This window comes from Xenorhabdus szentirmaii DSM 16338 (assembly GCF_002632585.1).
Taxonomy (GTDB): Bacteria; Pseudomonadota; Gammaproteobacteria; order Enterobacterales; family Enterobacteriaceae; genus Xenorhabdus; species Xenorhabdus szentirmaii.
Window position 1 is genome coordinate 57,672 of sequence record NZ_NIBV01000003.1, and the last position, 57,671, is coordinate 115,342.

Below are 57,671 nucleotides of genomic sequence, written 5' to 3' on the forward strand. Positions count from 1 at the left end.
TGCTTATTCTTGATTAAAACAGATAGCTCCTTTGCTTATTCAGGATACCGGTGAAAGTATTCAAGAGGATTATGATCCTATAACCCACATCTTTGATAGTCTGCATCGTCAAAAATCTATCACCTGTGGCGGCCGCACCTCTAAGGTAAGCTATAAAGACACAGGAGCTGCTCCTGAGCAAGTGATCAGCCGGATACCAGAATATTGTTGAAGATCCTGAATGAATTCTTTATCAGAGTTATGTCGCTCACGGCAGTATTACACAAATCAGGTATAGAGATGTGTTCACACTCTGCCTTGATACTACTCAAATGACGGATTCTAGCCACATGAGCACATTGGAAAGATTAGGATCCACCGAATCCGTCTCCGACTCCCTTGAGGATGGTAAAGTGATCGGGAATATCCATAAGTCAGACATTCTTGAGGCTCAAGCCAACGTAAATATTACACTAGATAATTATCCATCTTTATATGGACAATTCTTAACAACCACGATTAATCCTCATAGCGCAAGTATCATCAATCAGATACATGTGAGGATTGCTGATGTGCTGAAAGAGGGGACAAGGTTTAATGAGGAGACAATCGATACATTAAAAAGATTCTGGCATCAAGGGGGATTTTCTGAGAAAGAAATAAACTTGTGGTCCAACCTTGAGTTGATGGACAGATACCAGAATAACGCGCTGCTGCTTCATAAAATGATATTTGTTAATGGGTTACGAAGTAATAAAGCCTTTTTAATATATAACCAGATAGCAGAGGGTCTATTGTAATAATTCGACATTCTCCCCGACCTAAATAAACGACAAAAAAGGACGGGGAGTGTGTTCACTTATCGAAACACAGCATTCACAACCATTGGAGCCGGGTTCCCGATAATTTTTTGCTAAATTGCCTCTTCATCTTGCTCGCCGGTACGAATACGCACAACCCGGGCAACATCAAAGACAAAAATTTTACCATCACCAATCTTGCCAGTTTGTGCAGTCTGCATGATAGTTTCGACACAGGTATCAACAAGGTCATCCGGTACGACAATTTCTATTTTGACTTTTGGCAGAAAATCCACCATATATTCGGCACCGCGATACAATTCAGTGTGCCCTTTCTGGCGACCAAATCCTTTCACCTCTGTTACCGTCATACCAGTAATACCCACTTCAGCCAGAGCTTCACGCACATCATCCAGCTTGAAAGGTTTGATAATTGCATCAATCTTTTTCATGGAGTTTTCCTGTTATTACCAATTTTTACGTCCGAAACCAGACGTAATCGGGTAGCGCCTGTCTTTACCAAAATCACGCTGTGAAATGCGTGGCCCAATAGGTGCCTGACGACGTTTATATTCGTTGATGTCAACCAAGCGAATGACCTTGCGAACAATCGCTTCATCAAAACCCTCTGCAACCAAGTCAGCCACCGATTTATCTTTTTCGACATATCCTTCAAGAATAGCGTCCAGTATGTCATAGGGAGGCAAACTGTCCTGATCGAGTTGATCCGGAGCCAATTCCGCTGATGGCGGACGATCAATGACACGCTGCGGAATAGCCGGAGATACTGTGTTACGGTAATTCGACAATGCAAATACCATTGTCTTGGGAACGTCTTTCAACGCATTAAAACCACCGGCCATATCGCCATACAGTGTTGAGTAGCCTACAGCAGATTCACTTTTGTTGCTGGTCGTCAGCACCAAGCGACGGCGTTTATTCGACATGGCCATTAAAACAACGGCTCGGCAACGCGCTTGCAAATTCTCTTCTGTCGTATCTTTTTCTGTTCCGGCGAACATGGGTTCAAGCTGTGCCATAAACGCATCAAACATGGGTTCAATGGACACCACATCAAACTCAATTCCCAGTAATTCAGCTTGCTCTCTGGCATCATGGATGCTTATTTCTGAGGTATAGCGAAATGGCATCATAACCGCTTGTACATGCTCTTTGCCCAAGGCATCTACCGCGATTGCCACTGTCAGGCCGGAATCAATCCCGCCCGATAAACCCAGCAAGATACCTTTAAAACCATTTTTCTGTACATAATCACGAACAGAAAGTACAAGGGCTTTATAGATTTGTGCAAGTGGTGGCAATTGGGGAGCAGGATTTGCCATCAATTCAATGTTCATGTCATTGAAGCGGCATTGTTCAATCTGCTCTTCAAACGCAGCCATACGATGGGTCACTTCACCATTTGCATTGAAGACCTTGGAACAACCGTCAAAAATGAGCTGGTCTTGTCCGCCAACCTGATTGAGATAGATGATTGGTAATTGGGTACGTTCGCAATGGGATTTAATCAATGTACTGCGAATATTCGGTTTTTCACGATTATAAGGGGAAGCATTAATCGAAAGAATGATTTCTGCACCACCTTGTTTCAGTGCATCAATAGGGGCATCAAACCACAAATCTTCACAAATCAATAAACCGAGGTTATACCCTTTAAATGAGATCACACAGTTTTTATCGCCTGCCGTGAAATAGCGTTTTTCATCAAAAACACCATAGTTGGGCAACAGCTGTTTGAAATAACGGGCAACCACTTCTCCCTTCCAGAATAAGGAAAGTGCATTGTAAAGTTTCCCGTCTTGCTGCAATGGATGCCCGGCCAGAATAGCCACCTGAAAACTTGCTTCTTGCAAGCGGGCAAGCTGTTCACGGCAACGTTGATGAAAATCGGAGCGGAATAGCAAATCTTCAGGAAAATAGCCAGATAATGCCAGCTCGGAAAACACCACCAGATCAGCACCTTTTTCCTGCTGTTCTTGTACTGTCTGCAACATACGTTCGCAGTTGCCTTCAATGTCTCCCACCAGCCAATTTAACTGAGCAAGACCGATATTAAGAGTACGACTCATAAAATGTGGCTCTCCTAAGCCATAATTCATTTACTTGTCTTACCCAGCCTTAGCAAGACAATTTTTATCTATACCCGCTGTCTTTCAAATTGCAGCCTTTTGCAGCCTTGTTGGCTCGATTCACTTACCCCGGTCACCTCAACCAGACAGTTCAATGCTTCCGAGGATGAATGAAAGGCAAAAGCCTTTCACCTGAGGTCAGCCTTTGAACGGGTAAATTCGCTCCTGACGAATTTGTCGTTCCCTTGCCATTGCACTGCATTTTGAAATTCAGTGGGTGTACTTCCCTAATCTTTCAAGTTGAAGCTGATGGGCTGTGCTGCAATCTGAACTTTATCAGGTAATATACATTTCTATTCAATGCAGGACGTTATGGAATAACCGGAACGCTATTCCTTAAAATCATTGGCATCCAATTCATGGCGTGCCAATAATTTATAAAATTCAGTCCTGTTTCGCCCAGCCATTCGTGCGGCATGGGTTACATTGCCTTTGGTCATCTGGAGTAATTTCCGCAAGTAATTCAGTTCAAACTGCCCACGCGCCTCCACAAATGTCGGCAATGCCGTATTTTCTCCCTCCAATGCCTGCATCACCAAAGCATCGCTGATAACTGGTGCCGTCGTCAATGCCACACATTGCTCAATCACGTTAACTAATTGGCGAACATTACCCGGCCAGCTTGCCGCCATCAAACATTTCATGGCATTAGTTGAAAAGCTACGAACAAAAGGTTTATGGCGCTTGGCTGATTCACGCAATAGATGGTTAGCCAATAGGGGAATATCTTCCGCACGCGCATTCAGTGCAGGAATTTTCAGATGGACAACATTCAGCCGGTAGTAGAGATCTTCACGGAATTCATTACGCTGCATCGCTTTCGGTAAATCACGGTGAGTTGCGGAAATAATCCTGACATCAATATCAATATCACGATTGCTCCCCAATGGGCGAACTTTACGCTCCTGTAATACCCTCAGCAATTTAACTTGCAGAGCCAGTGGCATGTCGCCAATCTCATCAAGGAACAATGTTCCGCCTTGCGCAGCTAAAAATAGCCCTTCCCGACTGCTCACCGCACCAGTAAATGCCCCTTTGGCATGACCAAACAATTCAGATTCAAGTAATTGCTCAGGTAAGGCACCACAGTTAATCGCAACAAACGGTTTTTTTGCCCGTGGGCTTGCCCGATGAATGGCTTGTGCCAGCACTTCTTTGCCTGTGCCGCTTTGCCCGTTGATCAAAACACTGACATCTGATAGCGCCACCATTTTTGCCTGTTCCAACAGGCGCAACATCAGCGGGCTGCGTGTGACAATTTTTTCGCTCCATTGCCCATCTATGGCCGGGATTGACAGTTCCAGCGCATCATCAATGGCCTTATAAAGTGCATCGCGGTCGACCGGTTTAGTCAGAAAACTGAATACACCTTGCTGCGTTGCCGCTACTGCATCAGGTATAGAGCCATGTGCAGTCAAAATAATCACGGGCATACCCGGATGTTGCTTTTGTATCTCCGCAAACAATGCCATGCCATCCATCTCATCCATACGCAAGTCACTGATAACCAAATCTATTTTATCCTTCATCAGGATGCGTAAAGCTTCATGGCCACTCTCTGCCGTCGTAACACGAAATCCTTCGCTGGACAAACGCATTCCTAATAGTTTTAGCAAACTAGGATCATCATCAACTAAAAGTAGTTGTGCAGCACTGCGCGCTGTCATTATTATTCGGCTCCTTTTGCGTCTGAAGAATTGGCTTCTGATTTAGTTCCCGTGTGGAGGTTTTCTGTGTTAGCGGGTGATTTATCTTCCGGTTGCAGTTTTGTGAATGGGATATCGGTTCCATTTTCATCCCCTTCACCTGTAGGTAAGGTATTGCTTTGATCTTGTTTACGGGAAGATAACTGACGTTCAATGTCTGTCAGATTTTCCAATTTGCGGGATACTGAACGAAGTTCATATTCTAGCCGAGCACGTATTTCTTTCAAACGATCAATTTTTCCATCACTATCAAGCTGGAGCCGCTGGAATCGATTTCTTTCTTCAGCGAGATTAATTTTCAATGATTGTTGCTCACGCCATAACTGAATTAAGGGACGCAAAGCTAGTGGAAATTGTGGGCTATAGCGATTGAGACTTTCGATAATTTTCCGCCGTTCAACCAATGAGAAAGTCGCCCTATCGATAAGGATGTTATATTTAAACATTTGATACCACTCAACCTGAGTGAAACGTTTCGCTGTTTCTCGGGCTTCTGTCGGAGACAATCGGTCTGCACAATCGATGAATCTTAGCCAATACAATCCATTTTCCATCGCCGTTGGTTTTGTTAAATCCCAAATTACCGCACAATCCTTAACACGATAATCTGTGACGCTTTGCTCCGGCAGTATTGCCTGTGCGATCGTGGTTAACTCATTTGTCTCATTTTTATCAACACACCCTGTCAGAAAATACGGAAAAAACAATAGCAACATGACACGGAAACGTAAGGTTGAAGCACGTCCCCCCACAGGCTCCATGGCCTCAGTTTCTTTCACTGCCAGAGCCAATTGAGTTTTCTGCTCCGTCTTCGCCATAAAGCGGTAAATAAACCTCTTATACATATTATTTAGTCATTCTCTGCGGTTAACGGCAGTTCAATTCGAAAACATACGTCAGCAAATCCGGATTCTATCAGATGAATCTCTCCTCCCATCCGCTTAATACAATCCTGCGCGATACTCAAGCCAAGACCGCTTCCTTTAACTGCACCTTTTCGTTGCAGTTTTCCTTGGTAAAATGGCTCAAAAATCATGCTGCTTTCTAATTCAGAGATGGGAGTCCCTGTATTGGCAATATCAATCTGAAGATTTTTCCCCGCTTGCCGGCTGTAAATCCAAATGTTACCGGATTCAGCACCATAGTGCACTGCATTAGAGTAGATATTATCAATCACTTTCGCTAATAAATTAGGCTCAGCCCAGCAAAATTCAGTATCCAATTGAATTTCAGTATTAATATTTTTTGTACGTGCCGGCAGTTGATGTGACAATACGACACTGCCCACAATTTCTTTTAAAGATACAATCTGATGTTCAGTGGAAATATCGGCCAATTTACGATTATATTCGAGCAATTGTTCAATAAGCTGCTGTAAATGCTTGCTGCTAGAATTGAGAATACTGACAACATCTTTTTGGTCAGATGTCAGCGGCCCGGCAATTTCATCGGCCAGCAACTCCGTTCCTTCGCGCATACTGGCCAAGGGAGTTTTCAATTCATGGGAAATATGACGCAAAAATTCATGGCGCTGGGACTCAAGCCAGGATAATCGTTCACTTAACCAAATAATGCGCTGTGCCAGCGACCGCAATTCCCGTGGCCCTTTAAACTCTATCTGATTTTCCAGAGAATGCCCTTCCCCCAGCCGATTAATCATCAATTCTATTCTTTTCACCGGCCCGATGATCATACGCGTAAACAGTGCGATCAAAAATGCACTTAGCAAAAACAGAATAAGGCTCTGCCAGCCAAAAAACTGTCCTTTGTCTGCAATATCTTTTTGCAGTTGCTCACCACTGCTAAAAATGATGCTGCGCGTTTCTTGCACCAGCAAATTATTGGCAGACGAAAATTCTTCCAGAAGATTAGCGGTTTCAGGTTCAGGAGCACCATTATTGCAAGCTATCTTACTCAACCCTGATAACAGCTCATTCAGCCTTTTTGTATATTCCGTACTCGCCAGCAATGCCATCTGATTGCCAAGCATATTCGAGTACTGCCGATATTGACTCTGATAAAGCTTTTCTAATCTGGCATCCCCTAATACACAATATTGGCGATAGCTGCGCTCCATCTCAAGGACTGCACTCGTCATGGCTTCACTACGGCGGGCATTTGCCAGCGTTGAGCGATTAATTTCAGCAGCCTGTGCACTGAGTTGATCAAGGCTTTGATAAGCCTGATAAGCCAATACCAGCAATGGCAACAATACCAACCAAAAAGCCATTAAAACCAATTGGCGCAAAGAACGCGGGAATAAACGCCATTTTTTCAGAAAAATCATTTTATAACCTACATTTATATTGATGCTAACCAATATCAGACGGAAAAAAAGGGTCTGCCAGATGATAAATACTCAAGAATCACTCTTTCTTCAGGCTTCTGGAAATAATGAATTATTAGAAATTATGGGAATGCTTACATAAACACGGTGGGCAGGACTGGCCTGAAATAATGACGGCGGGATAGCCGTTTTTAACTATCCCGCCAGTGAGGAGCCTTCATGCCTTCAAGGGCATGTAGGTGGTGCCTCACTCCACGTGTCGCCCTGTGTTTGATAAGGCCCGAAGGCGAATATCATTGAGTTGGACGGTAGGCACCTTACTTCGGCATCATTCCAGGCTTATGTGGCATGTTTCCACCCGATTGTGGGCCGACATAAAAAGTTGAATGAGCAACTGACCGGTATTATGCACATTACATGCCAACTTGCAAAATTATTTTTAATTCATTGATTTTTAATATAATTTTCAAAACCACTCATTCATTTATTTTTTTAACCTATATTTATTAATACCTGACATGTGTTTTTGTCGCCAATTTATGACACTTCGCCGTGTTAAAATATTTCTTTATTAATATCATAAAATTAAGTGTCTCCTATTTGAGACGATGAAATTACCCATTGTCGCAATATGGAGACACTTCTGGTTCAATTCATCAGTAACATCAAATCGATTAATTAACCTAATTGTCTGCGTGCATTACGGAAAATACGCATCCACGGGCTATCTTCACCCCATTCTTCAGGATGCCAGGAATTGCTGACAGTGCGGAATACCCTTTCAGGATGCGGCATCATCGCCGTGACCCGTCCATCAAGGCTGGTAATCGCAGTAATGCCGTTCACCGATCCATTGGGGTTTGCAGGATAATTTTCTGTCACTGTGCCGTAGTTGTCGACAAAGCGCAAAGCGACTTGCCGGTGTTTTTCGAGTGCCATCCGGCCTGACTCATTTCTGAATTCAACCTGACCTTCACCATGGGCAACGGCAATAGGCAAGCGAGAACCCGCCATATCTTTCAGGAAGATCGAAGGACTTTCAGCGACTTCAACTAAGCTAAAACGTGCTTCATAACGCTCTGAACGGTTACGGACAAAACGCGGCCAATAATCAGTTCCCGGGATCAATTCATGTAAGTTGGATATCATCTGACATCCATTACATACACCAAGCGATAACGTATCCGGCCTTGCAAAAAAGTCGGCGAAATCATCACGCACCCGGGCATTGAACAAAATGGATTTTGCCCAGCCTTCCCCCGCACCGAGTACATCACCATATGAGAATCCACCACAAGCCACTAATGTCTGGAATTGCTCCAATGTGACCCGACCACTGAGCAAGTCACTCATGTGAACATCTATGGCCTCAAAGCCAGCACGATGGAATGCGGCTGCCATCTCGACATGGGAGTTAACACCTTGTTCACGCAGGACAGCAACGCGCGGGCGGATTTGTTTCGAAATGTAACAAGCGGCAATGTCTTCGGCAGGATCAAAGGACAGTTTCACATTCAAACCGGGGTCGTTTTCATCATGCTTCGCTTGATGTTCTTGATCTGCACACTCGGGATTATCACGCAACCGTTGCATCTGCCATGTGGTTTCTGCCCACCATGAACGTAAAGTACTGCGATTTTCACGGTAAACTTCCATGTTATCGCTGGAAATAACAAAATCATCGCCCGGCTCCGCTTTACCCAAATGATGAATGCATCCACTCAGGCCATGATCGGCCAACAATGCTTCAACCCATTTCCGCTCAGTTTCACGGATTTGGATCACGGCGCCCAACTCTTCATTGAATAGCGCGGCTAAAATATCTTCATCAAACGCACTGATATCCACATTCAGCCCACAATGACCGGCAAAGGCCATTTCAGCCAGTGTCACCAATAAACCACCATCAGAGCGGTCATGATAAGCCAGCAGCTTTTGCTCTGATATCAGTTTCTGGATCGCATTAAAGAAACCAGCAAGTTGCTCAACACTACGGATATCTGCGGTTTTATCGCCAAGCTGACGATAAACTTGTGCCAATGCACTTCCCCCCAGCGCATTGTGCCCCTGTCCCAAATCGATCAGCAACAGCGCATTGTCACCGTCAGTGGATAATTCAGGGGTCACGGTGAAACGGACATCTTCAACCCGAGAAAATGCACTGATGACCAATGAAAGTGGTGATGTTATTTCACGTTCTTCCCCATCCTGCTTCCAACGGGTTTTCATTGACATCGAATCTTTACCCACAGGGATCGTCAATCCGAGTGCCGGACACAATTCCTCACCAACCGCTTTTACGGCAGCATATAAGCCTGCATCCTCCCCCACATGGCCTGATGCTGACATCCAGTTAGCCGATAATTTCACTCGTTTCAGATCCTGCACATAGGCAGAAGCAATATTGGTCAAGGCTTCCCCAACGGCCATGCGCGCCGATGCCGCAAAATCCAGCAAGGCAATCGGGGCTCGCTCACCCATCGACATTACCTCTCCATAATAGCTATCCAGGCTGGCTGTCGTGACTGCACAATCTGCAACCGGAATCTGCCATGGCCCAACCATTTGATCACGGGCTACCATACCGGTGATTGAACGATCCCCTATTGTGATCAGGAAAGTTTTCTCCGCGACAGCAGGTAAATGCAGTATCCGTTTTACTGCTTCGGTAAGATCAATGCCTTTGCGATCTAAACTCTGTCCCTGCGCTTTCATCACCTGAACATTTTTTAGCATCTTTGGTGTATTGCCGAGCAGTACGTCCAGAGGCATATCAATGGGTTTGTTGTCAAAATGATTGTCATTCAGCAGCAAATGCCGCTCTTCCGTTGCTTCACCAATCACGGCATAAGGCGCACGTTCACGGCGGCACATTTCCTCAAATAAGGCGAGTTGCTCTGGTGCTACCGCCAAAACATAACGCTCCTGAGATTCATTGCACCATACCTGCAACGGGCTCATTCCCGGCTCATCGCTAAGAATATGACGTAATTCAAACCGTCCGCCCCGCCCGCCATCGCTGACCAGCTCAGGCATTGCATTTGACAACCCCCCCGCCCCTACATCGTGGATGAAAAGAATCGGGTTGTTTTCTCCCAGCTGCCAGCAGCTATCGATGACTTCCTGACAACGGCGCTCCATCTCGGCATTGTCACGTTGCACTGAAGCAAAATCCAGGTCAGCATCAGATTGCCCTGATGCCATTGAAGATGCAGCCCCTCCACCCAAGCCGATATTCATACTCGGCCCACCCAGCACAATTAATTTAGCGCCGACAGGAATGTCACCTTTCTGGATATGTTCTTCACGAATATTACCTATTCCCCCTGCCAGCATGATGGGCTTGTGATAACCACGCAGCTCCGTTCCGTTATGGGAGTACACTTTTTCTTCATAGGTCCTGAAATACCCCAACAACGCCGGACGCCCGAATTCGTTGTTAAATGCAGCTCCGCCCAATGGGCCTTCCAGCATAATATCCAAAGCACTGACAATTCTTTCTGGCTTACCAAAATCTTCTTCCCAAGGCTGTTCAAACCCCGGAACCCGCAAATTCGATACGGAAAAGCCCACTAATCCGGCTTTAGGTTTAGCTCCCCGCCCTGTTGCGCCTTCATCTCGGATTTCGCCACCTGAGCCAGTGGCCGCCCCAGGCCAAGGCGAAATAGCGGTAGGATGGTTGTGAGTTTCAACTTTCATCAAAATATGGGCAGATTCCTGATGATAATCATAGACGCCACTTATCGGATCAGGGAAAAAACGCCCGACATGCGAACCTTCCATCACAGCAGCATTGTCTTTATAAGCAGAGAACACATAATCCGGTGTTTGTTCAAATGTATTCTTAATCATTTTGAACAATGACTTGGGCTGAGCCTGACCGTCAATAACCCAGTCAGCATTGAAAATTTTATGGCGACAATGTTCAGAGTTTGCCTGAGCAAACATATAAAGCTCAACATCTGTCGGGTTACGCTTCAATGATTGGAAAGATCTCAACAAATAATCAATTTCATCTGAGGCCAGGGCCAGACCCAGTTCAATATTGGCGGCTTCAAGTGCATTGCGCCCTGACTGCAAAATATCTATTTCTTTCAATGGCGCGGGTTGCTGATGGATAAACAGGGCTTCTGCCTCTTCGAACTGTGTGAACACACTTTCCATCATACGATCATGCAGTAACGCCGATAATACCTGCCATTGCTCATCATCCATGTATGGACTCTGAATGTAATAAGCAATACCCCTTTCTAAGCGGGCAATCTGACTCAAGCCGCAATTATGGACAATTTCTGTCGCTTTCGATGACCAGGGAGATATCGTGCCCGGACGAGGCGTAACTAACAATAGTTGACCTTTGGGTTCATGCTCCTCTAAAGAAGGGCCATACTTTAAGAGTCGATCTAATTTTTCTCTTTCATTTATCTCAATTGGAGCATTAACATCTGCAAAATGCACAAATTCTGCATAAATTTCTGTAACAGGAAGGCACTTTTCTTGACACTGGGAAAGGAGCTTAGTAATACGAAACGCTGATAAAGCGGGCGAGCCACGCAGAATTTCCATAATTTTAGATTCTCTCATCTTAGAAGCAAAGCCTGATTGATGCCTCAGGGGAAACTTTGGCTATTATAGAGGAATGTTCATCCAGACGAAACCGTTTGCGTGGTTGTTTATCAACCAAATGATACACTTTTTGAAGTTCCGAAATTGACCTAGTGGGTAAGCCCATCCCGATTTTGTTGCGCAAAATTTTCGACTACTGGAAATTTAACCATGCTATTATCTTCCATTTCATACGGAGCCAACAGCACTGGTGAGAGATAACCATTTGAGTAATATAAAGATAAATTATTTTGCTATCGTTATTATCGCGCTCCTCTCCGCTGCCATCATCGGCCTCAATATCAATTGGCCCAATAAACAGCAGGAGCAGATAAACAAAATTATGGCGCGGGGAGAGCTTCGGGTGAGTACGATCAGCTCTCCTCTAATTTCACTCAATAACAAAAATGACCCCATAGGATTCGACTATGAGCTTGTAAAACGGTTTGCTGATTATCTCGGTGTTAAACTTGTGATTAAGTTTCGAACGAATATCAATCAGCTTTTTGATGATCTGGAAAATGACAAAGCCGATTTTTTGGCCGCTGGCCTGATTTACAATAAAGACAGGTTAGATCAAACACACACCGGCCCGGCTTACTATTCAGCCTCACAACAACTGGTCTACCGCAAAGGGACAACTCGTCCACGTTCATTTGCGGAATTGAAGGGCAAACTGGTCGTCACAGCAGGTTCAGCCCATGTCAGCGAACTCAAAAAATGGAAAGAGAAGTCTTATCCAGACTTAAGTTGGGAAGAAACATCACGGGAGAATATACAGCAATTACTCGAACAGGTGTCTGAGGGAAAAATCGACTATACCATCAGCGATTCCATCAGCTTGGCATTACAACAACGAATTCATCCTAATTTAGCGATTGCATTCGATGTCAGCGAAGATCGCCCCCTGACTTGGTATTTAAAGCGCAATGACGATTATAGCCTTTATTCCTCCATGCTCGATTTTTTCAGCATGTTAGCTGAAAATGGCATTATATCTCGGCTGCAAGAAAAATATTTCAGCCATGTTGGTTCATTTGATTACTTCGACACGATTTCCTTTATCCGTGCAATCAATAATCTTTTACCGACATATCAGCCAATCTTTGAAAAATATGCAGGTTCGCTTGATTGGCAACTAGTCGCCGCCATTGCATGGCAGGAATCTCATTGGGATCCACAGGCAACCTCCCCCACTGGCGTGCGTGGTCTGATGATGCTGACCAAACCAACGGCAGAATGGGCCGCAGTTCAAGACCGGTTAGATCCCGAAGAAAGTGTAAGAGGCGGCATGGTTTATCTGCATTATTTGATGGATCGCTTACCAAAAACCATTCCTGAAGATGAAAAAATCTGGTTTGCCCTCGCCGCTTATAATATGGGATACGGGCATGTTCTTGATGCACGTAAATTAACAACCACGCAAAAAGGCAATCCCGATAGCTGGCTGGATGTTAAGACACGTCTCCCTTTGCTCAGTAAGAAAAAATACTACGCCAATACAACATACGGCTATGCACGGGGTTATGAAGCTTACCGCTATGTTGAAAATATCCGGCGTTATTACCTGAGTTTAGACGGGTATCTGCGTGCAAAAGCCAATCGTGAGAAAACAGACGAAAATAAAGCGTCTGCAAAGCTATCCACAATCAGTATTCCTCATGTAGAAAACCGCGAACCTGACAACGCTAAGGAGAGCAATGATAAAGACGCCACTGATACAACCGAATCCAATAAAAAAACGCCGGAAGAAAAAACACCGGCGTAATTTGGCATTAAGGTACATTAACGGCATTCATCCAGGTTATGGTATTTCCTGCTGTTGGGCTTTCAGCTTCTTCAACGCCCTATGCTGCTCTCTGCGCTGCCTGAAAAAGGAACTCAACATCGTAGAGCACTCTTCTGCCAGCACTCCGCCTATAATTTCCATTTGATGATTCATGCCGGGATGACGCAATATATCAATCAATGAACCCGCTGCGCCTGTTTTCATATCACTGGCACCATAGACCAAGCGCTGTATCCGGCTGTGTATCATCGCACCTGCACACATGACACAGGGTTCCAAAGTAACATACAGTGTCGTATTCAACAGACGGTAATTCTGCAACTGTCTGCCTCCACGCCGCAAGGCAATAATTTCTGCATGAGCTGTAGGATCGTGGTCGGTAATGGGGCAATTAAACCCTTCAGCAATAATTTTATTATTGGCAACCAACACTGCCCCTACAGGGATCTCACCTTTCGCTTGTGCCTGCATCGCCAATTCCATTGCCCGACGCATCCAATATTCATCACTGCGTTCATCACCATGGGCTTCGGCTACTGTATCTATTTCTGTCACTGCATGTTCTCTTGCTTATGAAAATCCGGCTTATTATAACGGGTCATCATTAATATTGTTCATTCATCTCAATTAACCGGCCCGGCCTGAATTTCATCAAGAAAAGAATTGAGGAACTGTTTCATTCTCCCCGCCCTTTCATGGGCCATCTGTTTACCTGATGCAGTCTGAAACCCGGACTCAATTTTAAAGAGTTTGGTATAGAAATGATCGACAGCATAAGCCTTCTCATCATATTCACGCTGTTTTGCCAGAGGATCATGAAAATCATACAATGAAGAACCCATGCGGCCAGAAGTATAAAAACAGCGACTAATGCCAATCAAGCCAATAGAATCCAATCGGTCGGCATCTTGCACGATTTGCGCCTCTAATGTCCTGGGGGTTAGCGCCGCAGAAAAACTATGTGCTTCAATGGCATGGCAGACAGCGGTAATGTCGTCCTCATTCCACTGTAATTCTTTCAATATCAATGCAGCTTTTTCTGCCGCCATACGAGAAGCCAGATGACGGTTTGGCGAGTTTTTTTCAACACTCACGCAGTCATGCAACAACACCGCAGTGAATACGAGCCGCAAATTGCCAGATTCTGCCTCACAAATTTTTTGGGCGTTTTTCCATACTCGATAGAGATGAGCAATATCATGAGCACCGTCATCACTTTCTATCGCCAGAGGTAATAATTGTTGAGCTAAACTTTCAAAAGGTGAAAAAGATAACATAACCAAAATTTCTCCAATAAATGAAAAAAATATCTTAGCAAAATAAATGAAGAATATTTCACCCAAGCCCGGAGTCATTTTCAAACCAACAAAATTGATTTGTTAAACCCCTTCTAATCGACTCCCAATCAATATCCACTCCTCGATTGTTGCTGCCATAAATGTGCCCCCACCAATGCCTTCCACGGAGAGAATTCTGCCAGCCATTTTTCTGTCTGCTCAGGGCTTACCTTATCTTCCCACTTGAGTAAATATTGAAGATTACGCCTAACCGCAACATCACCGTGCAAAGAACCATTCAGATAATTGAATCCACGCAATAAGGCATAATTCACGGTCCACATACCAATGCCTTTAATTGAAAGTAATTTTTCAGTTAATAATTTTATTTCATTTTCTGATTCTGGGATGGTCAGCACCAATATGCCTGAATCAATGAGATGGCAAATATTCAATAACGCGTTAGCCTTGCCAGCAGAAAAACCACACTGGCGCAAATCATTCTGCGAACACTGAATAACCTGCTTATACGTTGGATAGCATAATAACCCTGAAGAATGCTGAATGCCGATGACCTGAATAAAACGCCTCCGAATAGAAATGGCAGCACTTACACTGATTTGTTGGCCGATGATCGCCCAATTTAACGCTTCAAAAGGTGTCGCTGACTGATAAATACGCAAACCCATTTGTCTGCTGATCAATTCCCCAATAACGGGATGTGTTTGATACAGGGACTCAAAGGCTTCAACAGGCTGCTTCAGCCCCAGCATATGTGAGGCGAGATCCGTTAAAGATTCAGGTGAGTAAAAAGGTTTATCTCCATCAATATCAAGCTGTATCTGTGCCTTGCCATCTTCGAGCGTTATTGTTAGAAGAGCCGGATTATCATGCCAAATAATACCTTTTTTTATTTGGTTCTGTTGCACCATTTCAGATACTCCCATCTCATCCCGTTGATGGAAAGCCAGAAAATCATTGATATGATAATTTATCGGCAAGGCAATTTCCGTCAGATAATTTGATTTCACACCTAACACTCCTGAAAGATAAACAATTTAGATGACTATATAATAAATTCCATATTATATATACGCTATATTTCAGATTTCAGTACTAACTTTATATTTAGATAATTCATCATTAAGCTCTTTAATTTGAGTTTTGGATGGACTTAAGAGTAGCAAATACGTTCCAATACCCATAAATAAAATTATGCTAAAAATAACCAAACACAGATCCAGAGCATCCCCACCCGTATTAATCCAAATATCCACCTTAGATAAAAATACGACCAAGACAATAAACGCCAACGTAAAAAAATAAGCTGAAAATATCTTCTCAAAACAATAAGTAACATAGTAAGAGGGTTTAACCTTCACTTGAACTCTGTCAGAATTTAAAAAAGCATAGATTTTTAATTTTTTAACATTATCTATATATTCGCAATCCAATCCTTTCTGTTTTAATTTAATAATTATATTTCTAAATACATCAGATTTTATTTTTGTCACATCAAACATTATCTCCGATGCAATCTCATATTTAAGATAACCCTTGTCATTCTCACCCAGATAATTATCATATTGATTTAAATATTTAATATACTTTATCGCCCTCCGTTCTCTAAAGATACTCACGTCTGTATAAAGCCTCTTAAATACAGACAGAATAATACCAATAAAAGTCCCGATAGTACCCAAGACTTTCACCATATCATTACCATGCTTTAATATGTATTCAATCATGTTTTTTCTCTAAAGAAATTAAAACATACTTAAGTATATACCATGATGAATACACAGGATCACTTTCTAAGCAATATCCATATCTTATCTTTATTCTATGGGAAGACGATCAATAGCACCCCATTCAGCCCAAGAGCCATCATAGAGACACATTTTTTCATACCCACACTGATAAGCTGCCAGTAAAGCAATACACGCAGTAACCCCCGAGCCACAAGTAAAATACAGTACACGATCTAAATCAATTTCTTTTTCTGTAAAAATACGTTTTAACTCATCGGGAGATTTATAACAGCAGCTATCCAATAATTGCTCAAACGGAAGATTAATCGAATTGGGTATATGCCTCTATTTGCTCGGTATGGCCCAGTAATTCTTCAGACTGGCGAAATTGCATGAATTGGTGTATGACAACAAATCCTGAAGTTGCGGGGACTTATTTAACTTGTCTATCTGCTTTGTTATAACTTTATCTGAATATCAATTTTTATCTTCTCATATTGATTATCAGATAGAGTCTGATTACCTCACTGATACTGTCCCCCAGATATTAAGGAAGGTTTTAATTTAATCCTTCCTACACTGCGTTATAACCTTTTGCGGCATAACACAGGCCTTCATGTGTAAACCTGTAAGAGGTGGCTTACATGAACCCCAGAGAGTCAATGCGCTTAAATATGCATCATTTTCCGAGGAGTTATGCGTTTGTGTTACTATATTTTCCATTGCAAACTCCGTAATATCAAAATGTTGGGATACTAGTGACACACACTATCCTATGTTAGACACTAAAAATAGCTATGTGTTGAGGTTTGTGTTACGGAATATGGTTTTTGAAGGTAATGAATACTGTATAAATAATCAGTATATGAGCAAGAGTGGTAGATTGGAATCACCTTTAATTAACTGATTTTGCTTTAAAATTTTTGAAAGAGGCTGCAATGGCACTATTAATTACCAAACGTTGTATCAATTGCGATATGTGTGAACCTGAATGCCCGAATCAAGCGATAACAATGGGCAATGAGATATATGAGATTGAACCTGAGCGTTGTACTGAGTGTGTAGGGCATTACGAAAAGCCAACCTGCCAGTCTGTCTGCCCTATCACCAATACGATTATTCCTGATCCTGCATATCAGGAAACCGAGGAGCAATTGTGGGATAAATTTGTGCTCCTGCATCATGCTGATAAAATCTGAGTTTAGCTTTCAAATATCACTGTCGCACAAGCATAACGGCGTTCATCCGCCAGTGTGACATGCATGGATTTCACATTCAGCCTGTCAGCCAGTTCAGCAGCCTCTCCATGAAGTTTTAATGTCGGTTTTCCCAATGGATCATTAATCACTTCAAACTGATTAAAGGCCAACCCATTGCGGATGCCTGTCCCCAATGCTTTGGCCGCCGCTTCCTTAACGGAAAATCGTTTTGCAAGGAAGCGGATGGGCTGGTTATGCTGCTGATATTTTTGCCATTCCCCATCACTTAAAATACGCCTTGCCAAGCGTTCCCCAGAACGCTCAACGATGTCCTCAATGCGGGATATTTCAACAATATCAGTGCCTAATCCAACAATGGCCATTAACGACGGGCTTCCCGCAATAAGGTTTTCATATCTGCTACCGCAGCCGATAAGCCGCTGAATACAGCACGGCCAATGATGGCATGCCCGATGTTTAATTCATAAATTTCAGGCAAAGCCGCAATACGCTGAACATTATGGTAAGTCAAACCATGGCCGGCATTGACTGTAAGGCCCTTGCTTGCTGCGTAAGTCACGGCTTTTTTGATGCGCTGAAACTCTTTCTCTTGCTGGGCTTCATTTTCTGCGTCAGCATAGGCTCCTGTGTGAATTTCAATAAATGGTGCTCCAACTTCGGCAGCCGCATCAATTTGTTCACGATTAGCATCAATGAATAACGAAACCAAAATTCCTGCTTCTGTTAAGATCTTAACAGCCGCTGCAATGTGCTCTTTTTGCCCGTATACATCCAGCCCCCCTTCTGTCGTCACTTCCTGACGTTTTTCAGGAACTAAGCAACAAAAAACAGGCTTAATTTGAGTGGCAATACCAACCATTTCATCCGTAACAGCCATTTCAAGATTCATACGGGTTTGAATTGTTTTATTTAATAGCTGGACATCTCTGTCTGTAATATGACGGCGATCTTCACGCAGGTGGATAGTGATCCCATCTGCTCCAGCTTGCTCTGCAATAAATGCTGCCTGAATAGGGTCCGGATATTGTGTTCCACGAGCATTACGTAGGGTTGCAATGTGATCAATGTTGATACCTAACAATACCTCAGCCATTTTTAGCTCCTGCAATAATATAATATTAAGTAAAATCCACACTTTTCATGACAAGGTGAAAAAGTGTCTTACTCTAGTTGTCATTTTTCTTGCCGGGATTATCCGTTTTCTTACGTACAAATTGACGAAATAATTCACGACTTTTTAGTGGCTTTCCACCCAAATAAGGTTTCAATGCGATACGAGTGAAACGCTTCGCTGCTTTTAGCGTTACATAATCAGGAAATTCACCCATTGCCAATGCTTTTAACTCGTGACCGGTGAAGCTGTAATGATCAATAACCAAACTGGCAATGAAACCTTTTTCTTCACGATAGCGATAAGTCATCATATCCGTTACCGGCTCACCACTACCTGCACAATGAAGATAATCTACACCGTATCCCATATTGGTTAATAGCGCTAATTCGAAACGACGCAATGCATATTCCGGAGTGAGTTCACTCGCAGCAAGTAATTGCAAACATTGTAGATAATCAAAAAATAGGGAAGGATAGGCTGCGCCCTGCTCGAGGACCCGGGATAAGAGTTCATTCACGTACAATCCGCTATAAAGCACGCTCCCCGTTAAGGGAAGAGCCAGAGAAACAGGCTCCGCATCTCTTAATGTTTTGATTTCACCCCGCCCACTCCAACGAATGAGTAGCGGGGTAAAAGGCTGTAAACAGCCTTTCAGGTGAGAACGGCGGCTGCGTGCACCTTTCGCCAAAATACGTATCCGCCCTTCATTTTCAGTAAAAAAATCCAGAAGCAAGCTGGTTTCACTGTAAGGGCGCCCGTGAAGAACAAAGGCTCTCTGCCAGCCGTCCACAAGTCAGCCTTATAAATCGTCGATGTAACCGAGGCTACGCAGCGCTCGTTCATCGTCAGCCCAACCTGCTTTCACTTTTACCCACAGTTCCAGATGGACTTTAACATCAAACAGCCTTTCCATATCCTGACGGGCTTCTGTGCCAATTATCTTGATTTTGCTGCCTTTATTGCCAATCACCATTTTCTTCTGACCATCACGCTCAACCAGAATCAAACCGTGGATGGTATAGCCACCACGTTCATTGGTAACAAATTGTTCAATTTCCACTGTAACTGAATACGGTAATTCATCACCCAGAAAACGCATCAGTTTTTCACGAATGATTTCTGAAGCCATGAAACGCTGTGAGCGATCAGTGATGTAATCTTCCGGAAAATGATGATCAGCCTGTGGCATATGATCGCGCACAAGTTTGGCGATGGTATCAACATTCATGCCTTTTTCCGCACTAACCGGCACAACATCAATGAAATTCATTTGCTGACTCAGGAAACCGATGTGCGGCAGAAGGATGGTTTTATCCGTTACATTGTCTACTTTATTGATGGCAAGCAAGACAGGGCAACGTAAATGGCGCAACTTATTCACTACCATTTCATCGTCTGGTGTCCAGTGTGTGCCTTCTACAACAAAAATAACCAATTCTACATCACCGATAGAGCTGCTCGCAGCCCGGTTCATCAAACGGTTGATCGCGCGCTTTTCTTCAATATGAAGACCCGGTGTATCAACATAGATAGTTTGGTAGGCCCCTTCCGTATGGATCCCCATGATGCGATGCCGCGTCGTTTGAGGTTTACGGGAAGTGATGGATACTTTCTGACCCAATAATTGATTCAATAAAGTGGATTTACCAACGTTAGGCCGACCGACTATTGCAACGAATCCGCAATAGTTTTTTTCTTCGCTCATTCAAGCTCCAGTTGTTTTAATGCTTGTTCCGCTGCCGCCTGTTCTGCCTTGCGGCGACTGGAACCTACTCCTCTGACAGGTTGTTCAAATCCACTGACCTGACAGTGAATTGTAAATTCCTGATCGTGTGCTTCCCCACGAACTTGAACAACCAAATATGTGGGCAACGGCAAATGACGCCCTTGCAGATATTCTTGTAAACGCGTTTTAGGATCTTTTTGTTTGTCGCCCGGGCTAATTTCATTCAAGCGAGTTTCATACCAACTCAATATAATTCTTTCGATTGTCTGAATATCGCTATCCAGAAAAATAGCACCAATTAAGGCTTCAATACTATCCGCCAAAATAGATTCACGACGATGTCCCCCGCTTTTTAACTCCCCCGGTCCCAGACGAAGGCATTCACCTAATTCAAATTCTCTCGCCAGCTCTGCCAGTGTATTGCCCCTTACCAATGTTGCACGCATACGACTCATATCCCCTTCATCAATACGGGGAAAACGATGGTAAAGTGCATTGGCAATGACAAAACTGAGGATTGAGTCGCCAAGAAATTCCAGACGTTCATTATGCTTGCTGCTGGCACTACGGTGAGTTAAAGCTTGAAGCAACAAATCGTATTGTGTAAAGGTATAGCCTAGTTTATGTTGTAACCGGTTCGTTATTATGGCGTTCATGTGCTACCAATTCAGTTAGAATTCATCAAATAAAAGCACACGCAACAAACCTGTGAAGCTATATCCTGGTTGGGTATAAAGATATATGCCTTACAAAACTGTTGCGTTTGCACTGGCTCCCTAAGATTTCTATCTCAGAAAGCCAGTCATCTCGTTTGAAAGAATATTCTACACTGTGGGATAAATTAATGCTCCGCTAATATTTATATATTAGTGAATTCCACCAATTCTATTCAAGCGTATGCCTCTTGGCCACCACTGCCATTCCTGTTTTTCGATACTCATCCAAATACCTGTCACGCGGCCCACCAGATTTTTCTCCGGTATAAAACCCCACTCGCGGCTATCTGCACTATTGTCACGATTATCACCCATCGCGAAATAGTGGCCTTCAGGAACAACCCAAGTACCAACAGGCAAGCCTGCCTGTTGGTAACGTGGCATTGATTGGATCTGAGGAATGGTCAAGATATGGTGCGACACATGACCTAAAGTCTCAACCCGCTCATCTTGACGCAGCGCGTTTAATCCCAAAGGTTCATCAAGGGGAACTTGATAAACACCCTCTGAACGCCCACCGTCTGATTTTATATCTTCTTTTATTGTCCACTCACTGGGAAAAGAATCCCGATAGGTGACAGGCAGATCCTTACAAATGCTATTCCAGCCGCATCCGGGAAAAACCTGAAGCTCTTTTCTAATAGGATCGTAGACAATCTTGTCACCGGGCAAACCGACAATTCGTTTAACAAAATCTATACTCAGGTTAATCGGGTATTTGAAGACCGCAACATCCCCACGCTCAGGCTCACCCGTTTTAATCAAGGTGGTTTGCGTTATTGGATCTTTTAACCCATAGGAAAATTTTTCAACCAGAATAAAATCCCCAATCAATAATGTCGGCATCATTGAACCGGAAGGGATTTGGAAAGGTTCATAAACAAAGGAACGAAGAACCAAGACAATGGCTAACACCGGAAAGACAGATGCAATAGTCTCAAGCCATGATGGTTTCTTAAGATCCTTAGCCAAAGCGCCCTGAGCTTCCTCACCAGCCGCCTGTTCTTGAAGAGAAGCAAGTTTCTTCTTACGAGCAGGGGCAAGTTTAAAGCGCTCGATACACCAGACAATGCCGGTAATTAACGTCGCTAACGTTAAGATCAAGGCAAAAGTGTTAGCCATTTAAACTCCTTACGACCTTGTTAGTTATCTTTTCCAACATGCAGAATCGCTAAGAAAGCTTCTTGTGGCAGTTCAACATTTCCGACCTGCTTCATGCGTTTCTTGCCTTCTTTCTGTTTCTGCAATAATTTTTTCTTACGGCTAACGTCACCGCCATAACATTTAGCAAGTACGTTTTTACGTAACTGCTTCACTGTAGAGCGTGCAATAACATGTGTTCCAATCGCAGCCTGAATTGCAATATCGAATTGCTGACGTGGAATAAGCTCTTTCATTTTTTCCACCAGCTCACGACCACGATATTGTGAATTGTCACGGTGAGTAATCAGTGCCAGTGCGTCAACACGTTCCCCGTTAATCAATACATCCACACGTACCATGTCTGAATTCTGGAAGCGGGTAAAATTATAATCCAGTGAAGCATAGCCACGAGATGTTGATTTCAACCGGTCAAAGAAATCCAGAACAACTTCAGCCATCGGAATTTCGTAAGTCAGTGCAACCTGATTACCGTGATAAACCATATTAGTCTGTATGCCACGTTTTTCCACACAGAGTGTAATCACGTTGCCAAGATATTCTTTCGGCAACAGCATGTGACACTCTGCAATTGGTTCACGCAATTCACTAATGTTGTTCAGTGCCGGTAACTTCGATGGGCTGTCAACGTAAATAATATCACCACTTGTTGTCTCAACTTCATAAACAACTGTTGGTGCCGTTGTAATCAAATCGAGATCATACTCACGTTCCAGACGTTCCTGAATGATTTCCATGTGCAGCAGGCCAAGGAAACCACAGCGGAAACCGAAACCCAATGCAGTAGAGCTTTCTGGTTCATAGAATAATGACGCATCATTCAGACTCAGTTTACCCAGTGCATCGCGGAATGCTTCATAATCATCAGAGCTTATCGGGAATAATCCGGCATAAACCTGAGGTTTCACTTTCTTGAAGCCAGGCAAAACCTTTTCAGCAGGATGACGTGCAGTTGTCAATGTATCACCGACCGGAGCGCCCAAAATATCTTTGATAGCACAAACCAACCAGCCTACTTCACCACAATTCAGCACATCGCGATCAATGCGCTTCGGTGTGAAAATACCCAGACGATCTGCGTTATATACCTGCCCTGTACTCATGACTTTAACTTTATCGCCTTTGCGCAATGTCCCGTTTTTAATCCGGACAAGTGAAACCACGCCAAGGTAATTATCAAACCATGAGTCAATGATCAGTGCCTGTAATGGTGCATCCGGATCGCCTTCTGGTGACGGGATTTCTTTCACCAGTCGCTCAATAACATCCTGTACACCAATGCCGGTTTTTGCAGAACAACGAACTGCGTCTGTGGCATCAATACCAACAATATCTTCGATTTCTTCTGCAACCCGCTCTGGCTCAGCGGCCGGAAGATCAATTTTGTTCAGGACCGGAACAACTTCCAGATCCATTTCAATAGCGGTATAACAGTTAGCCAGCGTCTGGGCTTCAACCCCCTGGCCCGCATCAACGACCAGCAAAGCCCCTTCACAAGCAGCCAAAGAACGGGAAACTTCATACGAGAAGTCAACGTGTCCAGGAGTGTCGATAAAGTTTAATTGATAGACTTGACCATCATTAGCTTTGTAATCGAGCGTGACACTTTGTGCCTTGATAGTGATGCCCCGCTCACGTTCAAGGTCCATTGAATCCAGTACTTGTGCTGCCATTTCACGATCAGACAGCCCCCCACAAATTTGAATAATTCGGTCAGATAACGTGGACTTACCGTGGTCAATGTGGGCGATAATGGAGAAATTTCTTATTTGCTTCATTATTGAATCTTTTTTGCCTTAATATTTCTGAATCATTCGCCTATGGACACACTGATGGACATAAAGCGACAGTTTATTGGTTGGGCCACAGGCCTGAGAAGCTCCGTATTCTACATGCCAAAATTGCGAAAACCTAGTCATGCCTATGGTTTTCGGTATGACTCATTGGATTTCATCTGACAAATAAGGTCGTAGCGCGTATGGTAAAACAGACTATTCCTGCTGTAGAACATTAATCGTATCAGGAGGCAAACCAATTTGTAACACTACTGGCTGGTATGCTTGATGATTATCCCAATAAGAAGCGATTTTGCGAGCAATGAAAAAACCAGCAAGCCCGCCGCCAATCCCCCCCAAGCATATCCATAATTGATCTGATGTCCAATATTGGAGAAATATTCCCCCTAAAAACAGCCCAAGTAACGGTGTTAAATAGACCAGCATAGCTGAACGCAGTAAGCTGCTTTCAGGGATCCCTACTTCCACTTTCTGACCAGGTTGAAGGGGTTGTGGAATTTCCAGTTCTAATTGATGTATCTTTTCTGGCCCTATTTTTTCCAGTAAATAAGAACCACAAGCGGCTTTAGCCTGACAACTGCCACAGCCTGAAGATGCGCCATAGCGTAATAATGCCCGCCCTTGTTGCCAACGGACAACGGTTGCCCATTCTTTAACCATCAATTTTCTCCCATAAACGTCACGCCAGCGGCAATTAATTTAGCTGTTGCGAAAGGCAACTCACCGATGACAGTAATACTATTTTTACCTTTGGCTAAAGTATAAACCGTTCTCCGCCCTTGCCGAAACGGCTGTTCATCAATGGTTTTTTTACCTGTGTTAACAACATTCACAGAAAAATTAAACAACCCATCACTGTACATGATGGATTCCAGCCACTCTGTGTCTGACAACTTACGGCTATTACGCTCGATTTCTTTAAAACCGTCAGGTATCTTGCCAATTTTCCAATTGAACTTCGATTTCTCAGAGGCTGGGATAAGCAACATAGGGGGCAATTTAAAACCGGTAATCGCAGCTAACTCTTTTTTAACGGAGTCACTGACGGTTGATGACACAACCCGGAATTGTTCAATAACTGTTGTATTATCCTTATCCAATAGATCAATCAACAAAGGAAGGTGGCTTTTTTCATCAATCAGAAGGTTATAATTATAACGCAGTTCATCTTTCGATATGATCCGCACAAAACTCACAGGATGGTCGCCAACATGCGTGCTACCAGCATCAATGAAACGATAGAATTTCTGTAGCTGTTTAAAATTGGCAAAAATGATCGGGGGAAGGTAATCGACAATATGGTTACCATATAAACTAAATGAATCCAGTCCCGGTTCATAATAGCTGATTTGATCACCACGCTGGACAATTTCTCGGCGGGAACCGTCCATCTGTATGATTTGCGCGAGCGGCTGACCATCAATGATGGCATGACGATAACGAAGAGGAACAAGGAACTGTTGCCCTAAATTAATGAAACCAAGTTCATAATTCAGTGTTTGTACGGCATGACTCATATCCTGTAACAAAACCTCGGCGTTGTTTTGTTCCGCCGAGGCTTTTAAAGGAGTAAACAGGTTATAAGCCAATAAAAAAATGAAAAAACAAATGCGTTTCATTGTAATTTATTGTACCTGCTGTGCTTGTGCTCCACGAGATTGATTTTCAGCCTGTACAGTCCCGTGATTTTTTCCAGCATCAATGCGCCGGGAAAGTTCATATTGCTGCAACATAGCATCGATTCGTTTATTGCTTTCCCGGATTTGCGTACTAAAGTCTCCCCCGAAAGCTTCATCATCCACTGGTGTGACCGGAGTATCCAGTCCCACGGGTGAAGCCGATCCCATTACAGGCAATGTATTGAAAGCGGGAGTATCAAATTGGCTGTCCGCTCCAACGCTACTATCGCTATTATATTGCTGAACACCAATAATCACGGCCAGAGATACACATGCTGCAACACCAACTTGTGTAATCTGACTCGTCCACGGGCGGATTTTATTCCAGAATGACATTTTTGCCCATGTATTGGGTTTTGGCTGAGATTCCAAGGAAGCAGACAGACTGATAATAATAGGCTCTTTCTCAATTGCTAACGCGACCTGACTGGCAATATTGAAATGTAATACATCTCCTGCATCGCTGCGCATGACATCACGTATAACGTGGTATCTTTCCCACTGTTTCTGCATGACTTCATTTTCGGAGACCAAACGAACTACTTCACTATCAAGAGCTTCTCCATCCATTAATGCGGAAAGTTTCTCTCTATGCATGCCAAAGTACCCTTAAATATTGTTTTGTCCCACTATTGTTGAATTAGCGGTTGAACTTTACTATCAATGGCTTCCCTTGCCCGAAAAATTCGAGAACGTACAGTACCTACAGGACATTCCATGATGTCGGCTATTTCCTCATAGCTCAACCCATCTAATTCCCTCAACGTAATCGCTATCCGTAAATCTTCCGGGAGCGATTCAATGGTACGGAAAACCACTTCCTTTAACTCTTCAGACAACATTAAGTTCTCAGGGTTCGAAATTTCTTTTAATGAACTCGATGTATCATAATTTTCTGCATCGCTGGCATCCAAATCATTGGATGGCGGACGACGCCCCTGAGCAACTAAATAATTTTTCGCCGTATTAACAGCAATGCGATACAACCAAGTATAAAAAGCACTTTCTCCCCGGAAAGATGAAAGTGCACGATACGTCTTAATAAATGCCTCTTGAGCAACATCAGGAACGTCACTTTGAGGCACATAACGAGCAATCAGACTCGCCACTTTATGCTGGTATCTCATCACCAGTAAATTAAACGCTTTTTGGTCACCTTTCTGGGCCTGCTCGACCAGAATTTGATCCGTTAACTGCTCGCTCATCCGAGGTTCACTCTCCTGAGGTAAAACTCCACGTTTAGATTTATTAAACTAATATGATACTTTGCTTTCTCGAACAAGCACGGTTTTGAGTATTAATTTATTGTGAAGTTCAATTTGGGTTATAATTTTCTTTACAACCACGACCTGCCATTTTGTATTACACTTCATTTATCCAGCTGATCTTCAATCATTTACTGACCAAAACTCATTCAAATACAATCATGCAATATCGTCGGTGTGCGACAGCCTAAACTCTATTGAGTCGTTTATAGTACAAATCATAGCGTCTATTTCACAAGACATGGGATTTTAATCTGACAACAGCATCCATTTGCCCCCATTAATAATAAAGATAAAAATCTGTCACTAACCGACGAAAATCAATTGAATATTCACCATTTGGAGCACGAAGCATCAGCTCACTGATCTGGGGTTCTTGCTGATGCAGCGATAATCCCAATAACAACCGATGTAATGGTTTATCCTGTCTGTCCCTGATATTGACACGAAAAGCAGTGAACCATCCAAGCTCTGACGCCATACTTTCAAAATTCTGACCAATATCATAGGGTAATACGACACAAAATATGCCTGTTTGTGTAATTAACTTCCGTACACATGCCAAGAGTTCCTTATGTGTCAGTGATTCCGTATAGCGCGCCTGATTACGTGCTTCATTTCGACAGGCAATGGCAGGCTCAAAATATGGCGGATTACTGACAACCAAATCATATTGCCTGCTGTTTTCTTGAGTTCCGTTTTCCTGCCCATAATCATGCACAAAATCATGAATATCTTGCTGATATACGGTAATACGGGAAGACCAGGGTGACTGTTGTACATTCTCATTTGCTTGCTTTGCCGCAAAAGCATCCAGCTCAACCGCATCAATAATAGTCTGCCTTCCTGTACGCTGAGCAATCATCAATGCAATCAAGCCACTTCCGCATCCGATATCCAGACACCTCTTCCTGTTGTATACTGGCGCCCAAGCGCCCAATAGCACACCATCCGTTCCAACTTTCATCGCACATTTATCATGTCCAACAAAAAACTGCTTAAATGTAAAACCACCGCGGCGAAAAACGGGTTTATCTATCAATTCCATGAGTCATATCTACTGAAGTCAAAGTTTGTCATAGCATAAATCTTATAACTCATGGATCAAAGCAACCAGCCACAAGATGTTTTTATAGGATGAAGAATGTGCTCAACCTGTTTATAATCGGCGCCCCAAACAGAGGTATATGATGACTGCAACAAACTTTTCCGAATTCGAACTTGATGAATCCCTGCTTAATGCACTGAATGACAAAGGCTATGAGCGCCCTACAGCGATTCAGGCAGCGGCTATTCCCGCGGCGATGGATGGACGTGATGTCCTTGGTTCAGCACCTACAGGTACAGGCAAAACCGCTGCCTACCTGCTACCCGCAATACAGCATTTATTGGATTTCCCACGTAAAAAATCAGGGCCTCCTCGTATTCTGATTTTGACTCCTACCCGTGAGCTTGCAATGCAAGTTGCAGAACAGGCAAAGGAATTTGCAGCCCACACCCATTTAGATGTCGCCACAATTACAGGTGGCGTCGCTTATATGAATCACGCAGAAGTATTCAGTGAGAATCAGGATATTGTTGTCGCAACGACGGGACGTCTGCTGCAATACATCAAAGAAGAAAATTTTGACTGCCGTGCAGTGGAAACGCTGATTCTGGATGAAGCTGATCGCATGCTCGATATGGGATTTGCCAACGACGTTGAAACCATCGCAGGCGAAACTCGCTGGCGCAAGCAAACATTACTGTTTTCCGCCACGCTGGAAGGAAATTCCATTCGTGATTTTGCCCAGCGTTTGCTATCCGATCCTGTTGAAATTGATGCAGAACCTTCTCGTCGTGAACGTAAAAAAATTCAGCAATTTTACTATCGCGCTGATACATTAGAGCACAAAACAGCTTTGCTTTGTCATCTTCTCCAGCAACCGGATGTCACAAAATCCATTGTTTTCGTGCGTAAGCGCGAACGTGTGCGCGAGCTTGTTGATTGGCTGGGACAGGCAGGTATCCAAGCCTATTTCCTTGAGGGTGAAATGGTGCAAGCCAAGCGCACAGAAGCAATCAAGCGTCTGAATGATGGTAAGGTTAAAGTGCTGGTTGCAACTGATGTCGCTTCCCGTGGATTGGATATCGAAAACATTAGCCACGTTTTTAACTTTGACTTGCCTCGTACTGCCGATGTTTATCTGCACCGAATTGGTCGTACAGCCCGTGCTGGCCGCAAAGGAACCGCCATTGCTCTGGTTGAATCTCACGATCACCCATTGCTGGGTAAAATCAGCCGTTATCTCAATGAACCTCTAAAAATACGGGTTGTTGATGAACTTCGTCCACAAACCAAAGCCCCCAGTGAGAAGAAAAGCTATAAACCTTCCAAAAAAGTGCTGGCAAAGCGCAAAGAGAAGAAAAAGAAATTAGAAGAAACGAAAAAAACACGGGTGAAAGTTCGTCACCGCGATAGTAAGAATATCGGTAAACGCCGTGCGCCTTCCGGTGAATCCAGACCAGAATCTGCTGAACCAACCAACGATTAATCGTACAGGCGAAGTCAATTCCATGACTTCGCCTTCCTGCTAACTAATCTATATACGTATTAAACCATGTAATACTGTTCAACTTTCGTCACATCCTTATTATCCAACCAAGGTTTGTTAATCGTCATCAACTCCGTGATCGTCTCTAACAAGTGAGCTTTAAAGGCATGTAAACCATATCCGAATATACTCCCCAATTCATATTCAAATGCGATTTCATGACCCATGGGCTGAGGCACGGGAAGTATCTTTTGCAAACTGCCAAGCCAGTCATGTTCAACTGTGTAATGCCGGATTAAACCACTGTCAGCCAATTCTCTGCCGATTTCCGGTACGATCCCCATGCGCTTCATTGTCGCATCTGATACACCGGAAGAATTGTAAATGACAGCAGGCTTGCCTGTTGCCAGAGCCGCTGCTGTTGCCAGCCCCCCACCCAATGAATGCCCTGTAAAAATCACATTTTCACCAAATGATTTTAATGAGTTATACGCCAATTCTATCGCTTGGTTATATTGACTTTCATTGTATCCAAGCCCTTGGCGAATGCTGGCCATAAAATCTTTCGGTTCATTAGAGCCGGTGAAAGAGACAACATACAACCCCTCCTTCTTGTACACACCTGCTTGAAAGCCCGTTGAACGGTCGTTCAAGGAGTCCGGGTCAATGCCCGCTTTTGTTAACTCATCATCAGACAAACGCGTATAACCACTTATTCCCAAGCTGTAAGGCCGATAAACATCACGCGTGACATGCGCTAAACCATAGTCGGCTAATTTGGGTTTTATGCCTGCAATATCGTTGGCTTTTAATTCAGGTGACTCTGTTTTGCCGATATTTAAACCATTAACCAATGATTGATATAACGCATTGGATTTTATGGTGTTTTCTGAAAGTGAAACAGGTGCAGATGGGATACGATCAGTTTTTTCAGGCAGAGATGATTCACGGGAGGGAGGTTGAAGTTGCAGAGAATTCCCTTGTAATGAACATGTCCCTAATTCACTTAAGAAATTGGAGGTTATTGGTAATGTCATAAAATTCTCCTACAGATTATTTAGGTAAGATGTTATTCGCCACCTAAACTCTCTATCGGCAATTTTTTTAACATTTTTACAACAATTTTACAAAATAATCAAAAATAGGATAAATCACAATGCTTTTACAAAAAAGAGGAGCTTAACTCCCCTTTCAGTTTCTTTAATTGGCTCAAAGACTACAGACTTTCTGTGAAAGTCCGGGCAATCACATCACGCTGCTGCTCTGGGGTTAATGAATTAAAGCGCACTGCATAGCCCGATACTCGAATAGTGAGTTGGGGATATTTTTCAGGGTGTTTTACCGCATCTTCTAATGTTTCACGACGCAAAACATTAACATTTAAATGCTGGCCACCTTCTACCCGAACGGTTGGTTTGACTTCCAGCGGAATTTCGCGATATTCAAACCGTCCCAATTCATCTTTAGAAACAATCTGGCCTTCGTCATAATCCGTTTTGGCACAAATGCAGCGCGCTTCGTTTTTTTCCTCATCCAGCAGCCAGAAAGAATTTATCAGTGCCGCATTGTCAGATTGGGTAATTTGAATTCCAGTAATCATGTATCCTCCAACATCATCTTAGTGACTTAGTCAAACCACTATTTAATTAATCATCATCATTAATTTCCTGTATACCAGTGCAAATGAGAATATTCTTTGATTAAAATCAACCAATTTTATAAGGTTATTATCAATAAGATCGTAATATATTGTTTTATATTTGTTTTCGTCTCAAAAATAACTAAAAATTTTTAATGGTTTTTAAAAAAAATTTATAAAAATAGTTTTTCATTCTATAAATTAAACTTGAATTAGGATTGAAGGGTTTCCCTATGCTCAGGGAATCGGTAAGCTTAAGTCCATCTGATAATTACCTAAAAAGAGATTAGCTATGTCCCCATCTCTCACATGGCATGATGTCATCGGCAATGAAAAAAAACAGCCTTATTTTGTTGATACATTGACTTATGTTGCCAACGAACGGTTGGCAGGAAAGACCATTTACCCGCCACAACAAGATGTTTTCAACGCATTCCGCTATACCGAACTGGCTGATGTAAAAGTGGTGATTTTGGGGCAAGATCCTTACCACGGCCCTAATCAAGCTCACGGATTGGCATTTTCTGTACAACCCGGCATCCCTGCTCCACCTTCTTTGGTCAATATGTATAAAGAGCTGGAATCGGATATTGCTGGATTTACCCGTCCAAACCACGGTTGTTTAATCAGTTGGGCCAAACAAGGGGTATTATTACTCAATACGGTACTAACTGTTGAACGCGGAAATGCGCATTCCCATGCTAATCTGGGTTGGGAAACATTCACAGATAAAGTCATTGCCGCGATTAATGAGCACCGTAGCGGAGTTATCTTCTTACTTTGGGGTTCTCATGCCCAGAAAAAGGGCCGGTTCATTGATACACAACGTCATCATGTGCTAAAAGCGCCCCATCCTTCACCATTGTCAGCTCATCGGGGTTTTCTGGGTTGTAAACATTTTTCACAAGCCAACAATTTGCTGGAGAAACAAGGATTGTCCCCAATAGATTGGGTTCCTTTATTGCCTCAGCAACAGCCATCTTGATACAAAAATGCCGCCTTTAATGGCGGCATTGGGGCAATTATGGATGCCATAACGTTTATTTAGAAACAGCAACCATTGCAGGGCGCAACAAACGACCATTCAAGGTATAACCTTTCTGCATCACGAACATAACGCTATTAGGTTCATGCTGCTCAGATTCCACCATAGTCATTGCCTGATGCACATCCGGATTGAAAGGCACGTTGGCTTCACTCACAACCTCAACACCGAATTTACCTACAGCGTCAATGAAGGATTTCAGGGTAAGCTCAATGCCCTCAATCATAGGTTGCAGTAATTCATTGGCACGATCTGCTGCTTCTATTGCACGTTCCAGGTTGTCGATGACAGGCAATAGTTGATTAGCAAATTTTTCTAACGCAAATTTATGAGCCTTTTCAACATCCAGCTCAGCACGACGACGAATATTTTCGACCTCAGCGCGAGCACGCAACAAAGCATCACGTTCATTAGACTGAGCCTGTTTCAGTTGCTCTTCTAACTCTGCCACACGCGGGTCAAAAACATTTTCAGTCTCTGGCGCGTCTGCCTTTTCTACATCCATTTGTGGCTCTAATACATTTTCTGTATTTTCTGAGACTTGCTCGTCAGGTACTTTTTGGTCTTTACTACTCATGAATATCTCCGCGTATTTTGTATTATCTTCGCCATTCTCGCTTATTATGGGGATCAAAATGCGGGATTCAAGGGAACACATCATATTGTGAGGACAAAACCATATGCTGAAGGACATAACAGCAATGAATAATGAATTCAAATGCATCGGTATTGTCGGCCGTCCGCGCCATCCTGAAGCACTAGCCACCCATGAAATGCTTTACCACTGGCTGGTATCTAAAGGTTATAGCGTCATTGTGGACAGACAAGTTGCAAAATATATTGATTTAAAAGACGCCCAAACAGGAGGATTAACAGAAATCGGCAAAATTGCGGATTTAGTCATTGTTGTCGGCGGGGATGGAAATATGCTCGGTTCAGCCAGAGTACTGGCACGTTATGATATTAAAGTCATTGGCATCAACCGGGGTAATTTAGGTTTTCTGACTGATTTAGATCCCGATAATGCTTTACAGCAGCTTTCTGAAGTGTTGAATGGCGAATACCGGGACGAAAAACGTTTTTTACTCGAAGCTCAAGTTACGAAAAAAGGACAAAAACCACGGTACAGTACCGCCTTGAACGAAGTCGTGTTACATCCGGGTAAAGTTGCCCATATGATTGAATTTGAAGTCTACATTGATGAGCGCTTTGCCTTTTCCCAACGTTCAGATGGCTTGATCATAGCGACTCCTACCGGATCTACAGCTTATTCACTGTCAGCAGGAGGGCCAATACTGACACCAAATTTAAATGCCATCGTATTAGTACCAATGTTCCCGCATACTCTCTCAGCACGCCCACTCGTGATCAGCAGCGAGAGCAGTATCTGCCTGAAATTTTCCCAGAACAGCAGTGACTACGAAGTCAGTTGTGACAGCCAAATTGTGTTACCCATCCAAGATGGGGAAGAAGTCATCATCAAACGCAGTGAATATAATTTGCACTTAATTCACCCGAAAGATTACAACTACTTTAATACGCTAAGCACTAAGTTAGGCTGGTCGAAAAAAATGTTCTAAAAATAGCGATCTCCGCTTTACTGTATAAAAAACCAGTTTATACTGTATGAAAGAACAGACATGTTTTTATGCACAGGAACGTGTTGTTATAACACAGCAATAAGCAGGAGGGGCACAATGCTGACTCAGTTGACTATCAGTAATTTTGCTATTGTTCGCGAACTCGAAATTGATTTCCGTTCAGGCATGACGGCTATCACCGGAGAAACTGGGGCCGGTAAGTCCATCGCAATTGATGCACTAGGTTTATGTCTTGGCAATCGGGGCGAAGCCAATATGGTTCGCCCGGGCGCTTCACGTACTGATCTTTGTGCCCGATTTTCACTGACAGATGCTCCTTCTGCCCGTAAGTGGCTTGAAAGCCACCAATTGGATAGTAGTACTTTTGACGATGGCAATGAGTGCTTACTGCGCCGTACAATTACTTCTGATGGCCGCTCCCGTGGCTTTATCAATGGTACAGCCGTGCCACTTTCCCAGTTGCGTGAACTGGGTTCACATCTGATCCAGATTCATGGGCAACATGCCCATCAACTACTGCTGGAAAATCGCCACCAAAGGCGTTTACTGGACATTTACATGGGGGATTTTGAACTTCAAAATGAAATGAGGCTGGCTTACCAGCAGTGGCGTCAAAGTTGCCAAGCACTCTCCCAATTTCAACAGCAAGCTCTTGAACGTCGTTCACGCCAGCAGTTACTGGAATATCATCTGAAAGAGCTAAATGAACTGTCACCACAATCAGGCGATTACCAAGAACAGGATAGCGAATATAAACGGCTGGCAAATTGCGGGCAATTTCTGAGTGTAAGCCAAAATGTGCTTCAGCTACTCAGCGATAACGATGAACAAAATATCACCAGCTTGCTCAACTATGCACGAAATGAATTAACTGAACTGGCGGATATGGATCACAAACTCAGTGAATTGCTAAATATGCTTGAAGAAGCAGCGATTCAAATCAATGAGGTTAGTGATCAACTGCGCCACTATAGTGACCAGTTGGAATTAGATCCAAGCCGTCTATTCGAACTGGAACAGAAAATTTCCCAGCAAATTAGCATTGCTCGTAAACACCATGTCACACCAGAAGAGCTACCAAATTTACATCAGCAACTTCTAGAAGAGCAGCATCAGTTGGCCCAGCAAGAGGATGATTGTGCTCACTTAAGTGAACTTGTAAGTTTACATTACCAGAAGGCCTTGACTGTAGCAGAGAAATTACACCATATTCGTCAAAAATATGCAGCGGAACTCAGTCAATTGATAACCAGCAGCATGCATCAATTATCTATGCCTCATGGTCGCTTTACCATTGATGTCTCATTTGAACCTGAACATTTAAATATTGATGGTGCCAGCAAAGTTGAATTCAATGTCACCACCAACCCTGGCCAACCTCATCAATCATTAGCGAAAGTAGCATCAGGTGGGGAACTTTCCCGTATTGCACTGGCTATACAGGTTATTACAGCGAAAAAAATGGAGACTCCCGCTCTAATTTTCGACGAAGTTGATGTGGGTATTAGTGGTCCAACAGCCGCAATTGTGGGTCGTTTATTACGTGAATTAGGAGAGTCAACTCAAGTCATGTGCGTTACTCACTTACCTCAGGTTGCGGGATGCGGGCATCAACATTTTTATGTCAGCAAGCAAACGGATGGAGAGGAAACAGAAACCCAAATGCAATTGTTGGACAAAAAAGCCCGGCTTCAGGAACTGGCACGGCTTCTTGCCGGAAGTGAGGTTACAAAAAATACTCTAGCCAATGCAAAAGAACTGTTAGCGGCATAAATTAATACAACTTTTTTGTATAATTAAAGTCATAGGTAAACGTGTAGAGGTTTTCAATCTCTTCAATGTTTATTATTATCGACGGCCTAACTCCTAAAGGAATGTAATTACTATGCGCTGTAACTTATTGACTGCCGCTACTGTATCGCTTGTTATGCTGACAGCAGGTTGTTCCTCGCTTGAGCGAATTGTTTATCGCCCTGATATTAATCAAGGGAATTACCTGACACCGGCTACAGTATCAAAAATCCAGAAAGGAATGACCCAACAACAAGTTGTTTACACATTGGGAACACCCATGCTGACTGACCCTTTTGGAAGTCAAACCTGGTATTACGTATTCCGTCAACAACCCGGCCATGAAAAAGCGACACAGGAAACCTTAACGCTTAACTTTGATAATAACGGTGTACTGACTGATATCAAAAATGAAAAGTCACTACCAGAGAACCTGTAAAATGTGTGCTTTTATTTATTCGCCAGTAAATAGCCTGGCGAATAAATAACATTATTATGCCTGTTTTTTGGCACGCTCAGCTCGCTTACGGCGCATTTCTTTCGGATCTGCAATCAGAGGGCGATAAATCTCTACACGATCTCCCTCTTCTAGGGTATCCGTCAATTTAGCTGGGCGACTATAAATACCAACTTTATTCTTTGTCAAATCAATATCATCACGCAATGCCAAAAGGCCGGATGATTCAATTGCTTGTTCGATTGTTGATCCCCGCGGTAACTTTACATTATATAAATATTGCCGTTCAGGCAGAGCATAAACGATTTCGATATTGATTTCAGACTCAGACACTATAAACCTCGCGCGCGCGTTGGGTGAACGCCTGAACCATATTACCAGCCACTTCTTTGAAGACTTTCCCAAAAGCTAATTCGATTAACTTATTGGTAAATTCAAAATCAAGATGTAACTCAACCTTACATGCATCTTCACTCAGCGGAGTAAAATTCCACCCTCCCATCAACTTGCGAAAAGGGCCATCAACAAGCTGCATCTTGATGCTTTCATTATCAAACAACGTATTGCGTGTTATAAATGTTTTACTTATTCCCGCCTTAGAAACCTCAACAGAAGCGGTCATTTCATTAATGCTGCTGCTGATTACGCGACTTCCTACACAACCCGGTAAAAAATCCGGATAAGATGTTACATCATTGACCAATTTAAACATTTGTTCCACGCTATAAGGCACTAACGCAGAGCGACTAATCTGTGGCATATCATTTCCTGTAAAGCATAACAGCACTGAATAGTATCACTTAAATGTGGTTAAATAAAAACCTGACGACATTTAGAACAATAAATGTGCACTTGTCACTAAATATCATACAGAAGAGATTTCTTTCACCAACGCATACAGTATAATACTACGTATTATGACAAAGAAAAAAGCACACAAACCCGGTTCGGCAACAATTGCCATGAATAAGCGAGCCCGCCACGAATTCTTCATTGAAGAAGAGTTTGAGGCAGGCTTATCCCTACAAGGTTGGGAAGTAAAATCACTGCGTGCTGGCAAAGCCAACATCAGTGAAAGTTATGTTTTACTCAAAGATGGTGATGCTTATCTTTTTGGTGCCACAATCACGCCGTTAAACGTTGCTTCTTCCCATGTAGTTTGTGATCCGACACGATCTCGCAAATTACTACTTAACAAACGTGAGCTTGATTCACTTTATGGTCGAATCAACAGAGAAGGTTACACTATCGTTGCACTTTCTATGTATTGGAAGAATGCCTGGTGCAAAATCAAAATTGGTGTAGCAAAAGGTAAAAAAGCGCATGATAAACGTTCAGATATCAAAGAACGTGAATGGAAATTAGACAAAGCGCGAATTATGAAGAATTCAGGGCGATAATCACTAGCATTGTTGCTCAACATTCTGTTATACTTGCGTTTAACATACTTGGGGCTGATTCTGGATTCGACGGGATTCGCGAAACCCAAGGTGCATGCCGAGGGGCGGTTGGCCTCGTAAAAAGCCGCAAAACAATAGTCGCAAACGACGAAAAATACGCACTGGCAGCTTAATAACCTGCGCAGAGCCCTCTCTCCCTAGCCTCCGCTCTTAGGACGGGGATCAAGAGAGGTCAAACCCAAAAGAGATCGCGTGGATGCCCTGCCTGGGGTTGAAGCGTTAAATCCAATCAGGCTAGTTTGTTAGTGGCGTGTCTGTCCGCAGCTGGCAAGCGAATGTAAAGACTAGACTAAGCATGTAGTACCGAGGATGTAGGAATTTCGGACGCGGGTTCAACTCCCGCCAGCTCCACCAAAATTCTCCATCGGTGATTACCAGAGTCATCCGATGAAGTCCTAAGAGCCCGCACGGCGCAAGCCCTGCGGGCTTTTTTGTGCCTTCAATTTGTCCCGCGAAGTCTGAAGCCAACTAATTAAATCCGAACCTTTTAGGCACCTTGTTAGGCACCTCGTAAAGCTTTATTGTTTTTGAGGTGCCTAAAACTATGGAAACCCGTTAATGGCAAGACAAACTAAACCTCTATCCGTTAAAGAAATCGAATCCGCCAAACCCAAGGAAGCGGACTACGTTCTCTATGATGGTGATGGCCTTGAGCTACTCATCAAATCCAGCGGGAGTAAAATCTGGCAATTTCGCTATATTCGCCCTGTCACTAAGAAGCGCGCGAAGAAGAGCATAGGCCCCTACCCGTCAGTTACCCTTGCCGATGCCAGAAACTACCAGGCAGAGTCTCGCTCTCTCCTGGCGAAACAAATCTATCCACAAGAACATCAGCAGGAACAACTTCTCAGTTCGCTGGAAGCCAAAACCAATACTTTCCAACTCGTAGCTGAACGTTGCTGGAATGTGAAGAAAGCCAGTGTGACAGAAGACTACGCAGAGGATATCTGGCGCTCCCTTGAGAGAGATGTCTTTCTTGCAATTGGCGACATCAGCGTTACAGATATTAAAGCTCACACACTGGTTCAGGCTGTTCAGGCCAGAGGAGCACTGGAAACCGTCCGCCGTCTTTGCCAACGTATAAATGAAGTTATGATATACGCCCAGAACACAGGCCTGATTGATGCTGTTCCCAGCGTTAATATAGGTAAAGCCTTCGAGAAGCCGCAGAAAAAGAACATGCCCAGCATTCGTCCGGACCAGCTACCTCAACTGATGCAGACGATGCGTACGACCAGCATTAGCCTTTCCACACGCTGCCTGTTCATGTGGCAACTTCTTACTATTACCCGCCCTGCCGAAGCCGCTGAGGCTCGCTGGGATGAAGTTGATTTAGAGGCACGAGAATGGAAAATTCCCGCATCACGAATGAAAATGAACCGCGACCATACTGTTCCATTGTCAAACGAAGCGATGGCTATTTTAGAAATGATGAAGCCGATGAGTAGCAATCGGGAATTCATTTTTCCAAGTCGTTTAAAACCCACTCAATCAATGAACAGCCAAACGGTAAATGCTTCGCTCAAAAGAGCAGGATTCGGCGGCATTCTTGTATCGCATGGTTTGCGTTCAATTGCCAGTACCGCGCTCAATGAGCAAGGTTTTCCGCCCGATGTCATTGAGGCAGCACTTGCTCATGTGGATAAGAATGAGGTTCGTCGTGCTTACAACCGTACCGATTATCTTGAGCAGAGACGACCAATGATGCAGTGGTGGGCTGATTTTGTTATGGCTGCGGATAAGGGAAGTATCATTGTGGATGGGATAAAGGGAATGCGTTTAGTGAAGTGATAAATGTACTTTAAGTCTAGCTCAGACTTTCGTTTTTCCCGACAAAAAAACATATTTTACAATGTTAAAAACCAAGCAAGAGCACCAATAATACCATATAGTTATAATTAAAATTCAATACATCACACTCATTATAATTACAAAAATGCGGTATTAACTTTGAGCTACGAATGTTTTTGTTGGACTGACGAACGATAGTTTCTATCGCATTTTTTCAGCATCAATGCTATTGACAGTGGTAAATTAACTCAATTTCAGTTAGAAAGTACTATCGTTCAATGAGCGGAGTGAAGGGATGAATAACGCGCATGAGGCTAGCGCGTCGGCCACTGGCTATCTTTATCAGTGTCGCTACGCGTTGCTAAAAGGACTGGAAGCTACTCTGGATTCACCGGAGCTTAGGATTTCAATTGAAAAGTTTGATGATATAGCTTTTGAGGCAAATGGCTTACCTATTCATCTAATCCAGACCAAACATCACAAAGCCAAAACAGGAAAACTGAATGACAGCAGCACTGACCTTTGGAAAACACTACTCATTTGGATAAAAAGTGCTACTGCCGATAACAGCGGTTACTCAAGAACTCGTTACTACCTAATTACAACTGGCTCGGCACCTTCTAATTCAGCCTCTGTTCTATTACGAATAGAAAGTCGCAACGAGGCTCAAGCCGATGCTTTGTTACTTGCGACTGCAAAAAGTTCAAATAACCGTGCGCTACAAGAAGCTTTCAACGCTTATAAGCATTTACCAGAGGAGGCTCGACTCGCTCTGTTAAGATCAATATATGTGCTTGATGATTCTCCTTCGATTACCGACGTTAAACAAGATATTTACCGACAATTGCATCGTGCTGTAGGAAGAGAGCATATCGAAATTTTCGCCGAGCGTTTAGAAGGCTGGTGGTTCGATCAAGTGATAAGTATGCTCAGTGGCAATGGCATGGACAGCATCCCAGTAATGGCTATTGAATCCCGTATTGATGAATTGCGTGAGGAGTTTCGACGCTCCTCCCTGCCAGTTGATTTTCGAACATCGTCTCCCCCTCTAGAAGTGATTGCTCAGCTAGACAGTCGACCATTTGTCCATCAGTTACGTAAGATAAATCTCGGCTCAACCCGTATTGAGTATGCTATCCGTGATTATTACCGAGCTTCAGAGCAACGATCAAAATGGGTAAGAGAAGAATTATTGATTAATGATGAGCTTAAAACCTTCGAACAGGAGCTGATAGAGGCCTGGCAACCACGATTTGCTGCACAGCAAGACAATTTGCTAGCCGACAGTGATGAGGCAGATCGTGTACGTTCCGGGCGGGACCTGTTCACATGGGCCGAACAGAACGCATGCTTCCCTCTTCGCAGCCTCCGCGAACGTTTTCTTACCCATGGAAGCTACCATATTTTGGCTAACCGATACGCAGTGGGGTGGCACCCTGATTACATGCAAGATTATTATGATGAACAACAAGGAGAGGACTGATTATGCAGCCTTGGTCTTCCCGTCCCCTCGAGGAGAGCTATCTCTTCAATCCAGCTTTCTGTGTATTGCTTATTGCCAATACATCGTCAGAATTTACTAAAAAAACCGGTTGCCCTTTACCCTTTGCATTAGCCTTTATGATCCTCCCAATAATTCTGCATCAGAAAACACGCAAAGCGCTGCCCGCGACAACAGTTACGTCACTCATGACCTGGAGTCAGGACAACCGAGAAATAATGGTTAACTTTCCCGAAAGAGTTAGACGGCTAAATGCCATTACCCGCGAGAGTATATTATTCGGTGTAGGGCTAAGCGCTCTTTGCCTAGATGAAAATGGTGACATAATGAAAGGATCTAAGTTACGTTCTCCCACAGAAAAACGAACGCCACTGATTACTCAGGAAGTAGGAGAATGTATTGAGCGTGCATCATTTCTAGGACGTTGGCTTGCTAGTGCTGGCACAACGGCGACTATATACGCTGCCTGGGGGATAGCACCATGAGTCTTCAGATAGCCAGCCTAGTGATTTACAATCACGAGGGAGAACGGCGTGAAATTACATTTCATCCCAGCCAACTAAACATTTTAACCGGTGCATCGAAAACGGGTAAATCAGCCATTATTGATATTATTGATTACGTTACCGGGCGAAGCGAATGCTACGTAGCCGATGGCGTTATTCGTAAGTGTACGCAATGGTATGGGATTCTTTTTCAACTAAATGAAAGCCAAATTTTTATAGCACGACGCAATCCTGATCCAGGTACACAGTCTCACGGCGACATTTATATTGCCCGAGGAAGTTCCTTGGTCATTCCTGACGGCAATACTCTCTACAAAAATACCACGGTCAACGCTGTGGAGAAATTTTTAGGAACGACAATTGGCATCAATGAAAACGAACATCGTCCTCCAAGTCCTACACGCCCATCTCTTGAAGCAAATTTTCGTCACGCGCTTCTTTTTTGTTTCCAAGACCAGAATGATATTGATAGCAAACAACGTCTCTTTCATCGGCAGGATGATGGTTTTATAGCGCAGGCTATACGAGATACCCTCCCTTATTTTCTTGGCGCGATGGATGAAGAGCGGCTTCTTCAACAAGCTCAGTTGGATGACGCGCGAAAATTACTACGTCAGCTTGAAAGATTGGTACGTGAAGCTGATTCGCTGGACGATACTACATTTCCGCGTGCCAGAGCATTGCTGGAAGAGGCTAAAATGGCAGGGCTTGCTGACGACAGAACCGTAGTTACAAGCCATGAGACATGCGTGTCTTTGCTTCAAAGTTTGAGCGAACGAGGGGTATTTTCAGATATAGCAGTATTAAGTGATCATGATGAAATACTGGCGCGACTGCGCTCAGAACGTCAGGGTCTGCGCACTGAACTTGAGAGACTCAACATCGAGATTCGCGAAACTCGGGCGTTTACCTCAGAATCAACTGGTTATGAACGTGAAGCGCGAGAACAACGAGCAAGGCTCAGTATAGTAAATCTGATAAAGTGCTCAGATGAACTGCATTTCTGCCCTCTTTGTCAAAGCCACCTCGAAAACCCTCCTCCTTCTGTTGTTCAACTTAACCATTCTCTCAATGAACTGAGCCTACAACTAGAAGCGGTAGAAGCAGAGAACCCAAGGCTCCAGAAACGTTTAGCAGATCTCCAAGCCCAGGAAAGCACTCTGATTAACGATCTTCGGGAGAATCAGAGAAAAATCGATGATTGCATAAAGCAGACTGAATATCTGCAAGTACAGCAGGAAAACTTTATGCTGCAAGCACGGATCTTGGGTAAAATTGCTCAGTATCTTGAAACTGTCAAAGATACAAATCAGCAATCTGGTCTTCGTAACCACTTAGAAAAGCAACTACTCACTGTAAGTCTCCTTGAAAAAAGGCTGGATCCTATTGCAGTACGAGAGAAGCTCGCTGCTTTTCTAAATATAATTGGCCGTTACATGACCGAATATTCAGATCTTCTCGATCTTGAACATCAGGGCAGCAACCTGCGTCTAGACATACGAAAACTCACTGTAGTGGCTGATACTTTGGACGGGCCGGTACCGCTTTTCCGTATGGGAAGCGGGGAAAATTGGGTCGGATACCATATTCTGGCACATCTCGCCCTTCATCGCTGGTTCCGTCAAAAAAAACGTCCAGTCCCAGGATTTTTAATCCTCGACCAGCCATCCCAAGCACATTATCCACCTGAAAAAGATAATGATGGGTCGATTGCATCTTTGAGGAATGAAGATCAGAACGCAGTGAATCGGTTATTCAGCCTAATCAACCACGCTGCTCAAACGCTCGCCCCTGATTTACAGATCATAGTTATGGACCATGCTGACCTCAAAGATGACTGGTTCCAGACTGCAGTCTCTGAGCGCTGGCGGAATGGCGTAAAACTTATTCCTACAAGCTGGATAACTCCTTAGAGGTAATAGCAATGCGTAAATACAAGTCCCTATGGTGCTTATTCCCGAGAGGAATAAGACCGAAATAAGTAAGTAGAATTGTTACTGTCTGGTGGTTGGAGTGAAAAGGAGTTGGCTGGAACAACGACATATAGGAGGTCGAATTTATTAATATGAAGGCCCAAAGAAGGCAAGGACTAACTCTGCATGCAAGTATTTATAGCGATATACAAACCTAAGCCCGTTATTAATTATCGCTTGCTGCTATGTTGTACCAGCTCACTAAATTAAGCAAAACCATGAAAAAAACGATTTAGCTTATAAGGATTATTATGTATTTTGCAAATTTAAAGATACTCAACTTTCGTAATTTTGAGTCAGTTGATATCCCTCTGACCGGCAACATAGTCTTGCTTGGCGAGAACCGAGTCGGTAAAAGTAATTAGCGATTCGCTTAGTTATTTATCTCACGCTGCCAGATTCACTGAGGCAACTAAAATTATCTGACTTCTGGGACGGTTGTGACCTATCCAAAAACCCACAAATCGAAGTGCATCTGGATTTTGCCGATTTCGACAGTGACCCTTTACTTTCAGCGCTATTAACCGATTTTCGTATCGCAGAGAATCCGGCAGTGGCAAGAATGAGCTATGTTTTCCGTAAAAAAGATGAAATTGCTGGAGAACCTCAGTCAAGTGAGGATTGCGAGTTTATTGTTTATGGTGGCGGTCAAGAGTCACGCACGATTGCCAGCCGCGTCCGGCGTCGAATAGCCATCGATATGCTGGATGCTTTACGCGATGCAGAAGCACAGCTTGCTTCTTGGAGAAACTCCCCACTACGCCCATTACTAGAAGATGCATTCGCATCATTAAGCCGCTCCGATCTGGACAGAGTCGCAAACAGCCTTGAATCAGCAACAGAGACGATGGAAAGTTTCCCTTCAATAAAGTCCCTAGGAGATTCTCTGCGTGGAGGCATCATCGACCTAGCAGGTACCGCACATGATCTCAACGCACGTCTCCGATTTGCACCTGCTGACCCTCTTAGATTAATGCGCTCGTTATCAATGTTCATTGATGACGGAAAGAGAGGAATCACTGAAGCGAGTCTTGGGTCTGCAAACGTGGCACTGATATCACTGAAGCTTGCTGAGTTTGCCTGGCGCCGCGCAAAGAATGAAAGAAATTTCTCACTGCTCTGTATTGAAGAACCTGAAGCGCACCTTCATCCACAGCTACAGCGAGCTGTCTTTGAAAAGCTTTTTAATAATCCAGATACAGCTCAAGCTCTGATTGTAACTAGCCACTCCCCAACACTGGCGACTATTGCCCCTCTCCGTTCTGTAGTTCGTCTTTGGCGCAGTGAAGATGGACGTTCGCACGCATTTTCGCTTACTCATCTACCTGTCACTAGTGATGAACTTGACGATATCGAACGCTATCTAACGGAAACACGTTCTGAGCTTCTCTTTGCGAAGGGGTCATTTTTGTGGAAGGGGATGCTGAAGAGGTTTTGCTACCGAGCTTCGCTGAATCCATTGGATATAATCTTGACCAGCTTGGGATTACGGTATGTAACGTAGCAGAGGTGAATTTTGAACCTTATGTAAAACTTACAGCCAGCCTAAGAATACCCTTTGCTGTAATCACCGATTGGGATCCCCTAGACGGAACAAAGCAACCCTTGGGTAAAAATCGTTCAATCAGTATTTGGGATGCATATTGTTCAGTCAGGCCTGAAGCCCCAAAGTTCACACCTGAAAATATAACTTGGTTGAAAGCAGTAACTTTTGATGAGTGCAATCCTTGCTTCAGAGATAGAAGTATCTTTTTAAACTCATTAACTTTCGAAATAGCTATAGCCAATACGCCAGGTCTAAAGGAAGCACTTTTGGATATTCTCGATGAACAGGGATTTGGTGCATTGCGCTCATCCAGAATTAAGTCATGGCGTTCAGGTCAGCCTGTAGTCCCGGCACAACTTCTAACAATGGTTTCTGACGTTGGTAAGGGGCGACTGGCAGCCAAGCTCAAGAAAAAAGCACCTGGTCTGACGCCACCGGAATACATTTCAGCGGCCATTCATTATGTCACATCCAATGTTTAACCGGCCCGCGCTGGCACAGGCGCTGAAAGAGCTCATGCCTAATAAAGAGCAGTACGATGCAGCTATTGAAACTGGCCACTGTGTAGTCGTTGCCGGACCGGGCAGTGGAAAAACAAAAACGCTCACTACTGCTATGGCGCGGGCTCTTATAGATGATGTTATGGATCCACGAGGCGTGGCGTGTATCACTTATAATAATGAGGTGTGCAGCAGAGCTCGAGAAACGATTAACCGACTTTGGTGTTGCAAACAGCGAAAGAAACTTTATTGGCACCGTACACAGCTTCGCACTTAACCAAGTAATTATCCCTTACTCGCGGTGCATACCAAATCTACTGCCAAAAGATTTTCGTGTGGCTACAAGGAATGAGTGTCGTACAGCTGTAGAAGAAGCTTATAAAACATTATTCGGCAATAGCGGGGATCCCCATGCACGCTGGCGTTTTGCTGAAGAGAAACGACGTCGGGATGTGAATCGTCTTTTACCTGTCTGGCAGAATAAAAACCCTGAACTGGCAAAATTCATAGAAACTTACGAGGCTGAACTCCGACGTTCTGGCCTGATTGACTTTGATGATATGCCACTCATCGCTTTTCGTATGATCAACGAACATATTTGGATTCGTAATGCAATTCAGTCTCGCTATCCTGTTTTGTTTGTAGACGAATATCAGGATCTTGGTTGTGTCCTTCATGAGCTTGTACTGCTTCTTTGCTTTGAAGGTGGGATTAGGCTATTCGCGGTTGGTGATGCTGATCAGTCAATCTATGGATTCAATGGAGCAAATCCGAGCTTACTCGAAAGCCTCCAATCACTAAAAGATGTGAAGACTTTCAGGCTCCGATTCAACTATCGCTCCGGCTCGAAAATTATCAGAGCATCACTGGGCGCTCTTGGTGAAGAAAGGGATTACCGCGGCCCCTCTGGTACGGCTGAGGGGGAATTGGGGTTTCATTCAGTAAATGGTGATTATGATTCGCAGGCCCATTATATCGCTAAAAAATTGTTACCCTCATTAACTAAACGCGGTTTTCAACTTGAGCGAATTGGATTGCTTTACCGTGCAGCTTGGTTGGGAGACAAACTTGTGGATGCACTTCAAGCAGAAAACATTGCCCTAATTCGTGCTGACAGTAATGCTTTGATAAAACGCAATTCCCGCCTAGCGCGCTTTATAGAGGCCTGTAGCCAATGGGTTACGGGTGGTTGGAAAGAAGCTTCACCATCATTTAACCAGTTGCTGGGTCAAGCTCTTTCAATAGCTTACGGTCGGAGCGTAAACCAAGCTGAAGAACAAAATATTACTATTCAACTCATCAATTTTTTACGAAACGGAATTGAACGGAGCGAAACTGCTCATCAGTGGCTTAAACGGTTATACACTGAACTTATTATTAAATGGCAGTTGCTTTCTCAGAACAATTTCCAAGAGTGGGAAGTTTGTGCTGAGTTATTACAACGGACTGATCCTGACAGGAGCCTGGATATGACTCTGGAAATCTTTGCAGGAAAAGTGGATGGCGCTGGGAGAGTAATATTAAGCACTCTTCACAGTGCTAAAGGTCGTGAATTTGACGTTGCCATTATGTATGGCGTTAATAGCTATGACTTCCCAAGTAAACGCGACTGCATAACAATACATACAATGCGGGAAGCCCGCCGACTGTTTTATGTTGGCGTCACACGACCACGGAAAGAACTGCATATGGTTTACGAAAAAGGGAAACATTCTCCATGACTAAATGAAATTTTTCATCGCAGCCAGAGAGAATAGAATCACATCTACATTCAATAGGTTTTCGCCAATTCAAAAACAGCACTATGAATAATATTTTTATTTATTAAACCGGGGGGGAGAGGAGGATTACTTTACTTCCCCGCAGCAACCCCCTTCCCCTACATACTTCCACTTTGTTGTTAAAACGGACAAAGCACTTATTCCGTAATAAATAGACAAATAGGATAAGGTCAATCTTCTAGCAATCATTAAAAAATTAGCAAAACTTTTGTGCTACAGTTATGGCTTCAAATAGGCGAACTATTTAATACAGAACCCCTCAAGTGATCACTGAATTTAAGCAGATGTATGTCGCTACCGTAATGATACATTCCTCTTATACTAGGTTCAACACTATCCCATGCAGGGATGATGAACTTTAGATAATTGAGGATATCTTTTCTATTACTTATGCCGTGTAAAATGTAATGACTAACATATTCAGGTTCGAAATGAACTTTACGCAGCCAAAAAAGACTAACGCTAAATACAGAATAACCGCATAAATTAACATATTCTACACGCTCATCTGTATTGACTATACTTAAGAACTCATATGTCAACGGTGCCATTAATTCAAGTCTGGTCAAGGGATAAGGATGACTTCCTTTTGGTTCTTCTTGTTCTTTTTCAAAAGCAGTTCCGTGAAAATGAAATAGTACAATCGGTAACCCTGTCATTAAAAAGCTGATAGCAACTTTCCATTCAGACTTACTAAATTGACGAACTAATTCACAAACACATGTTACAGTAGAATAATAATCCGCTGCTAATTCTGTTGCATGATAAATTATAGATTCTTCTTGTGTGAGCTCATCATTATTTGTATCTTTCACCTCGGATATTATGTTCAATTCGTCTTGTTTGAATCTATATATCCCATGCTCTTGAGATAAATGTCCTAACTCATGAAAATACACCCATGTAATTGCAGAAATAAATGTATTCTTGATACACTCATCAAGTGTAAATGACGTGAGTAAATAAGAAAGACTGATATCGTCACCAAACAATGATTGAGTGAGATCATTATCAACCGCCGAACCAAGATACGAATAATACTCTTCAACATCACGGTAAATTATTTCCAGTAACTTATAAGAGACCGTAATTGAATGAAAAGACGGCTCCCCATACCCGGATATGATACATGCTTCTGCGTTTACAATATTGTCAGTGCTATAACAAACATTTAAATATCCCCCTTTTTTTGATAGTAAGATTCATTAATATCTGTTGTAATAGCGTCAAAAACTTTAGCTGATAGAGCATAAATATCTATATTTTCCATCAATCCTCCCTACTTCACTTACCGAAAAAATCCATACGCACTTATTAGTCGAATCCAAGCCGGATACGCATCGGCTGAACGATGCGCCAATCGTCCATCCTGAAATTATCATTTGGGTTCGGTTCAAAATGATGGGCCAGATAAGCCTCAATCATTTCTTCTGTTAACTGACCCACCGTGGCACAAAAATAGCCTCTGCCCCAAAAATGCTGACCCCAGTAGCGCTTTTTCAGATGAGCAAACTCTTCAAACAACTTACTCTCTGTCCTCCCTTTCAGCCTCCTCATGATTTCTGAGGGAGATAATGTCGGCGGAATATTCACCAGTATGTGAACATGATCTTGGCTCACGACACCACTTAATATTCTGATTTCAAATGATTCACACGTCTGACGGACTAACTCTCACACCCGAATACCGACTTCACCCATCAGCACCTTGTACCTGTATTTTGTTACCCACACAAAATGATATTCGATATTAAATACCGTGTGGCTGCCATATCTGTAATCCATGCTGCACCTCCCGTGTAACACAGTATCGCAGCTAAAGCTGACCGACTAAAGTCGGTGGTTAATGAAATGGTCACCCCTCACTCCACCAACAGTATATTGACAGAGTGATTATCTTTGATTAGAGGCCATCATCATAAACACCGTCACACTCATTAGTCTCGATCTCGGCAAACATACCTTTCATATCCACTGTCAGGATAAATCAGGTCAGGCTCTTCTCCGTAAAAAGTTTACCCGAACTAAATTGATGGAGTTTCTCGCTAACTGCTCATCTGCAACCATTGTGATGGAAGCCTGTGCTGGTGCTCATTTCATGGCAAGACAGATAACTGATTTGGGACATGAGGCCAAACTCATTTCGCCTCAGTTTGTCCGACCTTTCGTTAAAAGTAATAAGAATGATTTTGTTGATGCCGAAGCTATCTGCGAAGCCGCGTCACGTCCTTCAATGCGTTTTGTCCGGCCAAGAACCGAAGCTCAACAAGCAATGCGGGCATTACATCGGGTCAGGGATAAGATCAAAACAACTAATCAGATACTTGGCTTCTTACTCGAGTTTGGGATTAGCTTGCCGAAGGAAGAAGCTATTATGAAACGCTTATCGTTAGTGTTAGCAAAGCACAAACTTCCCGATTATCTGGTCCGATTGCTGATGCAACTACATGCCCATTATCACTATATTGTTGAACGAATAGTCGAGTTAGAATCTGGACTAAAACACACGATCACAACGGATGACACAGCCCAGCGTCTTATGACCATCCCCGGTATTGGTTTAATCACAGCGAGCTTACTTTCTTCACAGTGGGGAGATGGCCGACAATATGCCAAAAGTCGTGATTTTGCCGCCTCAACGGGATTAGTTCCCAGGCAATATAGCACGGGTGGAAAAAATACCCTGCTGGGCATCAGTAAACGAGGAAATAAGCACTTGCGGAGACTCTTGGTACAATGTGCACGAGTCTTTATGCAACGATTGGATAATTACTCCGGAAAACTGGCTGACAGGGTCAGGCAGCAGCTTGAACAAAAACACTCCAATGTCGTGGCTTATGCACTGCGAATAAATTTGCCGGATAGCTTGGGCAATCACGACACAGCACACGGTATTTGACGCCTGATTCTGTGTCATGATTAATAAATTTAAACGTTACCCCACTGGTTTTGCAAAGACTGATAATTGATGACATAAACGGCCAATCGGTCTGGTGAGAAACCTAAAGGTTAAGATGGCTTATTAAAGCCGCGTGGTTTTTTAGGAACATCAGGCGCGGAATTCATCGAGGCGTGGGCAACCTTGCCTATAGTGACGCCGGATAGATTTTAGCAAGCCCAAAATTCATCAAAATTAGCGTTGCAAAAACGAGGAATGTAATGAACGCATCCCAACCACGTAACCCTCGGTACTATGCTGAAATTGAGAGGTAAGGTGTGGATCCTCTCAGATTTCCGGCCTTATAGTGCCTAAATGAGAAGCCTGTTGCTCTCTGATAACTGGAGGATCCACTCATGAAATATACGCCTGTTGGCGTCGATATCGCAAAGTATCTGATGCAAATTCATTTCGTTGATGAATATACCGGTGAAATCATTGATAAACAGCTACGACGACGGGATTTTTTGACTTTTTTCAGCAACCGGGATCCTTGTCTGATTGGTATGGAAGCGTGTGGTGGTGCCCACTATTGGGCACGGGAGCTGAAAAAGTTAGGGCATGAAGTTCATTTGCTTCAGGCCAAATTTGTTAAAGCTTTTCGTATAGGTAACAAAAACGATGTCATGGATGCCAGGGCAATCTGGATGGCCGTTCAGCAACCGGGTAAACCCGTCGCTATCAAAAATGAAGAACAACAAACCCTACTTTCTGTGCACCGGATGCGTACTCAGTTAGTGAAATTCAGAACCGCGCAAATTAATGCATTGCATGGATTGTTACTGGAATTTGGTGAGACAGTGCATAAGGGGCGGGCATCGTTAGACAAAGCGATACCCGAGGTGCTTGAGCGGTTAAGGATAACACTCTCCCCCTTCCTGATCAGCCTGATTGAAGAGCAATATTATCGCCTGAGTGAACTTGATAAAGAAATTGACGGTCTGGAAAAACAATTGACTGAGTGGGCAAATCAGCATGCGGATTGTCAGCGGATCATGAAAATTCCGGGTGTGGGTGTTCTGATTGCTACAGCAGCCATCGCTACGATGGGGGATCCCACTGCTTTCCGATCAGGCCGGGAGTTTTCCGCCTATCTGGGCTTGGTTCCCCGGCAAACAGGAACAGGTGGCCGGGTTAAGTTACTGGGCATCAGTAAACGTGGGGATGCGTATCTCAGGACGCTGTTTATCCATGGCGCCAGAGTCGTCACGTTATGCACGAAAACACCGCCCCAGTGGGTAAGCGAACTGAAAAAACGACGTCCGGTTAGTGTTGCGATTGTCGGGATGGCGAATAAACTGGCTCGCACGGTCTGGGCACTGATTGCTCATCAACGGGAATATGAAAAAGATTACGTCAGTGTCAGGCCTTATTGAGGTATTTCACAGATAAAAATTTACTTCAACTTAATTAAAAAAGACGAATACAGAAAGATTGCTGAGGCAAGAGTTATGATGACAACGAAAGGTGAGACCGTGACTTGCTAAACCTGAATGGTCACCAGAGCGTCAAGCTCGTTCGAGGAATAAGGCGCAGGTCAGCGGATTACATCGAGGCCCGCAGTATTAGCTGTAACAAGGCCGAATATAGAGCTGCAATCTACCTTCAATGTCACAATAACTTTTGTCTTGCAAACGGGATGCGTTCATATAGAAGACCATAGATTTAACCTTTAATATGGAAGAATAAAAAAGCCCCGCAGTAACGGTGCCCAACCCACCTCGCTGATAAGTTACTTTGCTTCTTACGGATTAACCCCCTAAAAAGAGCGTTGTGATGCCGTCATACCTGCATTTATGCCTTGTGAGCCGATGATGTTTAGAAAAATAACAATATAGTTTATTTGTTCCAAGACACTTATTGTTGTTGTCTTGATTTGTCAAAAGCAGGAATAATGTTACCTGTATCTATAGTTTTTTCATGGCACTAAAGTTTCTAATTTTATATTAAAATATAGGGGGTATCATGAATGTAACGAATAACACTAATTATATTATTTCAGTTAGTGTCAACAGATGGGATACGGAATCCGGGGAAGGTGATGGTTCATTTGATATTCAACCGGGTGGTAATGAATATTGGTCTCGTTCAGATCTTCGCGGTTATATAGTTTCAATATCATCAGAAGGAGAGACAATTTCGTATTTTGCACTTCTTGATAGTTCTATCGTTGTTTATGAGGGTTATGTTGAAGATGACGGCCGGGTAATAAAACCGGCAACCGATCGCTATTCCTAATAAACATAACCAGAATACTTTCTTATTCATCTACTTCCCAAGCATAAATTCCTACCTAATCCTACTGGACACATTTATCTAATTAACCCTACCGCCATATTTGGCGGTAGCTGTTCACGTAAGTTGTCGGGCAAAAGTGAGGTTTTTTATAATTGAATGCTTAATGTTGAGATATGTTTTTTGGCATAGTTACTGTGGAAACCATAAATAAGATCTAGATCTAAAGACTTGTTTAAAACCCCAAAACACCCAAAAATAAAACTTTCAGCCAGCAGCATTCGCCTCCTGATTTCACGCTCTCTGAGTTTGAATTTACAGCCTATGGCACGTTTCGGTATCCCGCCAACGCATGGTACTCGATAAAATCGCACACTTGAGCCATAGCCACGTTAAAAGCCGTAATTAAGCGGTAAATGAAGAACTTGCTTTACCTGTTCCGTTATTGCATACAGATTGGGTTTTCTTGCAAAAACGACAAGTAAATTTATTTTTGCCTGAGGATCAGAGAATAAGGAAATAAAAGGTGAGATTTCTCACCTTTATAAAAGTAGTTTCAATACTTCAAGAGATAAATAATTATATTTAAATCTCAGTGCATTTCTACTTCGCAAAAACTATATTGATACTGTCAGGTACATTGACGCCGACACTTCCTGTCTTTGTCATATGGCAATTATTCAAATCTGGGCAATAGTTAAGGCAATTCTCCAGCCTACATGTTGCATAGCTAATTAGATTTTCACAAGTACTTGTAATTGCCGCATGCCAGTGATCAAACCAGTAGTAAGTAACACTAAATTGCACTAAACAAGCTTTAGGATCTAAACTGGCAGGGTTATGTGTATGGCTCACTGCCCAGATTATCTTTTTTTGTATTCCAAGACATATGCCAACACCAGAGTTCATATCTTCAACGGTCATCTTATATTTATTGTTAACACTGAAATTTAATGGACCCGCACTATCCATACATTTATCATTTATTTTAGATAAGTAAGTAGGGCCGGAATTAGCTGCATTTGAAAATGCTATATCATATTTCTGCCAAGCTAAAGCCGGTTGTGCGATTAAAAACAACGCAGTCAGGATAACACCAAATAAAGCTTTCATACCGCCTCCTTTTGATAAAATTACGCAAGATAATTATTATCACTTCATTATCAACAGAGCACTAACATGATAATTTCTTTATCATATAGGTTATTTACCCATCAACTTTAGTGTAAATAAATCCATTTAATGACGATAGCTTAAAAGCCAGCAATCGATTAAGGTGATTTAATATAAGGCATAAAGACATTCCCGAAATAAAGATAATCACTGAAGGAAAAAAAATCTATCCTTTTATATGCAGAATTATTTTTCTCTACAATATAGCAACCTTCCCCTCAAATTAAGGATTCCAGAAGAATGAATGAATTAAAAGGAGAACAATATTCATTTAACGCAATTCTTTGAAGTTTTAAAGAATATAAAAAAATCAATCAGTTAAACCTTAAAAGATCCCAATTTCAGTATGCTGAACTTTATCAACCTTATGATAAATTCTATTAATTCCCCTTCGGTCATTTTATGCCATTCTGCCAACAAGGTATGTCCCCTATCAAATATTAGTCAATTCGCATTTTCCAGTATTGATAAATCCGTTCATTGAAGTTCATCGGCGGAGCAGTAACTCACCGCCTTCATGTTATTTAGCAATATGTATTGTTGATTAAATGAGGGAATGAATATAAAAACTCAAGGCAGTAATAGCCCCGTCATGGTTCCAACCATGGATGATGTCAGAAAAGCCATCAAAGAAACCATTGAAGAACATGCTCAAAGTCGTAACCACCCAAACGCAACATTGCAAGGCAAGGGATTTGTTATTCTGAGCAATGATGTCGGCAATGATAGCGAAGTCATGGCAGCAACATCTAAGGCAGTGAAAACGGCATATAATTTAGCAAATACCGCTAATCAAAATGCAAATACCCGATTAGAAAAAAATAAAAATGGTGAAGATATTCCTGATAAAGCAGCATTTGTTAGCCATTTGGGATTAGGTCATGCAATAAAGACAGGTGACTACGGCATTGGTTCGTATAATGGAGCAGCGATACCTAATGGCGATTATAATAATGCAATTGTTAGCGGTATTTACGCAGGTCCGGGGGTAAATGCAAAAAATAGTGCGGACAATAATACCCGATATGGCCCCTGTCTCGTTCTTGGCAGAAATTACGATGGTATTTACCAACAAGCTCATTATAAGAATGAATTCTATTGCAGATACCGGGAATCCGGTGTTTGGACCGATTGGTGGAAAGTTCTGACCACAGCGACAACCACCATGGACGCCAGAGGTAACATCAAGCAAACCTCTCCCCTCATTCAAATTTACTCCTCTGGTGCCTTTACGACGAATGAAGAATCTAAGGGTGCAACTGTTGAACGTGTTTCTGAGGGAACTTATTTAATCAAGGGTATCTTAGGATTTAATACTGATGAAGCAGTAAACAACATTGAAATACCGCAATGTCATAACAACCTGCCGTTAGTTTGGATTGATTATGAAAAGCTACATGATGGCTCTCTCAAGGTAATGATTTACCACCGTGAACACTTGTATGCCCCCATTTTCGCCAGAAATGTCAAGGAAGGTTACTCTGATGGTGATTTGATTGATATTCCTGATGGCAGGTTTATTTCGGTGCGGGTACAAATGCCTGCTCCCCTAGACGAAGAGCCACAAGCTTATTTCTGCCGCTGATACCACAGCTAATCCTTGGGCGTCTGGATACGGACGTCCGGACAACCTTATATCTTGAACATAAATTAAATGCGATTCGGGTTATACCCATTTAAAAAATGTTGTTATCGATATGCTGAAAAGAAGTACTCCAGAGGAAGTATTAAAACCGGTTCTGACCTTTATCATTAAGTTAGCTCAGCACACGAAATTAAACCGTCGGATCAAACAATAGACCACCGTGGTTCGCGGGGTTAATGACCTATTTAGTGAAGTAAGCCAACCCTATTACGCATCACTCATCGGTATTTGCCGAAGCATTGGGCAAGAGCTCAGTCATATCAATATGCAAATATTCGATCAGCCTTATGAAAGACGTTATTCAAGTGATATTGATGCATTGCTCAGCGTCTTATTGAACAATGAAATCAATGACGTCGTGTTATTGCGCGATAAGCGTTTTTGGGTGGTTGACTATCAATCAGTAACGGGCTTGATTATATGGCGACGCGTATCGCTTATCAGTTAAATTTACGCAGGCCTGCGATAAATATTCAAACCGCCTGTTCTTCTTCACTGGTCGCGATCCACGAAGCATATAGCAAGCTTCTATCCTAACCAAGCATCATCGGGCAGGCTGAAGTTATCGCTCATGCGTTGCAAGTGGCAGAACTCCCCCCTTTTGATATCTCCTATATTGAAACACACGGCACCGGAACACAACTGGGCGATCCTGTTGAAATCTCAACTTTATCCCGGGTATTCACGCCAGAAAACACCAAACAAAAAATTAAGATAGGATCACTCAAAAGCAACCTTGGTCACTTAAATACAGCGTCAGGTGTCGCTGGCTTAATAAAAGTGAGTTTAGCGTTGAAAAACAATCTACTGCCTCAGACGCTCCATTGTGAACAGCCGAGCAAGAAGATTGAGTGGGATAAAAATTGTTTTGCCGTGAACAATGAAAATGGCCAATGGCAAACTGAAGGGCAAGCACATTTCGCGGGGGTAAGTTCTTTTGGCATTGGAGGGACCAATGCACATATGATCCTTGGAGAAGCACCTGAAGCCTGTGTCTCTCCACAGATAAATCTGCCTGCGGTATGGCCGATGAGCGCAAAGTCAAAATCTGCCTTAAGGGCATTACGTTGTGATCTTCTCGAGACATAGATACCTAGCATCCTGATATCCGTTTTTTTATTATCGAAGATAACCAAGGGGCACTTCTGGGTGGATTTTATCTGGATCTGTATGCCAGAGAAAACAAGCACAGCGGGGCATGGATTGCAGAGTGTCGGGTGAGACGCCGACGCATCAATGGTTCGATACAATATCCTGTCGCATTTTTAAATTGTAATCTTGGCAGGCCAGTGGGTGGCAAACCTGCGTTGTTTACCCACCAAGAAATAGTTTCACTATTTCATGAAGTGGGTCATGGGCTTCACCATTTATTAACCAAAACTGAGATTTTGGCCGTATCAGGCATCAATGGTGTGCCTTGGGATGCCATCGAGTTTCCCAGTCAATTTCTGGAAAACTGGTGCTGGCAAAAAGAAGGGATGGTGCTTTTTCGGCCCATTACCAAACACAAGAACCGCTGCCTGATGAGCTATTGAGTAAATTAATTGAAGCAAGAAATTTTAATTCGGCAATGCGCATGATTAACCAATTAGAATTCTCTTTGTTTGATTTTCGTCTGCATGAGCACTATCAATCAACTCCGCCAACGAATGTACAACAGGTACTGGATCGTGTTCGTTCAGAGTTGGACGTTGATATACCACCTGAGGCAAACCGCTTTCAAAATAGCTTTGAACACATTTTTGGTAGCGGATATGCTGCCGGGTATTACAGCTATAAATGGGCCGGCGTCATGTCTTCCGATGCATTTAGCTTATTTGAAGAAAAAGGAATATTAAATTCGGAAGTGGGCGCTCAGTTTTTACACCATATTTTAGAGCCTGGCGGAAGCCAAGAACCAATGGCGCTATTTACCATGCTTCGATCCCGTAAACCCAAAATTGATGCATTTCTCAGGCATAACGGGATCTTATAACATCGCTGATTGTTACACTGGCTTTACGATTGAAATTGAGTCAGTACTTTCCTTTCAATAAGCACTGACTCATTGATTAAGTTTTTGTTCAAAATCACTGCATGGATTTGCTGAATAGACATTTGTTAATCAACATTTGTTAGCTAACATTTATTAATAAACAGTTAATTAATGATTTGCAAAATGTTACTTTTTTTATGTTTATACTGATATATTCAAACACGATTTTACATTAAACATATTAACTGGATTTTTATTTTTCACAATGGATAAATTTAATTTCAATAATAAGCCTAAAAATGACAATTTATTTTGTCTATTAGCAAAGGAAATACAAAATACTTATCAACCGGACCCAGGATGGTTAGCATTATTCATCCATAAAAGAATGAAATTACACCATAATACATCGGAAAGATTAACAATTCCGTTAATAACAAAGCAGCAAGCGATCTGGTCAATATTCATTGATATTTCTCATCCCACACATTATTACCTTCCAGTCTTGTTTAGACAAACATTTTAATTTTATGTTTCCGCTGAAGATTAATAATAATTA

General features: G+C 43.0%; 54 protein-coding genes, 1 other RNA gene and 3 pseudogenes. 26 read left to right on the top strand and 32 right to left on the bottom strand.

Annotated features, from left to right (window positions below):
* The first annotated feature begins 329 nt into the window (after window positions 1-329).
* Window positions 330-779, top strand: coding sequence for a hypothetical protein (locus tag Xsze_RS18960; RefSeq protein WP_038234580.1), 450 nt, complete (start codon window positions 330-332; stop codon window positions 777-779).
* 113 nt (window positions 780-892) lie between these two features.
* Here the strand turns inward: Xsze_RS18960 and glnB are convergent, their stop codons facing one another.
* The 6 genes from glnB to purL form a co-directional block, all read right to left on the bottom strand.
* Window positions 893-1,231, bottom strand: coding sequence for a nitrogen regulatory protein P-II (gene glnB / locus Xsze_RS18965; protein WP_038234583.1), 339 nt, complete (start codon window positions 1,229-1,231; stop codon window positions 893-895).
* Between the two features lie 15 nt (window positions 1,232-1,246).
* The gene (locus Xsze_RS18970) at window positions 1,247-2,869 is read right to left on the bottom strand and encodes an NAD+ synthase (protein WP_038234586.1); all 1,623 of its coding nucleotides are present in this window, start codon (window positions 2,867-2,869) and stop codon (window positions 1,247-1,249) included.
* Between the two features lie 389 nt (window positions 2,870-3,258).
* Window positions 3,259-4,596 carry a two-component system response regulator GlrR gene (gene glrR, locus Xsze_RS18975; protein ID WP_038234589.1) on the bottom strand — a complete coding sequence of 446 codons (1,338 nt, stop codon included), beginning with the start codon at window positions 4,594-4,596 and terminating at the stop codon, window positions 3,259-3,261.
* Window positions 4,597-4,598: 2 nt separating this feature from the next.
* A complete protein-coding gene (gene qseG, locus Xsze_RS18980; RefSeq protein WP_038234591.1) occupies window positions 4,599-5,480 on the bottom strand; it encodes a two-component system QseEF-associated lipoprotein QseG in 882 nt (293 codons plus the stop codon).
* Between the two features lie 5 nt (window positions 5,481-5,485).
* Complete coding sequence (locus Xsze_RS18985) at window positions 5,486-6,922, bottom strand: sensor histidine kinase (protein ID WP_038234593.1); 1,437 nt, start codon at window positions 6,920-6,922, stop codon at window positions 5,486-5,488.
* A gap of 678 nt (window positions 6,923-7,600) precedes the next feature.
* A complete protein-coding gene (gene purL / locus Xsze_RS18990) occupies window positions 7,601-11,488 on the bottom strand; it encodes a phosphoribosylformylglycinamidine synthase (protein ID WP_038234595.1) in 3,888 nt (1,295 codons plus the stop codon).
* A gap of 265 nt (window positions 11,489-11,753) precedes the next feature.
* On the opposite strand from purL, the gene mltF reads away from it, so the two are divergent.
* Complete coding sequence (mltF, locus tag Xsze_RS18995; protein WP_051462287.1) at window positions 11,754-13,295, top strand: membrane-bound lytic murein transglycosylase MltF; 1,542 nt, start codon at window positions 11,754-11,756, stop codon at window positions 13,293-13,295.
* Between the two features lie 36 nt (window positions 13,296-13,331).
* Here the strand turns inward: mltF and tadA are convergent, their stop codons facing one another.
* The 5 genes from tadA to Xsze_RS19020 all read right to left on the bottom strand — a co-directional run bounded on the left by tadA (window position 13,332) and on the right by Xsze_RS19020 (window position 16,683).
* Window positions 13,332-13,871 carry a tRNA adenosine(34) deaminase TadA gene (gene tadA, locus Xsze_RS19000; RefSeq protein WP_038234598.1) on the bottom strand — a complete coding sequence of 180 codons (540 nt, stop codon included), beginning with the start codon at window positions 13,869-13,871 and terminating at the stop codon, window positions 13,332-13,334.
* A gap of 68 nt (window positions 13,872-13,939) precedes the next feature.
* Window positions 13,940-14,593: an HD domain-containing protein gene (locus Xsze_RS19005; protein WP_099139018.1), complete on the bottom strand. Its 654-nt coding sequence runs from the start codon at window positions 14,591-14,593 to the stop codon at window positions 13,940-13,942.
* Window positions 14,594-14,721: 128 nt separating this feature from the next.
* Window positions 14,722-15,624, bottom strand: coding sequence for a DNA-3-methyladenine glycosylase family protein (locus tag Xsze_RS19010; protein WP_038234601.1), 903 nt, complete (start codon window positions 15,622-15,624; stop codon window positions 14,722-14,724).
* A 72-nt stretch (window positions 15,625-15,696) separates the two neighbouring features.
* Window positions 15,697-16,341 (bottom strand): hypothetical protein, encoded by a 645-nt coding sequence (locus Xsze_RS19015; protein WP_038234603.1) that lies wholly within the window; start codon window positions 16,339-16,341, stop codon window positions 15,697-15,699.
* A 90-nt stretch (window positions 16,342-16,431) separates the two neighbouring features.
* Window positions 16,432-16,683 carry a sulfurtransferase gene (locus Xsze_RS19020; RefSeq protein WP_084616125.1) on the bottom strand — a complete coding sequence of 84 codons (252 nt, stop codon included), beginning with the start codon at window positions 16,681-16,683 and terminating at the stop codon, window positions 16,432-16,434.
* A 599-nt stretch (window positions 16,684-17,282) separates the two neighbouring features.
* Between Xsze_RS19020 and Xsze_RS19025 the strand changes: the two genes are divergently transcribed.
* Window positions 17,283-17,543, top strand: a complete 261-nt coding sequence (locus Xsze_RS19025) for a YfhL family 4Fe-4S dicluster ferredoxin (protein WP_038234607.1) — start codon at window positions 17,283-17,285, stop codon at window positions 17,541-17,543.
* A 2-nt stretch (window positions 17,544-17,545) separates the two neighbouring features.
* Here Xsze_RS19025 and acpS read toward each other — a convergent pair whose 3' ends face one another.
* From acpS to trmN, 12 genes are all read right to left on the bottom strand, one after another.
* Entirely contained in the window at window positions 17,546-17,926 is a 381-nt protein-coding gene (gene acpS / locus Xsze_RS19030) for a holo-ACP synthase (RefSeq protein WP_038234609.1), read from the bottom strand.
* Complete coding sequence (gene pdxJ, locus Xsze_RS19035; RefSeq protein ID WP_038234611.1) at window positions 17,926-18,657, bottom strand: pyridoxine 5'-phosphate synthase; 732 nt, start codon at window positions 18,655-18,657, stop codon at window positions 17,926-17,928. The genes acpS and pdxJ overlap by 1 nt, the downstream gene beginning before the upstream one ends.
* A 73-nt stretch (window positions 18,658-18,730) precedes the next feature.
* Window positions 18,731-19,468: a DNA repair protein RecO gene (gene recO / locus Xsze_RS19040; protein WP_038234613.1), complete on the bottom strand. Its 738-nt coding sequence runs from the start codon at window positions 19,466-19,468 to the stop codon at window positions 18,731-18,733.
* 9 nt (window positions 19,469-19,477) lie between these two features.
* A complete protein-coding gene (gene era, locus Xsze_RS19045; RefSeq protein WP_038234615.1) occupies window positions 19,478-20,383 on the bottom strand; it encodes a GTPase Era in 906 nt (301 codons plus the stop codon).
* Window positions 20,380-21,060 (bottom strand): ribonuclease III, encoded by a 681-nt coding sequence (gene rnc, locus Xsze_RS19050; RefSeq protein ID WP_038234617.1) that lies wholly within the window; start codon window positions 21,058-21,060, stop codon window positions 20,380-20,382. The genes era and rnc overlap by 4 nt, the downstream gene beginning before the upstream one ends.
* A 210-nt stretch (window positions 21,061-21,270) precedes the next feature.
* Entirely contained in the window at window positions 21,271-22,242 is a 972-nt protein-coding gene (gene lepB, locus Xsze_RS19055; protein WP_038234619.1) for a signal peptidase I, read from the bottom strand.
* Window positions 22,243-22,262: 20 nt separating this feature from the next.
* The gene (lepA, locus tag Xsze_RS19060; protein ID WP_038234621.1) at window positions 22,263-24,059 is read right to left on the bottom strand and encodes a translation elongation factor 4; all 1,797 of its coding nucleotides are present in this window, start codon (window positions 24,057-24,059) and stop codon (window positions 22,263-22,265) included.
* Window positions 24,060-24,272: 213 nt separating this feature from the next.
* A complete protein-coding gene (gene rseC, locus Xsze_RS19065; protein WP_038234625.1) occupies window positions 24,273-24,737 on the bottom strand; it encodes a SoxR-reducing system protein RseC in 465 nt (154 codons plus the stop codon).
* The gene (gene rseB / locus Xsze_RS19070) at window positions 24,737-25,696 is read right to left on the bottom strand and encodes a sigma-E factor regulatory protein RseB (protein WP_038234627.1); all 960 of its coding nucleotides are present in this window, start codon (window positions 25,694-25,696) and stop codon (window positions 24,737-24,739) included. Before rseB ends, rseC begins: the two co-directional genes overlap by 1 nt.
* A 6-nt stretch (window positions 25,697-25,702) precedes the next feature.
* Entirely contained in the window at window positions 25,703-26,353 is a 651-nt protein-coding gene (gene rseA, locus Xsze_RS19075) for an anti-sigma-E factor RseA (RefSeq protein ID WP_038234629.1), read from the bottom strand.
* A gap of 32 nt (window positions 26,354-26,385) precedes the next feature.
* Window positions 26,386-26,961 (bottom strand): RNA polymerase sigma factor RpoE, encoded by a 576-nt coding sequence (gene rpoE / locus Xsze_RS19080; protein WP_038234632.1) that lies wholly within the window; start codon window positions 26,959-26,961, stop codon window positions 26,386-26,388.
* A 340-nt stretch (window positions 26,962-27,301) separates the two neighbouring features.
* Window positions 27,302-28,069, bottom strand: a complete 768-nt coding sequence (gene trmN / locus Xsze_RS19085; protein WP_038234634.1) for a tRNA(1)(Val) (adenine(37)-N(6))-methyltransferase TrmN — start codon at window positions 28,067-28,069, stop codon at window positions 27,302-27,304.
* 142 nt (window positions 28,070-28,211) lie between these two features.
* Between trmN and srmB the strand changes: the two genes are divergently transcribed.
* Complete coding sequence (gene srmB / locus Xsze_RS19090; protein ID WP_038234636.1) at window positions 28,212-29,555, top strand: ATP-dependent RNA helicase SrmB; 1,344 nt, start codon at window positions 28,212-28,214, stop codon at window positions 29,553-29,555.
* Between the two features lie 59 nt (window positions 29,556-29,614).
* On the opposite strand, the gene Xsze_RS19095 is transcribed toward srmB, so the two are convergent.
* Both Xsze_RS19095 and grcA read right to left on the bottom strand, forming a co-directional pair.
* Entirely contained in the window at window positions 29,615-30,592 is a 978-nt protein-coding gene (locus tag Xsze_RS19095; RefSeq protein ID WP_051462285.1) for a Tle-like phospholipase domain-containing protein, read from the bottom strand.
* Window positions 30,593-30,771: 179 nt separating this feature from the next.
* Window positions 30,772-31,155 carry an autonomous glycyl radical cofactor GrcA gene (gene grcA / locus Xsze_RS19100; RefSeq protein ID WP_038234638.1) on the bottom strand — a complete coding sequence of 128 codons (384 nt, stop codon included), beginning with the start codon at window positions 31,153-31,155 and terminating at the stop codon, window positions 30,772-30,774.
* A gap of 331 nt (window positions 31,156-31,486) precedes the next feature.
* Here grcA and ung point away from each other — a divergent pair, with 331 nt between their 5' ends.
* Window positions 31,487-32,179, top strand: a complete 693-nt coding sequence (gene ung / locus Xsze_RS19105; RefSeq protein ID WP_038234641.1) for a uracil-DNA glycosylase — start codon at window positions 31,487-31,489, stop codon at window positions 32,177-32,179.
* A 55-nt stretch (window positions 32,180-32,234) separates the two neighbouring features.
* Here ung and grpE read toward each other — a convergent pair whose 3' ends face one another.
* Window positions 32,235-32,816, bottom strand: coding sequence for a nucleotide exchange factor GrpE (gene grpE / locus Xsze_RS19110; RefSeq protein ID WP_038234643.1), 582 nt, complete (start codon window positions 32,814-32,816; stop codon window positions 32,235-32,237).
* Between the two features lie 124 nt (window positions 32,817-32,940).
* On the opposite strand from grpE, the gene nadK reads away from it, so the two are divergent.
* The 3 genes from nadK to bamE all read left to right on the top strand — a co-directional run bounded on the left by nadK (window position 32,941) and on the right by bamE (window position 36,070).
* On the top strand, window positions 32,941-33,819 hold the full coding sequence (gene nadK, locus Xsze_RS19115) for an NAD(+) kinase (RefSeq protein WP_051462288.1): 879 nt from the start codon (window positions 32,941-32,943) through the stop codon (window positions 33,817-33,819).
* A 117-nt stretch (window positions 33,820-33,936) separates the two neighbouring features.
* On the top strand, window positions 33,937-35,613 hold the full coding sequence (gene recN / locus Xsze_RS19120; protein WP_038234647.1) for a DNA repair protein RecN: 1,677 nt from the start codon (window positions 33,937-33,939) through the stop codon (window positions 35,611-35,613).
* 112 nt (window positions 35,614-35,725) lie between these two features.
* On the top strand, window positions 35,726-36,070 hold the full coding sequence (gene bamE / locus Xsze_RS19125; RefSeq protein WP_038234649.1) for an outer membrane protein assembly factor BamE: 345 nt from the start codon (window positions 35,726-35,728) through the stop codon (window positions 36,068-36,070).
* A 54-nt stretch (window positions 36,071-36,124) separates the two neighbouring features.
* Here bamE and Xsze_RS19130 read toward each other — a convergent pair whose 3' ends face one another.
* Both Xsze_RS19130 and Xsze_RS19135 read right to left on the bottom strand, forming a co-directional pair.
* Window positions 36,125-36,421 carry an RnfH family protein gene (locus Xsze_RS19130; RefSeq protein WP_038234651.1) on the bottom strand — a complete coding sequence of 99 codons (297 nt, stop codon included), beginning with the start codon at window positions 36,419-36,421 and terminating at the stop codon, window positions 36,125-36,127.
* Window positions 36,414-36,848 (bottom strand): type II toxin-antitoxin system RatA family toxin, encoded by a 435-nt coding sequence (locus Xsze_RS19135; RefSeq protein ID WP_038234653.1) that lies wholly within the window; start codon window positions 36,846-36,848, stop codon window positions 36,414-36,416. Before Xsze_RS19135 ends, Xsze_RS19130 begins: the two co-directional genes overlap by 8 nt.
* Window positions 36,849-37,005: 157 nt before the next feature.
* Here Xsze_RS19135 and smpB point away from each other — a divergent pair, with 157 nt between their 5' ends.
* The 10 genes from smpB (at window position 37,006) to Xsze_RS23155 (ending at window position 47,086) form a co-directional block, all read left to right on the top strand.
* Window positions 37,006-37,488 carry an SsrA-binding protein SmpB gene (smpB, locus tag Xsze_RS19140; RefSeq protein ID WP_038234655.1) on the top strand — a complete coding sequence of 161 codons (483 nt, stop codon included), beginning with the start codon at window positions 37,006-37,008 and terminating at the stop codon, window positions 37,486-37,488.
* 50 nt (window positions 37,489-37,538) lie between these two features.
* Window positions 37,539-37,902: a transfer-messenger RNA gene (gene ssrA / locus Xsze_RS19145) on the top strand.
* Between the two features lie 204 nt (window positions 37,903-38,106).
* Window positions 38,107-39,339, top strand: a complete 1,233-nt coding sequence (locus Xsze_RS19150) for an integrase domain-containing protein (protein WP_038234658.1) — start codon at window positions 38,107-38,109, stop codon at window positions 39,337-39,339.
* Between the two features lie 295 nt (window positions 39,340-39,634).
* Window positions 39,635-40,822 (top strand): ABC-three component system protein, encoded by a 1,188-nt coding sequence (locus Xsze_RS19155; RefSeq protein ID WP_038234660.1) that lies wholly within the window; start codon window positions 39,635-39,637, stop codon window positions 40,820-40,822.
* A 2-nt stretch (window positions 40,823-40,824) separates the two neighbouring features.
* On the top strand, window positions 40,825-41,325 hold the full coding sequence (locus Xsze_RS19160; RefSeq protein ID WP_051462286.1) for a three component ABC system middle component: 501 nt from the start codon (window positions 40,825-40,827) through the stop codon (window positions 41,323-41,325).
* The gene (locus Xsze_RS19165; protein WP_038234662.1) at window positions 41,322-43,259 is read left to right on the top strand and encodes a DUF3732 domain-containing protein; all 1,938 of its coding nucleotides are present in this window, start codon (window positions 41,322-41,324) and stop codon (window positions 43,257-43,259) included. Before Xsze_RS19160 ends, Xsze_RS19165 begins: the two co-directional genes overlap by 4 nt.
* A gap of 529 nt (window positions 43,260-43,788) precedes the next feature.
* Entirely contained in the window at window positions 43,789-44,823 is a 1,035-nt protein-coding gene (locus tag Xsze_RS22900; protein WP_244431737.1) for an ATP-dependent nuclease, read from the top strand.
* The gene (locus Xsze_RS23245; protein ID WP_255296674.1) at window positions 44,730-45,347 is read left to right on the top strand and encodes an ATP-dependent endonuclease; all 618 of its coding nucleotides are present in this window, start codon (window positions 44,730-44,732) and stop codon (window positions 45,345-45,347) included. The genes Xsze_RS22900 and Xsze_RS23245 overlap by 94 nt, the downstream gene beginning before the upstream one ends.
* Window positions 45,348-45,381: 34 nt before the next feature.
* The gene (locus Xsze_RS23150) at window positions 45,382-45,642 is read left to right on the top strand and encodes a UvrD-helicase domain-containing protein (RefSeq protein WP_255296645.1); all 261 of its coding nucleotides are present in this window, start codon (window positions 45,382-45,384) and stop codon (window positions 45,640-45,642) included.
* A complete protein-coding gene (locus Xsze_RS23155) occupies window positions 45,545-47,086 on the top strand; it encodes a UvrD-helicase domain-containing protein (RefSeq protein ID WP_280113396.1) in 1,542 nt (513 codons plus the stop codon). Before Xsze_RS23150 ends, Xsze_RS23155 begins: the two co-directional genes overlap by 98 nt.
* 287 nt (window positions 47,087-47,373) lie before the next feature.
* Here the strand turns inward: Xsze_RS23155 and Xsze_RS19180 are convergent, their stop codons facing one another.
* Together Xsze_RS19180 and tnpA are read right to left on the bottom strand one after the other, a co-directional pair.
* Window positions 47,374-48,138 carry a hypothetical protein gene (locus tag Xsze_RS19180; RefSeq protein WP_038234664.1) on the bottom strand — a complete coding sequence of 255 codons (765 nt, stop codon included), beginning with the start codon at window positions 48,136-48,138 and terminating at the stop codon, window positions 47,374-47,376.
* Between the two features lie 322 nt (window positions 48,139-48,460).
* A pseudogene (gene tnpA / locus Xsze_RS19185) lies at window positions 48,461-48,931 on the bottom strand (IS200/IS605 family transposase).
* A gap of 133 nt (window positions 48,932-49,064) precedes the next feature.
* On the opposite strand from tnpA, the pseudogene Xsze_RS19190 reads away from it, so the two are divergent.
* The 3 genes and pseudogenes from Xsze_RS19190 (at window position 49,065) to Xsze_RS19205 (ending at window position 52,322) form a co-directional block, all read left to right on the top strand.
* A pseudogene (locus Xsze_RS19190) lies at window positions 49,065-50,052 on the top strand (IS110 family RNA-guided transposase).
* Between the two features lie 388 nt (window positions 50,053-50,440).
* Window positions 50,441-51,460 carry an IS110 family RNA-guided transposase gene (locus Xsze_RS19195; RefSeq protein WP_099139165.1) on the top strand — a complete coding sequence of 340 codons (1,020 nt, stop codon included), beginning with the start codon at window positions 50,441-50,443 and terminating at the stop codon, window positions 51,458-51,460.
* Window positions 51,461-52,049: 589 nt separating this feature from the next.
* Window positions 52,050-52,322 (top strand): hypothetical protein, encoded by a 273-nt coding sequence (locus Xsze_RS19205; protein WP_038239665.1) that lies wholly within the window; start codon window positions 52,050-52,052, stop codon window positions 52,320-52,322.
* 146 nt (window positions 52,323-52,468) lie between these two features.
* On the opposite strand, the gene Xsze_RS23415 is transcribed toward Xsze_RS19205, so the two are convergent.
* Both Xsze_RS23415 and Xsze_RS19215 read right to left on the bottom strand, forming a co-directional pair.
* Window positions 52,469-52,693, bottom strand: coding sequence for an antiterminator Q family protein (locus tag Xsze_RS23415; RefSeq protein WP_071991802.1), 225 nt, complete (start codon window positions 52,691-52,693; stop codon window positions 52,469-52,471).
* Window positions 52,694-52,922: 229 nt separating this feature from the next.
* A complete protein-coding gene (locus tag Xsze_RS19215; RefSeq protein ID WP_038239667.1) occupies window positions 52,923-53,432 on the bottom strand; it encodes a hypothetical protein in 510 nt (169 codons plus the stop codon).
* Between the two features lie 616 nt (window positions 53,433-54,048).
* Between Xsze_RS19215 and Xsze_RS22920 the strand changes: the two genes are divergently transcribed.
* The 5 genes and pseudogenes from Xsze_RS22920 (at window position 54,049) to Xsze_RS23420 (ending at window position 57,112) form a co-directional block, all read left to right on the top strand.
* The gene (locus Xsze_RS22920; protein ID WP_038239669.1) at window positions 54,049-55,077 is read left to right on the top strand and encodes a pyocin knob domain-containing protein; all 1,029 of its coding nucleotides are present in this window, start codon (window positions 54,049-54,051) and stop codon (window positions 55,075-55,077) included.
* A 325-nt stretch (window positions 55,078-55,402) separates the two neighbouring features.
* The gene (locus tag Xsze_RS22260) at window positions 55,403-55,585 is read left to right on the top strand and encodes a hypothetical protein (RefSeq protein WP_038239672.1); all 183 of its coding nucleotides are present in this window, start codon (window positions 55,403-55,405) and stop codon (window positions 55,583-55,585) included.
* Window positions 55,558-55,674, top strand: coding sequence for a beta-ketoacyl synthase N-terminal-like domain-containing protein (locus Xsze_RS19225; RefSeq protein ID WP_071991803.1), 117 nt, complete (start codon window positions 55,558-55,560; stop codon window positions 55,672-55,674). The genes Xsze_RS22260 and Xsze_RS19225 overlap by 28 nt, the downstream gene beginning before the upstream one ends.
* A 9-nt stretch (window positions 55,675-55,683) precedes the next feature.
* Window positions 55,684-56,226: a ketoacyl-synthetase C-terminal extension domain-containing protein gene (locus Xsze_RS19230; protein WP_280113407.1), complete on the top strand. Its 543-nt coding sequence runs from the start codon at window positions 55,684-55,686 to the stop codon at window positions 56,224-56,226.
* A 56-nt stretch (window positions 56,227-56,282) separates the two neighbouring features.
* Window positions 56,283-57,112 (top strand): annotated as a pseudogene (locus tag Xsze_RS23420) (M3 family metallopeptidase).
* Window positions 57,113-57,671: the final 559 nt, after the last annotated feature.

Coding starts and splice junctions, on each gene's coding strand:
- Xsze_RS18960 (WP_038234580.1), top strand. CDS start 330: ATGAGCACATTGGAAAGATTAGGATCCACCGAATCCGTCTCCGACTCC.
- glnB (WP_038234583.1), bottom strand. CDS start 1,231: ATGAAAAAGATTGATGCAATTATCAAACCTTTCAAGCTGGATGATGTG.
- Xsze_RS18970 (WP_038234586.1), bottom strand. CDS start 2,869: ATGAGTCGTACTCTTAATATCGGTCTTGCTCAGTTAAATTGGCTGGTG.
- glrR (WP_038234589.1), bottom strand. CDS start 4,596: ATGACAGCGCGCAGTGCTGCACAACTACTTTTAGTTGATGATGATCCT.
- qseG (WP_038234591.1), bottom strand. CDS start 5,480: ATGTATAAGAGGTTTATTTACCGCTTTATGGCGAAGACGGAGCAGAAA.
- Xsze_RS18985 (WP_038234593.1), bottom strand. CDS start 6,922: ATGATTTTTCTGAAAAAATGGCGTTTATTCCCGCGTTCTTTGCGCCAA.
- purL (WP_038234595.1), bottom strand. CDS start 11,488: ATGGAAATTCTGCGTGGCTCGCCCGCTTTATCAGCGTTTCGTATTACT.
- Xsze_RS19005 (WP_099139018.1), bottom strand. CDS start 14,593: ATGTTATCTTTTTCACCTTTTGAAAGTTTAGCTCAACAATTATTACCT.
- Xsze_RS19015 (WP_038234603.1), bottom strand. CDS start 16,341: ATGATTGAATACATATTAAAGCATGGTAATGATATGGTGAAAGTCTTG.
- Xsze_RS19025 (WP_038234607.1), top strand. CDS start 17,283: ATGGCACTATTAATTACCAAACGTTGTATCAATTGCGATATGTGTGAA.
- acpS (WP_038234609.1), bottom strand. CDS start 17,926: ATGGCCATTGTTGGATTAGGCACTGATATTGTTGAAATATCCCGCATT.
- pdxJ (WP_038234611.1), bottom strand. CDS start 18,657: ATGGCTGAGGTATTGTTAGGTATCAACATTGATCACATTGCAACCCTA.
- era (WP_038234615.1), bottom strand. CDS start 20,383: ATGAGCGAAGAAAAAAACTATTGCGGATTCGTTGCAATAGTCGGTCGG.
- rnc (WP_038234617.1), bottom strand. CDS start 21,060: ATGAACGCCATAATAACGAACCGGTTACAACATAAACTAGGCTATACC.
- lepB (WP_038234619.1), bottom strand. CDS start 22,242: ATGGCTAACACTTTTGCCTTGATCTTAACGTTAGCGACGTTAATTACC.
- lepA (WP_038234621.1), bottom strand. CDS start 24,059: ATGAAGCAAATAAGAAATTTCTCCATTATCGCCCACATTGACCACGGT.
- rseC (WP_038234625.1), bottom strand. CDS start 24,737: ATGGTTAAAGAATGGGCAACCGTTGTCCGTTGGCAACAAGGGCGGGCA.
- rseB (WP_038234627.1), bottom strand. CDS start 25,696: ATGAAACGCATTTGTTTTTTCATTTTTTTATTGGCTTATAACCTGTTT.
- rseA (WP_038234629.1), bottom strand. CDS start 26,353: ATGCATAGAGAGAAACTTTCCGCATTAATGGATGGAGAAGCTCTTGAT.
- rpoE (WP_038234632.1), bottom strand. CDS start 26,961: ATGAGCGAGCAGTTAACGGATCAAATTCTGGTCGAGCAGGCCCAGAAA.
- trmN (WP_038234634.1), bottom strand. CDS start 28,069: ATGGAATTGATAGATAAACCCGTTTTTCGCCGCGGTGGTTTTACATTT.
- srmB (WP_038234636.1), top strand. CDS start 28,212: ATGACTGCAACAAACTTTTCCGAATTCGAACTTGATGAATCCCTGCTT.
- Xsze_RS19095 (WP_051462285.1), bottom strand. CDS start 30,592: ATGACATTACCAATAACCTCCAATTTCTTAAGTGAATTAGGGACATGT.
- grcA (WP_038234638.1), bottom strand. CDS start 31,155: ATGATTACTGGAATTCAAATTACCCAATCTGACAATGCGGCACTGATA.
- ung (WP_038234641.1), top strand. CDS start 31,487: ATGTCCCCATCTCTCACATGGCATGATGTCATCGGCAATGAAAAAAAA.
- grpE (WP_038234643.1), bottom strand. CDS start 32,816: ATGAGTAGTAAAGACCAAAAAGTACCTGACGAGCAAGTCTCAGAAAAT.
- nadK (WP_051462288.1), top strand. CDS start 32,941: ATGAATAATGAATTCAAATGCATCGGTATTGTCGGCCGTCCGCGCCAT.
- recN (WP_038234647.1), top strand. CDS start 33,937: ATGCTGACTCAGTTGACTATCAGTAATTTTGCTATTGTTCGCGAACTC.
- bamE (WP_038234649.1), top strand. CDS start 35,726: ATGCGCTGTAACTTATTGACTGCCGCTACTGTATCGCTTGTTATGCTG.
- Xsze_RS19135 (WP_038234653.1), bottom strand. CDS start 36,848: ATGCCACAGATTAGTCGCTCTGCGTTAGTGCCTTATAGCGTGGAACAA.
- smpB (WP_038234655.1), top strand. CDS start 37,006: ATGACAAAGAAAAAAGCACACAAACCCGGTTCGGCAACAATTGCCATG.
- Xsze_RS19150 (WP_038234658.1), top strand. CDS start 38,107: ATGGCAAGACAAACTAAACCTCTATCCGTTAAAGAAATCGAATCCGCC.
- Xsze_RS19155 (WP_038234660.1), top strand. CDS start 39,635: ATGAATAACGCGCATGAGGCTAGCGCGTCGGCCACTGGCTATCTTTAT.
- Xsze_RS19160 (WP_051462286.1), top strand. CDS start 40,825: ATGCAGCCTTGGTCTTCCCGTCCCCTCGAGGAGAGCTATCTCTTCAAT.
- Xsze_RS19165 (WP_038234662.1), top strand. CDS start 41,322: ATGAGTCTTCAGATAGCCAGCCTAGTGATTTACAATCACGAGGGAGAA.
- Xsze_RS23150 (WP_255296645.1), top strand. CDS start 45,382: ATGCCTAATAAAGAGCAGTACGATGCAGCTATTGAAACTGGCCACTGT.
- Xsze_RS23155 (WP_280113396.1), top strand. CDS start 45,545: ATGAGGTGTGCAGCAGAGCTCGAGAAACGATTAACCGACTTTGGTGTT.
- Xsze_RS19195 (WP_099139165.1), top strand. CDS start 50,441: ATGAAATATACGCCTGTTGGCGTCGATATCGCAAAGTATCTGATGCAA.
- Xsze_RS19205 (WP_038239665.1), top strand. CDS start 52,050: ATGAATGTAACGAATAACACTAATTATATTATTTCAGTTAGTGTCAAC.
- Xsze_RS19215 (WP_038239667.1), bottom strand. CDS start 53,432: ATGAAAGCTTTATTTGGTGTTATCCTGACTGCGTTGTTTTTAATCGCA.
- Xsze_RS22920 (WP_038239669.1), top strand. CDS start 54,049: ATGAATATAAAAACTCAAGGCAGTAATAGCCCCGTCATGGTTCCAACC.
- Xsze_RS22260 (WP_038239672.1), top strand. CDS start 55,403: ATGCAAATATTCGATCAGCCTTATGAAAGACGTTATTCAAGTGATATT.
- Xsze_RS19225 (WP_071991803.1), top strand. CDS start 55,558: ATGGCGACGCGTATCGCTTATCAGTTAAATTTACGCAGGCCTGCGATA.